Raw genomic sequence first — 57247 nt, forward strand, 5'->3', positions numbered from 1 at the left:
GCCACCAGCGTGGCGAGCCGTTCGGGCGACATGCCTTCGTGCTCGGCCACGGCAATGTGGGCGTAAATCTCGTAGGCGGCGTCATAGCGCGCGCCCACGACCAGAATTGCAATCTGCCGCACGTTGTCCGGCAAGGTGGCATTGGCCGTCATGGCCAGAGTCAGGTCCCAGATCGCCGCACCGATGGCCGGCTCGTGCAGCCACGGATTCCACGGCCCCATCAGGGCGCCATCGGCGCGCTCGACCTTGAAGGTGTTGAAATTGCTGGCAATGCCCTTGCGCATCGCGTCGTACAACGGCTTTTGTTCCGGCGTCAGATCGGCCGGGGCAATCAGTGGCAGGCGCATGCGAAATCCTTTCGCTTATAAAAAAAATGACCCGGCTTGACGAAGGATTTCCGCCAACCGGGTCAGTCCCGCACAGGGTTCGATCAGGCAGCTTTTTTCGCCCAGGCCACACACCAGCCCTTGCCGTTGACCTGCTTGCCGCCCATGGCGCCGCAAGGCGCCCAGGCATCGGTGACTTTGCCTTGATACAACTGGCAGCCGTTGCACACCCGACCGGCAACATACGCCGGGTATTTCTTGGCATCCACCTTGGTGGCATCGTGCTTGTAGCCCAGAGCAACGGCAGTCGGATCGGTTTCTTCGATGTGTCCGGCCTGGGCAAATGCGGCGCGCGAGCCGGTCAGTACAATTGCCGCGGCGGGGATGGTTTGGAGAATGAAATGGCGACGTGAGGTCATGAGTTGGCTTTCCAGAAAGTGAAGGGAGGACGTGCACTTGAACTGCGGTGATTGCACGATCTGCCATGTGCTTAACGCGATCATACGATTTTTGACCTTTCCTTGTCATGCGGCAGATCACACAATCCAGACTTGCGACGAACAGGGCGAATTCCCGTTTTGGCGACAAACGCACGGATTGCGTGACATCTGCTTGAGTCGCCCCGCACCCCGAGTGCACAATAAAGCCGTTGATCGCAGCAACCCGCGCTGCGCCACCCGGACCGATACCCGCCATGTCCCAGCCGCGCTTCAGCTTCCGCCCCGCCCTGCTCGACACCCTCGCCAACTATGACAAAAAGCAGCTCACCAGCGACATCGTCGCCGGCCTGACCGTCGGCGTCGTCGCATTGCCGCTGGCGATGGCGTTTGCGATAGCCAGCGGCATGAAGCCCGAAGCCGGCCTGTTTACCGCCATCATCGCCGGCTTTCTGATCTCGGCACTGGGCGGATCGCGGGTGCAGATCGGCGGCCCGGCCGGCGCGTTCATTGTCGTGGTCTACGACATCATCGAAAAATACGGCGTGGCCAATCTGCTCATTGCCACCAGTCTTGCCGGGATCCTGCTGTTTGCGATGGGGTTGACCCGGCTGGGCAGCCTGATCCGGTATATCCCGCTGCCGATCGTGATCGGCTTCACCAATGGCATTGCGGTGTTGATTGCGGTGTCGCAGCTGAAGGATTTTTTCGGCATACCGATTGCCAAAATGCCGGGTGATTTTTTCGCACAGATTCATCTTCTGGTGACCAATGCCGCTCACGCCGACTGGCGCAGCATGCTGGTTGCGGCACTGTCATTGCTGTTCCTGGTGGTCTGGGCCCGCACGGTGCAACCCGCCATGAAAGGCAGCGGTCGCTGGGCCCGTCTGTGCAGCATCCTGCCGGGCAGCGTGCTGGTGCTGATCATGGCGACACTGGCCAGCTGGCTGCTGGCGCTGCCCATCGACACCATCGGCACGCGCTTTGGCGGCGTGCCGCAGGGCCTGCCGGGCTTCGTGCTGCCGGACTTCAGCTGGAAGCTGGTCAAGCAACTGTTCGCTCCGACCCTGACCATCGCGCTGCTGTGCGCCATCGAATCGCTGTTGTGCGCGCGCATTGCCGACAATCTGATCGATGACCGCCATGACCCGAACCAGGAGCTCATGGCACAGGGCATTGCCAACTTCATCACACCGTTTTTTGGCGGCATGCCCGCCACCGGCACCATCGCCCGCACCGTCACCAACGTGCGCAGTGGCGGCCGTTCGCCGGTGGCCGGCATCGCCCACGCCCTGTTGCTGCTGGCGGTGGTGCTGTTTGCAGCGCCGCTGGCGCACGACGTGCCGCTCGCAGCACTCGCCGCGATCCTGATGTTCATGGCCTGGAACATGGGCGAATGGCATGAGTTCGTCCGTTTGCGCCATCTGTCGACGCTGTACCGCATCCAGATGCTGGCGACCTTCTTCCTCACAGTCGTCATTGACCTGACCACCGCAGTCGAAGTCGGCCTGCTGCTGGCCTGCGTGTTTTTTGTCTATCGCATTTCCAGCCTGACCCACATCGAAGCCATTGATTCGACCAGCCTGAGCCAGCCGCTGCCGGCGGGCGTGGCGGCGTATTCGATTTATGGGTCGCTGTTTTTTGGCGCGGTCGACAAGCTGGAACGGCTGCTGGACGCGAAATCGGGCAGCGACAAGGTGCTGATCCTGGCGCTGCACCAGCTGATCAGCCTCGACAGTACCGGCCTCGATGCGCTCGACGCCCTGCGCCGCACGCTGGAACGGCACGGTGCGCAATTGCTGCTGTGCGGCCCCAACCGGCAACCGCGCGAACTGATGACGCGCACCGGCTTTCTGACCCGGCTGGGCGAAAACAACTGTCTCGACAACCTGCCGGCTGCGCTCGAACGCGCCAGTATTTTTGCGGTTTGATGGGGTGGACAAGGTAAAATGCGCTCTGATTTGACCCCTTCGCATATCCAAACCGACGAGCGCCCCATGAAATTCAGCAAGCAATTCCAGCGCTACGAGTCCGAGATCACGCTGTTCATCAAAGACCTGAAGAAGAAAAACCCCGAGCTTGAAGAGCAACAGCGCGCCGGTCGCGCACTGCTGTGGGACAAGGCACCGCGTGACCTGGATAGCCAGGAGCGCACGCTCGACGCGACCGTCGCGCAACAACCTTACGTGTACCAGAACAAGCTCTAACCATGGCGGCAGTGCAGGCTTCGGATACGCTGCAGGGCGCCCGCGACGGGTTGTCCGATGCGACGCCGACGGTGGTGGACGGCGTCGGTTTTGCGCGGCTGTATGGCGAGCCGCTGTTCAAGCTGCCCAACGACCTGTATATCCCGCCCGATGCGCTGGAGGTCTTCCTCGAAGCGTTCGAAGGGCCGCTGGATCTGCTGCTGTACCTGATTCGCAAGCAAAACTTCAACATCCTCGATATCCCGATGGCGCAAGTCACGCGCCAGTATCTCGACTATGTCGAACAGATCCGCGTACATAACCTGGAGCTGGCCGCCGAATATCTGCTGATGGCGGCGATGCTCATCGAAATCAAGTCGCGCATGCTGCTGCCAGTGCGCCGCGCCGATACCGGCGAGGAAGCTGGCGACCCGCGCGCCGAGCTGGTGCGCAGGCTGCTCGAATACGAACAAATGAAGCTGGCAGCCTGGCAGCTTGACGCGGTGCCGCAGCTCGGCCGCGATTATGTGCGCACGCAGATTTTCATCGAGCAGAGCGTGGTGCCGCGCTGGCCTGAAGTCAACGCCAACGATTTGCAGGCGGCCTGGGCCGATGTGATCAAGCGCGCCAAATTGACCGAACACCATCGCATCAGCCGCGAAGAACTGTCGGTGCGCGAGCACATGACCGCCATCCTGCGCCGCCTGCAACATGCCCGTTTCGTCGAGTTCGCCGACCTGTTCGATCCGGCCCGCGGCGTGCCGGTCCTGGTGGTCAATTTCGTCGCCTTGCTCGAACTGGCCAAGGAGACCCTGATCGAGATCACCCAGGCCGAGCCCTTCGCGCCGATCTACGTCCGGCTGGCCTATTCGCCACACTGAATCCCTTCCTTGCAAAGTCCCTCATGAAAATCATTTCCTCGATCGACGATCTGCGCGACCAGTTGCGCGGACAGCTACGCACCGCCTTTGTCCCCACCATGGGAAACCTGCACGATGGCCACCTGTCGCTGATGCGGCTGGCGAAAAAACACGGCGACCCGATCGTGGCCTCGATCTTCGTCAACCGCCTGCAATTCGGTCCGAACGAAGACTTCGACAAATATCCCCGCACCTTTGCCGCCGATGTCGAGAAGCTGGAAAAGGAAGGCGTGTATGTGCTGTTTGCGCCAACCGAAAAGGATTTGTACCCGGAGCAGCAGGAGTTTCGCGTGCAGCCACCGGAAAATCTCGGCAATACGCTGGAGGGCGAATTCCGTCCGGGATTCTTTACCGGCGTGACCACCGTCGTGCTCAAGCTGTTCTCGTGCGTGCAACCGAGCGTGTCGGTGTTTGGCAAGAAGGATTATCAGCAGCTGATGATCGTGCGGAACATGTGCCGCCAGTTCGCGCTGCCGACCGAGATCATCGCTGCCGAGACGTTCCGGGCCGACGATGGCTTGGCGCTGTCGTCGCGCAACATGTACCTGTCGCCGCAAGAACGCGCCGAAGCGCCGCGGCTGGCGCAGGTGCTCAATGCGGTGGCGGCGGAAGTGCGCGCCGGTCATCTGGACGTGTCGATGCTCGAACAGAAGGCGATGACCGAGCTGGCGGCGCATGGCTGGCAGCCCGACTACATCTCGATCCGCCGCCGTGCCGACCTGCAGCCGCCGAGTGCCGGCGACCTGCACCGCGGCGAGCTGCTGGTGGTATTGGCCGCGGCCAGGCTGGGTGTCACACGCCTGATCGACAATCTCGAAATTTGATCATGCTGCGACATCTGGCCGTGCTGGGTTGCTGGTTCGTGAGCTGCGCAGCTGGCGCCGCTCCGGTCACGGTGCTGGACGATGCCAGCCGCCCCGTCACACTGGCAGCGCCCGCCAAGCGCATCATCAGCCTGGCGCCGCATGCAACCGAATTGCTGTTTGCCGCCGGCGCCGGGCCGAAGATTGTCGGCGTCAGTGCCTACAGCAATTTCCCCGCCGCGGCCGCCAACATCGCTTCAGTTGGCGGCGCTGGCGCGGTCGATATCGAACGCATCGTGACACTCAAGCCAGACCTTGTGGTGGCCTGGGGCAGCGGCAATTCAGCGCTGCAGCTTGGCCGCCTGCGTGCCCTGCATATTCCGGTGTTCGAAAGCGAACCCGGCAGCTATGAAGCGATTGCCTCCTCGCTGGAACGGCTCGGCCAACTGGCCGGGACCGCGGCGATTGGCGATGCCGCTGCGGCGGCCTTCCGGCAGCGCCTGCAAGCCCTCACCGCAAGCTATACACATCGGCCGACGGTGCGCGTGTTTTATCAGATCTGGGGCGCGCCGCTGATGACACTCAACCGCAGTCACATCATCTCCAGCGCGGTGCGGCTGTGCGGCGGTGAAAACATTTTCGCGCGCCTGCCGCAGATCGCCCCGGTGGTCAGCGCCGAGGCCGTGTTGCAGGAAAATCCCGAAGTCATTGTGACCGGCGGCGGCGACAATGATGCTGCTGCGCTCAACGCATGGCGGCGCTTTCCGGGCCTGCTGGCGGTGCAGCGCAACAACCTGTTTGTCATCAATGGCGACTGGCTCGCACGCGCCGGGCCGCGCATTCTGGACGGCACCGAGCAGCTGTGTCGGGACCTTGACGGCGCGCGTGAAAAACGTCCCCCAACAACACCGTCTTAAGGACACCACCGATGCTGATCCTGCTTTTTTTGTTGCTGGTGCTGGTCAGTCTGGCTGCGTGGATCTGGCTGACCGAACGCATCTGGCGCATCAGCCCGGTCGGTGCCGGCGCATCGTTCATTTTTGCCATTCCCGCGCTGTATTTTTGCTACGCACACTGGAACGATCCGAAAGCGGGCCTGCGACTGCCTGCCATCGTCAACATCGTACTGACCGTGCTGGTGATGCTGGTCGGCGTCAAGGTGGGCAGTGCCGAGCTGGATCGGTTCATGTACGGCGACGACATCGCCCGGCAAAAGAACCCGCAACTGCGCACCAGCCAGCCCGATGGTGAGATGACGGCGTGGTGTCGCACCAAACACCAGGCGGCCTACGATCATGAATTGGGGACCTGCGTTGAGCGCGGCAAGGACGATGCCGAAACACAGCAATCGCGCCAGACCACGCTCGACAACCTGACGGCATGGTTCAAGCAGAATGGGCTCGACGGCGAGTTCGATCAGACCCCGACCAAGGCCGCTGATGCATTGCTGGCCGGGCGCGAGATTTCCGGTGTTGCGGCGTTCAATCTGTATCCGTTGTCGATGGAACAGAAACCGGTGTCGCTGCTGATCTGCGTATCTCCCGCCGCTTGCATCGATCACCAGCGCAGCGCCGCCGGGGCGATGCTGCGCAACGCCAATTTGCTGCTTGTCACGCAAGCCGACGATGCACGCACGCGCCAGTTGCAGGCGGTCTTCGCGCGCTACCGTCCTGGCTGAATGGCAAGCGACCGGGTGAAGCGATCCGGGCCGCGTCAACGATGCTTACGGTTCGCCGTCCCAATAGTCGAGCCCGGCGCCGCGCCGGTGTAACTGGTCGAAGGTGCGCTCTCCGGACGGACCGGCCGACGCCAGAAACTTGTCGGAATCGGGATACTCGCAAATTTCCGGCTGCTCGCGCGTACCGATCGACAGATATTTCAGCGGCGCGTCGGAGGTGTTGATGATCTGGTGCGGATACTGCGGGCCGGGCGGGATGAAGATCACGTCACCGCTGCGCAACGGCAGCATTTCGCCGGCCACACGCAGCGTGCCGCAGCCTTCCAGAATGACGAACATTTCTTCTTGCGCGTGATGGAAATGGTAGGGACAGGTTATTTTTCCCGGCGCAACGACATCGACGCTGGCGCTGAGTTTTTCAGCGGCCGTGCCGGGCGCCAGGCGCGTTCCGACCGAGTCATACAAAGGCGGCCGCACAAAGTGCTGCTGTTCGGGCTGATCGACGTTGCGAATGAGCCGCTGCGCCAATTCTGCGGCGGTCATGACTCCACCCACTGCAGAATCGGGTCCCATTGCAGCAGATCGCGTTCGACCCTTGAGGGCGCCACATCCCACAACGTAGTGCCATGCGCTGCCAGCTGGACATAGTTCTGCGTGTCACGCAGCGTTCCCAGTACCGGCAGACCCAGGCCGCTGACGTAATGTGCCAGTTGCTCGGCGGCGCGGGTACGCGCATTGACACGCATGCCGAACACGCCGACCGGCACGCGCGGCTGCTGTGACGCCAGTTTTTGCAGGAACGCCTGCGTGGCGAGGATATCGAACATGGACGCCTGCAGCGGCACCACCACCTTGTCGGCAATGCGCATGACTTCGTCAAAGCGTCCGCCGTGAAGGCCGGCCGGGGTGTCGAGCACGATATGGGTGGTGCCCTTGGGTGGCTTGGCCAGCTTGCCGCGCTCGATCTGCCAGGATGAAATCGGTGGCAATCCGGCCGGACGCAGCGCCAGCCAGGATAGCGACGACTGCTGCGGATCGGCGTCACCCAGCATGACATGGTGACCGCGTGAAGCAAAATAGCCAGCGAGGTTGGTGGCAAAGGTACTTTTGCCAACGCCGCCTTTGGGATTGGCGACAATGATGACGGGCATGGGATTCCCTTCTTGTGCGGATTCAGGCACCGGTGGCTTTCATGCAAGAATAGCACGACCTTTTTTAGCAATGGAACCATGATGAACACGTTACCGAGCAGCCCCGCCGAATTCAATGCGTTTCAAAAAGGCTCGTTGCCTGGCTTCCTTGGCGTCGAGATTGATCGCATCGATGCGACCGGGGTGCATGCCCGGCTGGCGATCGAACCGCACCATCACGCGCCCAACGGTTACCTGCATGCCGCCACCGTGGTGATGCTGGCCGATACCTGCTGCGGCTATGGCTGCATCGCACGCTTACCGGAAGGCGCAAAAGGATTCACTACGATTGAACTGAAGAGTAATCACCTTGGCACGGCGACCTCGGGCGTGATCAGCTGCGTGGCGACGCCAGCGCATCTCGGCCGCAATACGCACGTGTGGGATGCCACCGTCAGTGGACCGGACGGCAAGGTGATTGCCTTGTTCCGGTGTACCCAGATGGTGCTGTGGCCGCGCTGACCGTCGGCGTGACCGGCTCAGTCAGCCAGATCCCAGTTTGTCACCTGCGGCAGTGACTCGAACCCCGGCCGGGCGAAATAGTAGCCCTGCATCAGGCTGATGCCGTTCTGCTTGAACCAGCGTGCTTCGGCGGCAGTTTCAACGCCCTCGGCGATGACCTCGATGCCCAGCAGGCGGGTCGTCACCAGAATGCCGGCAACCACCGCCTGCTTGACCGGATTGGCGTCGATGTCGCGCACCAGCTTGATATCGATCTTGATCAGGGATGGCTGAAAGTCCGTGAGCAGGCCGAGTCCCGCATAGCCTGCGCCAAAGTCATCGATGGCGGTGGCAAAGCCGCGATCGCGGTAGTAGCGGAAGATCGCCAACAACTTTTCCGGCTCGCGCATCTGCTCGCCTTCGGTGACTTCGAAGATGATTTTGTCGAGCGGAAAATTGGCCGCTTCCGCAGCCGCGATCGTGGTGCGAATACACAGCTCTGGCTGATACACCGCGTTCGGCAGGAAGTTGATGGAAATCCGGGCGGTCATTCCCAGACTCTGCGCCAGCAGAATGCTCTTGATGCGACAGCCTTGATCAAATTGGTAGCGATTGTCGTCATTCACACGCGCAAGAACTTCTGCCGCGCCTTCGCCATTCGGGCCGCGTACCAGCGCCTCATAGGCGTAGATGCTGCGTGCGTTGACATCGACGATAGGTTGAAATGCAAACGTGAATTCAAAGTCCAGCGCGGCCTTGCAGACAGCGCAACCAGGCTCGGGGTAGGTGCTCGACAACACCTCAATAATTTTCGTATGCACGGAAAGCGCTCTGTTTACTGTGTGGAAGTGAATGCATCCTAACACTTGTTTTTTCCTGCTCCAAACGAACGCCGCTCGGACAGGGGCAAAAAAGAAGCCCTTAGCCGGCTACGAAGCTGCGCAGGCCGTCGCCTTGCAGCATCCTGAAGGCACAGCCAAATGCCGCCTGCAGTACAGCCGGTGTCAGGATGGCGTCAACCGGGCCGCTCCAGCTGCGCTGCTCTGACAACACCAGTGCATGGGTAGCGAAACGCGCGGCGAGATTGATGTCATGGCAGCTCATGACCACCGCATGGTCAGATGCCAGCACGCGAATCTGGCGCAGCATGGTCAGCTGGTGCGCCACATCCTGATGCGCGGCAGGTTCATCGAGCAACAGAATATCGGGCGCCTGCGCCAGCAACGCCGCCAGCGCGACACGCTGGCGCTCGCCGCCGGACAGGTGCAGCACATCGCTGTCGGCACGCGCATCGAGGTCAACGCTGGCCAGCGCCGCCCGTGCCGCTGCAATGTCGGCGTCGCTGTCCCAGCCGCGGCCAACGCGGTACGGCGTGCGCCCGATCAACACTGTCTGCAGCACCGAAATGGAAAAGGCATCGACCTGTTGCTGCGGCATCAGTCCGCGCCGGCGTGCCAGTGCCGCTGGCGTGATCGCGGCTAGTGCCGCGCCATCGATCGAGACGGTACCCGCCGCGGGAGGTAACAGCCCCGCCAGCGTGCGCATGAGCGTGGTTTTGCCGACGCCATTGCGACCCAGCACGCACCAGAATTCGCCGCTGCGAATTTCCCAGTCCAAGGCGGCAATCAAGGTGCGCTGGCCAACCGCAATGCGCAACTTGTCGGTGCGAAGTAGCGTCATGTGCGGCCCCGTCCGAGCAACCACAGAAACACCGGCACACCGATCAGCGCGGTGATGACGCCGACCGGCAGCTGCACCGGCGCCACCACGGTGCGCGCCAACAGATCCGCCAGCGTCAAGGCAATCCCGCCACCCAACGCACAGGCCGGCAGCAGCAGTCGCTGATCATTGCCAAACAGCAGCCGCAGCGCGTGCGGCACCACCAACCCGACAAATCCAATGGTCCCGGCCACCGCGACCGCCGTGGCGGTGGCGATCGATGCCACCACCAGCGTGGCGATGCGCAAGCGCACCACCGGCACACCGAGCAACTGCGCTGCGGCGTCGCCGTGCGCCAGCACATTCAGGCGCGCGGCGTTAGCGCCGGCCCACCACACTGCCAGCACCAGCACGACACAGGCCGGGCCATACAGCAGGGTATTGTCGAGATCACCCATCAACCAGAAAATCATGCCGCGCAAGCTGGCGTCGGGCGCGATGCTGAGCATGAGCGTCATGCAGGCGCCAAACCCGGCGGCGATCATCACGCCTGTCAGGATCAAACGCACTCCCGAGTCGGCCGAATGCACTTGCAACATGCTGCCACGGGCCAGCCCGAACAGCAGCACAGTTGCCAGCAAGGCGCCCAGTCCGGCGCCAAGATGGGTCGACCAGGCCGCCAGCGCCACCGGCGCCAGCAGCATGGCGACCATTGCGCCGGTGGCGGCCCCGCCCGAGACGCCGAGCACATACGGATCAGCCAATGGATTGCGCAACAGCACCTGCATCAGCGCACCGGCCAAGGCCAGCAAGCCACCCACCGCAAACGCCGACAGCGCACGCGGCAGCCGCAGCGCCCACAACAGATCCGCGCTGCCGCTGAAACAGCCGCTGCTGCCACAGGCGATCGCGGCGGCCAGCGCCAGCACGCCGAGCGCAGTCAGCACCAGCCATACCAATACCGCGCGGCGTGCAACGGTCATCCTATTGCTGCCAGCGCAAGCCGATGAAGACGCCCCGTGGCGGCTGGTTGTAGCCGTACACGGTTTGATAATCACGGTCGAACAGGTTGTCGATACGGCCGAACAGCGCCAGCGACTTCGACAGCGCATAGCGGGCATTCAGGTTCACCAGCGCATAGGCCCCGAGCGGATGACTGCCATCGTTGCGGCTGCCGGTGTATTGCACATCGGCGCCGGCCCGCAGCGCACCAAATGCCTGCGCCGCCGACAACGCGGCGAGCGTGCGGGCACGTCGCGGCAGGATCTGGTCGGTGGCATCGTTGGTCGGTTCCTGCAACGTCAGGCTGGCGTGCAGATCCATGCCACCAAGCGTGCTGCCGGCGCTCAGCTCCAGCCCCTGATTGCTGGCCTGGGCGATATTGAAGGTCGGGCAACTGAACGGATAGCCACCCGAAAAACAATTGTCAGGATCAATGCCGAACTGGTTGCGGGTGCGGGTCTTGAACAGCGTGGTGCGAATCAATGTCTCCCCGGCCGCGTATTGCGCGCCGAGCTCGACCGACCGCGCGGTTTCCGGCTTCAGGTTGGCGTTGCCGCTATCGGGATCGAATACCTGCGCCAGCGTCGGCGCATTGAACGCCGTCGAGGCATTGGCAATGAGCTTGAAGGCGGGCGTGAGCACATAACCGTAACCGAGATAGCCGGTGGTTTTCGCGCCGGAACCACCGACATGGTCGTGCCGCACATTGAGCTGCAACTGGTGCGCGTCCAGCTTGCCATTGATGCCGGCATACAGGCTTGAGGTCGAGCGCGACGGCGCGTTGGTGGTGACGCTGAAGCCGTCGTCATTGCGCACATCGGCGCGTTCGCGCCCGAGATCTGCACCGGCGCTCACGGTCCAGTTCGGTGACAGGCTGATTTCGTTGGCCCATTGCAGCAGATTGGCGGTGCTCTGGTAGCGACTGTCAAACCCGAAGTCGCTGATGGCGATATCGCGATTTTCGGTGCGGGTTTGCGACAGCGTGATGGTCGAGCCCCAGTCCGGGCTGAAGCGATCGCGCGAAAACAGCGCCAGCGATTGTTGTTTTGAAGTGCCTTTGTTGATGTCCGTGGGCGTGCCGAAGCCGCCACCGTCGTAGTTGAACTTGCCGTCGTTGGCGTACAGCCTGGCACCGACCTCATGACCCTTGGCCCACTCCTGCGACAGGTCGGCCGATACGCTGGAATTCTCGTAGCCATCCTTGTCCGGATTCTCGTTCGGGAATTGCCGCGCACTGGCCACCGAGAAGGCATCGGTGTTGAAATGCGACGCCGACATCGCGTAACGGGTGCCGCCGGCCGACTGACCGGAGATATCGCCGCTGACTTTGGTGGTGCCGCGCGAGCCGGCCTCGACCGAGGCGCCGAGCGTCGGCTCCTGCGCGCCGCGCCGGGTGAAAATCTGCACCACGCCCCCGATCGCCCCCGAGCCGTAGATCGCCGACACATTGCCGCGCACGATCTCGATATGGTCGATTTGCTCAGGCAGGATGTGTTCGATCGCTGCGCCGCCGGAAAAACCCTGGCGCCGCACCGGCACGCCGTCGATCAGGATCAGGGTCTGCGCCGGCGCAGCGCCGCGCATGAAAAACGACGTCAGCTGGCCGGGACCGCCGCTTTGCGAGAATTGCAGTCCGGCTTCGTTGCGCAACAATCCCGGCAAATCGATCGCCTGGCTGTTGCGAATCATTTCGCTGGTGATGACGGTGGTATGCGGCAGTGCATCGAGCTGGTTTTGTTCGATCCGTGCGGCCGTCACCACCACGGGTGTCAGCGTAGCGTCGGCCGACGCATTGGAAACGGAAAATAAAAGTGACGCGAACGCGGACAGGCGTGCGGCAGCGCGCAAGGGGGTACGGGGGAACTTCAACATGAATGACCGATCGGCAAGGGGATATCGCGCCAGCTTCCCCGCAAGCGCGATGCATCAAAAACGACGCCACGCACCGTAAGTCCGTGCGCGCCGTTTTCACCTGTCCTGGCCGGTATCCGGGCTCACAAGTCTCACCGCATCACCTTCCCATGCCGTTGGCACAGTGGTGTCGAAATGCGGCTGGCATGAACTTTCCATGCGCTTGTTTACCGTTGCGGGGGCAGCACACGCCTGTTCACATGGAACGCGTGTTTCCCGTTTAACTGCGCGCCGGAAGCGGCGCGCGTGCACCAAAACCAGCACAGTGTAGTCGGCCATCCACCCAATCGTCAATCCATGGCACGGCCGCCGGCCCGGCGCCGGGCGGATTTGACACGAAGTAACAGAAAGTTTCCGCTTAGCAGCAAAATGAGACGGATACGCCCCTTTAATCCGAAAAATTTAGGTATTATTGGGCGACCCTTTTTGTCGTGCGGATGCAATGATCAGCGCACGCAGATTCCGCACTCAAGACCAGCATTGACGGTGCCACCATCGGCATGGAATGGCTGCCAACAACGCGGCGGCAAGGCTGCCGGATGTTGCAGGGCGTTCTTGAAACTTCAACCAAATATGGGATATCCGGGCTATGTCAGATGATTTCGATGCGCTGTTTGAAGAAGTAGCCGCTCAACGTTCCGCGAGTACTGAAACAGCCGCTGCCGCGCCCGCACCGGCGGCAGCCGTGGTAGTCCAGCCAGTCGATGCCGACGCGGGCGCCGTCGAGCCGTCCCAGGATGACACCGCAGTCAAGCCGATGTTCGAGCGCCTGGGTGGCATTGTGCGGTTGTTGCATGATTCGCTGCGCGAGCTTGGCTACGACCGCACGCTGTCGGACGCCACGATGCAGATCGGCGACGCCCAGGACCGGCTTGAGTACATCGCGACATTGACCGAGCAGGCCGCCAACAAGGTCCTGAACACGATCGACGAAGGCATGCCGGCGCAGGATTTGCTGGCCAAGACCGCCAAGGACATGGACAGCCGCTGGAGCGCGCTGTACGACGGCAAGCTCAGCGTCGATGAATTCAAGGCGCTGGCAGCCGATTCGAAGCGCTTTGCCGGCACCGTGATCGAAAATACCGAGACCGAGAAAGCGCGACTGCTGTCGATCATGATGGCGCAGGATTTTCAGGACATCACCGGCCAGTTGATCAAGAAAATCGTGACGATCACGCAGAAAGTCGAAATTGAACTCGCCCAGCTATTGCGTGACAACGCACCCGCTGAGCGCCTGAAAGAGAAAAGCGACAAGGCCAACCCGGACGACTTGATGCAGGGTCCCGCGATAGTTGGCGTTGCCATGGAACAGGATGACGTCGACAGCCTGCTTGATGGACTGGGGTTCTGATGGAAGACATGCTCAAGGACTTCGTGGTCGAGGCGCTCGAACTGGCGACGAATGTGGAAGAGCATCTGCTGACGCTGGAGCGGCGGCCGGATGACAAGGAAATCTTGAATGCCGTGTTCCGCTCGTTCCATACGATCAAGGGCGGCGCCGGCTTCATGAATTTGCCGGCGATGGTGTCGGCCTGCCACCTGACCGAAAACCTGTTCGATGCGCTGCGCACCGGCGCCGCTGCGGTCACACCGCTGGCGATCGAAGCGGCCCTGCAGGCCAGCGGCTTTGTGGCCGACCAGCTCACCGAACTGGCCAACGGCGCCCGTCCCGAAAACCTCTCGGCCATGCCCGTCGCGCTGGAAAACATCCTGACCCATGCCATCGAAGGCAAGCCGGCGCCGGCGGCCGTCAAGGCCCCGCCAGTCAAGGTCGCGGCGGCGCCAGCCAGGACGGTCACATCGATCCTGGGCGCCGACGATACGGTCGACTGGGAGTTGCTGTACCGCGCGATCGTGCCGGGTAACGACGCCGAAGTTGAGCACCCTACGCCGGAATTCGTCGAAGCCGCATCGGCCGCCGCTGCCGCCGCGGCACCGCGCGTGGCCCCGGCCGCCGGCGACAAGCCGTCATCGGCGCCGCTCAAGGAAGACAGCATCCGGGTCGATGCCATCAAGCTCGATGCGTTGCTGGAGGTTGCCGGTGAATCGGTGCAGGCGGCCAATCAGGCCAGCGTGCTGCTGGAAAAACTGCAACAGTTCAAGTTCGAGGACGCCGCCGCTGCGTTGATGGTGAGCCTGACCGAAACACTGAATCGCGCCTCGCGCTATTCGACCGAGCTGCAGCGCGCGACCTTGTCGACCCGGATGCAGCCGGTTGGCCGGTTGTTCCAGAAATTCCCGCGGCTGGTGCGCGAGCTGGCCAAGGATCTGGGCAAGGATGTGGAACTGGTCATCGAAGGTGCCGAAACCGAAGTCGACCGGGTGGTGGTCGACAGCCTGTACGACCCACTGGTCCACATGTTGCGCAATGCGCTGGATCACGGCATTGAAAGCGCGGTTGACCGGGCTGCGCTGGGCAAGCCCGTCAAGGCCATCATTTCGCTCAAGGCATGGCAGGAAGCCAACAGCGTGATGATCGTGCTCGGAGATGACGGCAAGGGCCTGAACGCAGCGGAGTTGCGCAAGAAGGCCATCGCAAAAGGTCTCATCAACGATACTGCAGCACAGTCCAACGAAGAAGCCTATCAGCTGGTGTTCCTGCCAGGATTTTCAACCAAGGAAGTCGCCTCCAGTGTCTCCGGGCGCGGCGTGGGCATGGACGTGGTGAAGACCGCGGTAGAAAAACACCGTGGCGCGATCAGCATCGATTCGGCGCTCGGCGCCGGCACGCGCTTCTCGATCCGCTTGCCGATCGAACTGTCGATCGTGCCGACCATGCTGGTGCGCACCGCCGATGCAGCACTGGCGATGCCAATGTCCGTGGTGCAGCGTGTGGTCGAGCTGCCGGAAACCTACATGGAAGTCGGCGGCGCCCCGGTCCTGCGTGATCAGGGCCGACCGCTGCCGGTGCGTTCGCTGGCCGGCATTCTCGGCTACACGCCGGGCGCTGAGCGCGTCGGCATTGTGATCGCAGCACCCAATCCGTACATCCTTGCGGTCGAACGCGTGGAAGGCACGGCGGAAATGGTCATCAAGCCGCTGACAGCGCTGTCGGTGCCGGGCATTACCGGTACTGCGCGCTCGGCCGAAGGTGAACTGGTGCTGGTGGTCGGGCTGTCGTTCCTGCTGGACGGCTGCAAGGCCAACGCGGTCAAACTGGCCGCATAGAACCACCGCAGCACAAAAAAACCCGCTGCCGGACCGTGTGTCCCGCAGCGGGTTTTTCATGGAACATCAGTGCGCGTGAACCCTCCCATCAGGCCTGCGTTTCCGACCGTACACTGGCACTGCCGGCGACCTGGCGTGAACGGTCATCCGGCGCCTTGGACGGCTGGCCCGGTTGCACGCGCTGCTGTTTGGCCTCGGGCGCCTGCTGACCATGCGCATGTTCGAGCTGTTCGCGACGCTGGCGCGCATTGATCTGCTCGCGCTGCTCACGCAACTCTCCTTCTTCGGCCTCGCGAATATCGAGTCGCACCCCCTGGGTTTGCTGGCTTTGCAGCGGGACGGTGATCTCAAGCACGCCGTCGCGCATCTTGGCTTCGGCATTGTGCCCATCCACCCCTTGCGGCAGCGGAATGGCGCGATAGAAACGGCCATAGCTGCGTTCGGTCCGGTGATAGCCTTCGCTGTCCTGCGCGCTGAATTCTTCACGCCGTTCCCCGGAGATGGTCAACCGGTCTTCGTGCACTTGAAGCTCCACGTCATCCTTGGTCAGACCGGGCAGATCTGCACAGATGACCATTTCGTCACCGCGCTGGGTAATTTCGACGGTGGGTGTCCAGTTGCGTGCAACGATGCCGGTGCTGCTGCGGCTTTGGGCGATCTTTCCGATCGGACGTTGTAACAGCTTGCCGAAGAACTGGTCCATTTCCTCCGACATCTTGCGCATCATCACAAACGGCTCTTCCCACGCATTGAGTACGTTGGGAAGCCAGGCCTGGGGTGACACGAACGACTTTTGCAGCATGCTGGCTTCCTGTTCCAGCATACGCACCGGCATCTGCCCCATCGAATGCGACATCTGCGACATCATGCGCGCCGGTTGTGCCCAGACATCACCGAGCGCCGCCGGCGAATGCGAACGCGATTGACTGGTTTCACCACTAAATTGCATTGACCCGCTTTGCTCTGCCATATTGCCCTCCACATGTGTAGAAAATTGACGAACCTGATTTGATCCCGCTGTTGCGGGCCCCTTGCCTGACTTGTCGGCGCCGGCGCCAACCGCGCCGCTGCGCCTGTTGCTGGCGCCGTTGCTTGAACCTGACTGCCCTTCCTGACCCGCACCGCGCCCTACAGCCGACCCGGCCGGCTGCGATTCCACCATTTCCTTGAATCGCTGCAGGTCGCTGTCGAGCCGCTGCCTGGCGGCCTTGCCAGCGTCACCGGCTGCCACATCGTCGCTTTCCATTGATACGGTCACACGGGTAACGTCATTGGCCGCGGATTGAAAGCTGACCCTGCCCGTATTCTTTGGTCCGCTGGTGCTGCGCCACGCAATGACCTTGTCCTGCACCCGTTCGGTAATTTCGGAATCCCATTCGATTTCCTTGCCACCCTTTTCGCCGCGCCAGTGCAAATGGGCCTCATCGAGTTGCCGCACTTCCCGCACGCCATCCATGAAAAGCGGGTACTCATCGAACTGCGTCATCTGCTGGTACACATTGCGAACCGGTCCATGAATCTCAACTGACTGCTCAATCTTTGCCATCACTTCCCTCCTGGTAATTGCCGCACACATGCGGACTCAAACAAACGCGACCAGGTCGATGCCGAAGTCCGCCATCTGCAGCGCCACGGCGAATGAGACGTACGACCCGTCGCGATCCTTAGAGCCAGAGAGACTCCATAAACAAAAGAAGTTCCATACAAATCACTCAACCTTGCGCTGGATTGGCTTTTACGCGCGGCGGTCAATCTCACCGCCGCCGGCGCAACATTTCCTGCCGCAATACCGCGCTGCGGGGACCAGTTCCGGTGGCGCCGCTGTCATCCGGCAACCGCGTCGAACTCTGCGCAAGCGCAACACCACGCATGCTGGTTTCATTACACTCGAAGCACCTGATTGCACACTCGCATCCAGAAAACCATGCGAACGCCAAGCCCCTTTTCTTCCGACCTGCACGACACCGCAGGCGCCCCGATCTCTTCTCGTCACGCTGACTGAATGCGCGCGCTCAACATCCTTACGTGGCCTGCCCCGGACCACTACCTGCAGTCACTGTGCCAGTTGCCGCATCACTTTCATCTGATGACCAACGCGCAGCATCCGTTGCGCGACCGGGGTCGGCATGGCGCGTGGCAATGGGGCGAAAACGTCCATGTCGTGCCAGTCGAACAGGCCCGTTTCAAGCAGTTCGATTGCATCCTTTTTCAGCATAGCCGACATTATCTGGAAGACCAGTACCTGTACCTGAGCGAGTCGCAGCGACAGTTGCCACGGATTTTTCTCGAACACGATGCGCCCTGCGCGCACCCGACCGATGCGCGCCACCCGGCCGACGATCCGTCCATGCTGCTGGTGCATGTGTCGCCATTCAATCAACTGATGTGGGATAACGGCGACCAGCCGACACGTATCATCGAATACGGTGCCGCCGTCTTTCCCGACGTGCAATACCGCGGTGAGCATGCCAGCGGCCTGGTCGTTGCCCATCATCTGGCGCGTCGCGGACGACGCCATGGCAGCGATCTCTATCGCCAGTTCAGCCTCACCGTTCCGCTTGAACTGGTGGGCGCGGGTTCCGAAGAATTCGGTGGGCATGGCGACATGGCGCCAGCCGCACTGACCGACTTCGCGGCGCAGTTTCGCTTTCTGTTTCATCCCGCCCGGTACGCTGGCGTGAGCATTGCCGTCATTGAAGCCATGTTGATCGGCATGCCGGTCATCGGCATCGCCACTGCGGAAATGTCAGGCCTGATCGACAACGGCGTGTCCGGTTATGTGGATACCGACTTGCGCAAGCTGGAGGCCGTCATGCATGAATTGCTGCAGGATCCGCACTATGCCTTTGTGCTCGGACGTGGCGCGCAGCGACGCGCGCGCGAACGTTTCGGCATGCGTCATTTCACCGCCCAATGGAACGCGGCACTGCAACTGGTCACAGACAGCATCTAGCCGCGCTGGCGCGACCCCGATCGAGGACTCTGCATGACAGTCACCACAAACTTCCGGCTCACCCGCGACATGGCCGAGCAGGCAGTCGGCCTGGCGTTGCCGATGATTGAGAAGGCGATTCGCAATCCCGCCATCGATGCCAGCGGCTTCCTGCATATCGTCATCATGGATCCGGCATTGACGCCGGCAACGGCCAGCTTCGATGAAGCGGTGCTGTATGAATTCGCACTGGGCGATCCTGCGGCACGCGACGCCGACTATGCTGCCTTCGCGCGGGCACGGGCGCGCACCTCCTGGTGCTGCGGCATGGGGAGTCAGGCCGAGCAGGAAACCCGCCCCTATTTGTTGACCCCGCACGACACGGTGCTGTGCGGCAGCACCGTGCTCGATGGCATTACAGTCAGCGTCAGTGGCGCCAAATCCTGGTACGACGAAGCATTTTCAGGGTGCGTCGCATTTTGTCTGAAAGCAGTTGCACGCAGCGAAGAAAATGCGTCGCGCCGCGCCACGATGACCTCGTGACGCGCGTGGCGCAGCCGGACCGGCGGCACGCAAGGGAATCCCCCCCTGCGCTACACCGCCGTCAGGCTGAAGCCGGTATGCCGCCAACCCGTCCGCGCGTGCCGTGCAGCGTGCGCCGGGCCGAGCCGGCAACCCCCATCCAGCCACCCAGGACACCACCGACCATCGCCAGCGTGACGGCGGCGAAGACCATCCAGGCTGCATACCCGGTCCGGCGCACCGCCTCCTCTGCCGCCGTCCGGGCACCCGGAGCGGCACTTTCCGGATGCCCGGCCACGATCAGCGCCTGGTCGACCAGCATGGCGGCACGATCCTGGTCCATCCCCATTGCGCGCGTCAAGGCGGTGATTGCCGGTTCGCGCCGGCCTGCCTGAATGTCCTGCTCAAGCGACTGCAAGACTGTTGCATCGACCCGGCCGGCCTGTCCGCCCAGCATCCCCGCCAGCGGCGCACCGGGACGGGCACTTTGCATCAGCGTCGGCGCCAGCGTGAAGACGCCACTGACGATGCCGCCACCGATCGATGCCGCCAGCAGGGCAAACAGCAGAATCGTGACGGCCCACGATACGATGCCATGCAGGACACCATCGACGCGACGCTTCAGACCGGACATCCGGGCCGCGACATAACCGCCCACCACGGTCGCAACCAGCAGACACAATCCGGCCCACAACACGGGTCCGGTGGCGCTGATGCCATTGCCGAGGTCCATGATGGCCAGGCCAGTGGCAATACCGAGCAGGGTCAGCATGATCTGCACCGAGACGCCAGCGGCCACGCCGGCCAGAATAGCGCCCCACCGGACGGCCGAGAACAGCGAGCGCCGCAGCACCGCGCCGGCTGAGTCATAGCCGTGTTCCTGATACTCTGCACTGGAGGAATATTGGGTTGTCACCATGACGGTTACTCCTTTCAAGACGTTCATAGAATGTTGGCCGGCAGCCAGCCTTGCCGGCGTCGCCATGCCTGCCTGCTGCGCGTTGCGTCCACGCCGCCGGACTGGCGCGGCCGCGTGCTCGCCATTTGTATTTTCCCGATGTTCATGACACTCTGCTTGTAACCAGACACCCTGCTACAGCACCATTCGTGCCTGACCGCCGACGAGGCCGGGACACCGCGGCGACCATGTCGTGGCAAGTAATTTTTACAGCGTCCGGTAAGAATTTCAGGCGCGCTGCGCGGCCAGGCGCCCGGCAACAGACGCGCAGCACCCGGTACGGTATCTGCTAACCGCAATGTGGAGCATCAACACACAGGCAATGATGGAGAGCAATGACAACGCCCCGCCCCGTCAGTCCACCGGTCAGGATTGTGATGATCTGCTGGCGCGCGAGCGGCGGGCGCGGATTCAGGCGGAAATAGCCACACGTGCGCGGGATGAATTCCTGGCCATCGTCTCGCATGAATTGCGCGCGCCACTCAATGGCATCCAGAGCTGGACCCACGTCCTTGAATACCAGGTCGTCGAGGGGGTCGCCAGCCCGCTGGCCCAGCGTGCGCTCAACGGCATCAAGACCGGCATCGCGCAGCAGGTCCGCCTGATCGAAGACCTGCTCGATGTCACCCGCATGATGAGCGGAAAATTGCGCCTGGAGAAGCAGCCGCTTGCGCTGTTGCCCGTCATTCGCGCCGCCGTCGACAGCGTGCGGGCTTCGGCGGCGGCGCGCGGCATTCATCTCGAGAGCAGCTATGCAATCACCGCCGAACAGATCGATGGCGATGCCGACCGCATACAGCAGATCATCTGGAACCTGCTCTCGAATGCGATCAAGTTCACTCCCGAAGATGGCCACGTCTGGATCAGCGCCAGCCGGGTTGGCAGCCGCCTGTGCGTGGTGGTGCGCGACAGCGGCGTGGGCCTTGCGCCGGAGTTTCTGCCAAGACTGTTTGACCGCTTCAGTCAGGCCGATACTTCCAGCACGCGCCGCCACAATGGCCTCGGCCTGGGACTGTTCCTGGTGCGGCATCTGGTGCAATTGCATGGCGGTCAGGTGGAAGCGAGCAGTCCCGGTCCGGGCCTGGGCTCCAGCTTTACGTTGTGGTTGCCGTTGCGGCGCGATCAGGACGCCGCCAGCAGCGACGCCGATGCTCGGCTGGTGCCATTGCCTTCGCTGTCCGAGGTGCGCGTCCTGGTCATCGACGACCAGCCCGAAGCGCGCGATTCGCTCACCGCCTTGCTTACCGGCGCCGGCGCTATCGCCTTTCCGGCTGCCAGTGCGCAGGCCGCGATGACATGGCTGCGCACCCTGTCGGCGAACAATTTTCCCGACATCCTGGTTTGCGACATCGCCATGCCGGGCGAGGATGGCTATGCGGTGCTGCAGAAAATACGTTGCTGGAGCGGCGCCGACAACAGCCAGCCGCTGCAGCGCATCCCGGCGCTGGCGCTGACCGCCTTTACCCAGCGCGAGGATCGCATTCGCGCCCTGACGGCGGGCTTTCAGATGCACGTCACCAAGCCGGTCGCGGCGGAGGAACTGATCGTCGTCATCGCCGCGCTGGCCAGCCGCAATGCGTCACGCAACGCGGCAACAATGACCAGTCTCACCGACCCGCCAATCTGATTGCGTACAATAGCCGTTCTCCCCGACCTCTCCAGACGCGCACATGAACCAACTCGATCAGCTCAAGCAGTTCACCACGATTGTTGCCGACACCGGCGATTTCCAGAGCATCAAGGCGTACGCGCCGCAGGATGCCACCACGAACCCCTCGCTGATCCTGAAGGCGGTCCAGAAGCCGGAATATCGTCATCTGCTGGAACAGGCCGTACGCGATCACGCCGGCCAGTCGACTGCCGCCACCGTCGATGGCTTGCTGATCGCCTTCGGCCTGGAAATCCTGCGACTGATTCCGGGTCGTGTCTCGACCGAGACCGATGCGCGGCTGTCGTTCGATACGGTTGGCACCGTCGAAAAAGGACGCAAGCTGATTGCCCTGTATGAGGCGGCCGGGATTCCGCGCGAACGCATCCTGATCAAGATTGCCTCGACCTGGGAAGGCATTCGCGCCGCCGCCATCCTGGAGAAGGAACAGATTCGTTGCAACATGACCTTGCTGTTTGCACTGCCGCAAGCCATTGCGTGCGCCGATGCCGGGGCGCAGCTGATCTCGCCCTTTGTCGGACGCATCTACGACTGGTACAAGAAATCCACCGGACTCGATTACATTGGCGCCGACGATCCCGGCGTACAGTCGGTCAAGCGCATCTACAGCTATTACCGCAAGTTCGGCTACCGCACCGAAGTCATGGGCGCAAGCTTCCGCAACACCTCGCAGATCATCGAACTGGCTGGCTGCGACCTGCTCACCATCAGCCCGGACCTGTTGCAAAAACTGGCTGAAAGCAATGCCACGTTGAGCCGCAAGCTCAGCCCTGAAATCGCCCAGGCCAGCGATCTGCAAAAGATCACGCTCGATGAAAAATCGTTCCGCGCCATGTGCAATGACGATGCGATGGCGACCGAAAAACTGGCCGAAGGCATTCGAGCCTTCTGCGCCGACTCGCAGAAGCTCGACGGCATGGTGGATGTATTACGCGGCGACTGAACAGTTCCCTGCGCAGCGACATAGTCGCGCCATCATTGATCGGCATCAGGACACCGGCCGACAAGATTGTTTTTTAGTTTTGGTTGACTACCATGACCGCTCTGCCGCGTGCATCGCGTGTGCATCACAATCCGGTTTGATGGGATGGTGCATGCCGATTCACTGGCGACAGGCCACCACTACTTTCCCAAGGAGTTGAGCATGGATGCAACGCAAAAAGACAAGGATGATGATCAGAGTTCCAGAAAAGGTTCGCAATCTGGTTCCCGCAGCACCGGTACCCAGGGCGGCAGCCACGAACAGCAGGTCGACGCTGGCCGTCAAAGTCACAAGAATGAGGGCGGCAGTGGCGGCGGTTCGCGCCAATCTGCAGATGACGACCAGTCATCGGGCAAATCCCGGTCAGGCTCAAGCTCGGGTTCCAGCCGGGGCGGCACCCATGAACAGCACGTCGAAGCCGGCCGCCAAAGTCACAAGAACGAAAAATAAACCGAAGTCATTGCCAAGACATGGGCGTGCGATTGCAGCACGCCTTTTTTTTGCCGGGCGCGTGTTGGTTCAGCCCCCCAATATTTGCCCGCCGCCAAAACTGGTCTGTGGCGCCACCACACCGCCGACCCGCAACCGCACGGCGCAATACTTAAACTCCGGAATCTTGCCGAATGGATCGAGCGCCGGATTGGTCAGTCGGTTGATCGCCGCTTCGTAGTAGCAGAACGGCACGAACACCGCGCCGCGCGGCGAACTGTCGTCGGCGCGCGCATACAGGCTGACCTGGCCGCGACGCGACTCCAGCGTAATCACGTCGCCCGGCTGTGCGCCCAGTTCGGCCAGGTCGAGCGGATGCACCAGCGCCACCGGGTCGGGTTCCAGCGCATCCAGCACCGCAGCGCGGCGCGTCATGCTGCCGGTGTGCCAATGCTCCAGCTGGCGGCCGGTGATCAGCACATGCGGAAAGTCGCTGTCGGGCCGTTCGTTGGCGGGAATGATGTCGGCCGGAACGAAGCGCGCGCGCCCGCTTTCGGTCGGGAAGTGATCGGTAAACACCACTGACTCACCCGGGTCGCCTTCTTCGTGACACGGATAGGTGATCGACTGTTCGCGCTCGAGTCGTTCCCAGCGCATGCCATGGATGCTGGGCATGCTGCTGCGCATTTCGTCAAATACATCGGCAACGCTGCCGTAGTGCCAGTCCAGTCCCATGCGCGCGGCAATCTGCTGGATGATCCACAGATCCTGTTTGGCCTGGCCGGGCGGTTGCAGCGCCTGGCGACCGATTTGCACCAGCCGGTCGGTGTTGGTGAAGCTGCCGGTTTTTTCGGGAAAGGCGGAGGCCGGCAAAATCACGTCAGCCAGGTAGGCGGTCTCGGTCAGGAAAATATCCTGCACCACCAGATGTTCCAGTGCCGCCAGTGACTCGCGCGCGTGATTGGCATCGGGGTCCGACATGGCCGGATTCTCGCCCATGATGTACATGCCGCGCACGCTGCCGGCCTTGATCGCGTTCATCACCTCGACCACCGTCAGGCCTGGCTGGCGATCCAGCGGCACGCCCCACAGTTGCTCGAACTTGGCAATCGCGGCCGGATTGTCCACGCGCTGGTAATCGGGATACATCATCGGAATCAGTCCGGCATCGGAGGCGCCCTGCACGTTGTTCTGGCCGCGCAGCGGATGCAGACCGGTGCCGGGCCGGCCGATCTGCCCGGTCATCAGTGCCAGCGCGATCAGGCAGCGCGCATTGTCGGTGCCATGCACGTGCTGCGAGATGCCCATGCCCCACAGGATCATCGATCCCTTCGAGGTCGCATACAGGCGCGCGACATAGCGAATCAGCTCGGCATCAACGCCGCAGATCGGCGCCATCAACTCGGGACTGTAACCCTCGACATTGGCCTTCAGTGCGTCGAAGCCGATGGTGCGACTGTCGATGAAACCCTGGTCGACCAGTCCTTCGTGCACGATCACATGCATCATGGCGTTGAGCAGCGCCACATCGGTGTCCGGCTTGAATTGCACAAAACGGTGCGCCAGGCGCGCCATGTCGGAACGGCGCGGGTCCATCACGATCAGTTTGGTGCCGTTGTTGACCGCGTTCTTGATCCACGTCGCGCCGACCGGATGGTTGACCGTCGGGTTGGCGCCAATGACGATGACGACCTCGGCCTTGATGACATCCATCACCGGATTCGATACCGCGCCCGAGCCAATCCCTTCGAGCAGCGCCGCCACCGAAGAGGCGTGGCACAGCCGGGTGCAGTGGTCGACATTATTGGAGCCGAAGCCGGTGCGCACCAGCTTCTGAAACAGATAGGCCTCTTCGTTGCTGCCTTTGGCGGAGCCAAAACCGGCCAGCGATTTCTTGCCGTGCGTATCGCGAATCTGCAGGAATTTGCTGGCCGTCAGCGCCAGCGCTTCGTCCCACGTCGCTTCGCGGAACACGTCCAGCACATGGTCCGGGTCCATCGTGAACTCACCGCGTTTGGGCGCATCGTCGCGCCGGATCAGCGGCACCGTCAGGCGCTGGGCGTGATGGGCGTAGTCAAAGCCGTAGCGGCCCTTGACGCACAAGCGCTTGTGATTGGCCGGGCCGTCGCGGCCTTCGACGAACAGGATCTTGTTGTCCTTGACGTTATACGTGAGCTGGCAACCGACGCCGCAGTATGGGCAGACCGAATCCACCTGCTTGTCCGGCACTACCAGCGCTGCCGCGCGCGCCGGCATCAGGGCGCCGGTCGGACAGGCCTGCACGCATTCGCCGCAGGCCACGCAGGTCGAGGCGCCCATCGGGTCGTTCATGTCGAACACGATGGCGGCATGCGCGCCACGAAACGCCAGTCCGATCACGTCATTGACCTGCTCGTCCCGACAGGCCCGCACGCAACGCGTGCACTGGATGCAGGCATCCAGATTGACCGCAATCGCGGGATGCGACAGATCGGCCGCAACCGCCGTGCGCGGCGCAAAACGCGGCTTGCCGACGCCCAGCTTGCCGGCCCATTGATCGACTTCGTTATGCCGTGTGAATTCCGTCTCCGGCATATCGGACTGCAGCATTTCCAGCACCATCTGCTGCGCTTTCACGGCGCGCAGACTGTCGGTGGTGACCACCATGCCGGCACTCGGATTGCGGCAGCAGGCCGGCGCCAGCACGCGTTCGCCGTTGATCTCCACCATGCAGGCGCGACAGTTGCCGGCGGTGTCGAGCCCGGCCTTATAGCACAGGCGCGGCACCTCGATGCCTTCGCGCTCGGCGACCTCGATCAGGGTCTCGTTGCCACGGGCGCTGACGGTGCGGCCGTTGAGCGTGAAATCGATGGTCGGCAGCCGGATGGCTGAGCGCTCATTGCGGGTGATGGCATTCATGATGTGGCCTGTGGCAGGTTCAGTTCATGCGGAAAGTATTTGATGACGCAGTCGACCGGATTGGGTGCGGCCTGGCCGAGACCGCAGATGGAGGCGTCGCGCATCACGGCCGACAGATCGGCCAGCAGGTTCACGTCCCAGCGCGGTTGCTCGATCAGGGTCAGGGCCTTGGCCGTCCCTACCCGGCACGGCGTGCACTGGCCGCAGGATTCTTCCTTGAAAAAGCGCATCAGGTTGCGCGCGGCGTCGACCACCGAATCGCGCTCGGACAGCACGATGATGGCAGCCGAGCCGATGAAGCAGCCATGCGGTTGCAGCGTATCGAAGTCGAGAGGAATGTTGTTCATCGAAGCCGGCAGGATGCCGCCCGAGGCGCCACCCGGCAGGTAGGCATACAGCGTCTCTCCCTCCAGCATCCCGCCACAATGCTCGTCGATCAGCTCGTTGATGGTGATGCCGGCAGGCGCCAGATGCACCCCCGGCAACCGGACGCGGCCAGACACCGAGAATGAGCGCAAGCCCTTGCGTCCGTTGCGGCCCTGCGCGCCGAACCATGGACCGCCCTTTTCCAGAATCCGGCGTACCCAGTACAGGGTTTCAAAATTGTGCTCCAGCGTCGGGCGTCCGAACAAGCCGACCTGGGCAACGTACGGCGGACGCAACCGGGGCATACCGCGCTTGCCTTCGATCGATTCGATCATGGCCGATTCCTCGCCGCAAATATAGGCGCCGGCGCCGCGTCGCAAGTGGATTTGCGGCATCGCCCGCATCGGTGCGGCGGCCTGCAGCTTGGCGATCTCGGTGGTCAGCAGGGCGCGACAGCCGTGGTATTCGTCGCGCAAATAAATGTAGATGTCATCAATGCCGACCGCCCATGCCGCGATCAGCATGCCTTCCAGAAAACGATGCGGATCGCGTTCGAGATAGGTGCGATCCTTGAACGTGCCCGGCTCGCCTTCATCAATATTGACCGCCATCAATCGCGGCCCGACTTCAGCGCGCACGATGCGCCATTTCCGGCCGGCCGGGAAGCCTGCCCCGCCCAGTCCGCGCAGTCCGGAATCTTCCATCGCCTTCAATACCGATTCAAGCTCCAGCTTGCCGCTAAGGCAGTCCTTGAGCAACTGGTAGCCGCCATGTTCCAGGTATTGTTCCAGATCGATCGCCGCTTCAGGATGGTGCACGGTCTGTTTTGCGCTAACGGCGGCCTGCACCGCTGCGCAGTCGGCATGCGGTACCGGGCATTGCCCGACGATCACCGCCGGCGCCTGCTCGCAGCGGCCCACACAGGGCGCGGGGATGACGCGGATTTCCTTGCCGAACAAGGTCGGCAAGCGCGCCAGCAGTTCCTGTGCGCCGGCCAGGTCGCAACTGAGGCCATCGCATACGCGCACCGTTATTTCCGGGGCGGCCGGGATCTTGCCGTCGGCATCTTCGCGCACCACCGAAAAGTGATGATAGAAGGTCGCCACTTCATACACCGCCGCTTGCGACATGCGCATTTCCTGCGCCAGCGCCGCCAGATGCGATGTCGCCAGCTGGCCAAAGTGATCGTTAATCCGGTGCAGATGTTCGATCAGCAAATCCGGCTGGCGCGACGCGTCGCCCAGCAGCATTTGCACCTCGGCCAGCGCCTCGGGCCGGACCCGGCGCCCTTTCGGCGCCTCGCGCTTGCGTTGCCGGCTGGCTGGCGCGGCGATGATCGGAATGACGGTAGGTTTCAAAACCGGCCTCGATGATTCGATCGGATTACTTGAACAGGATCGCGGCCTTTTGCAGCGTGATCCAGACGCCAACAAGAAGTGGAATACCAACCGCCGCCCACGCCATCACGGCAACCCCCGGCGAACTCGCCGCGGCACTGGCAACACCGACGCCACCGACACTGTTGGCGACCGAGCGGTCATGCGCCAGGCGGCGTTCTTCGGCCAGCTCCGCATCGGTCATGAAATCCTTGGCGGCGACCGGACGCACCAGCAGATTGCAAATGAAACCCAGCACCAGCATGCCCGCCAAAATGTACATCGTGACATCGTACGCTTGCGCCTTGGGCACGCCTTGCGCAATCTGGTATTCGCGGATGTAGTTTACCAAGACCGGTCCGAGCACGCCTGCGGTGGCCCACGCAGTCAGCAGGCGACCATGAATTGCGCCGACCATCTGGGTACCGAACATGTCGGCCAGGTAGGCCGGAATCGTTGCGAAGCCACCACCATACATCGACAGGATGATGCAGAACGCAAGCACGAACACCGCCAGCAAACCGGCATGGGCGGCGCTGGGAATCGACGCGTACAGCACAAACCCGAGCGCGAAGAAGACCAGATAGGTTGCCTTGCGGCCGATGTAGTCGGAAAACGATGCCCAGACAAAGCGACCGCCAATGTTGAACAACGACAGCAGCCCCGTGAAGCCGGCGGCGATGGCGGCGATCTGCCCTTTTTGCGCCGTCGACAGGTCGTTGAATGCGAGATCGACACCGATGAGGCGGCCGCCAAATACTTCCTGCAGCAAGGGGGAAGCCATGCCCAGAATGCCAATGCCGGCCGAAACGTTCAGCATCAATACCGCCCAGATCAACCAGAACGACCTGGTTTTCCATGCGGTTGCCAAATGCACGTGCCTGTCGGTGATCATGGCGTTATTGGTTTGCGCCGGTGGCGCCGTCCAGCCCTCCGGGTTCCAGCCTGCCGGCGGCACCCGATAGCCAAACGCGCCGCACAGCATGAACACCAGATAGATTGCTGCCATGGTCAGGAAAGTTTCCCAGACACCCACCGAGACCGGCGTTGCGTAGTATTTCATCAGCTTGTCAGCCAACGGCGCACCAATCATCGCGCCGCCGCCAAAACCCATGATTGCCATGCCGGTGGCCATGCCACGCCGGTCCGGAAACCATTTGATCAGCGTCGAGACTGGCGAAATATAGCCGAGGCCAAGTCCAATACCGCCAATCACCCCCGAGCCCAACCACAGCATCCAAATCTGATGGGTATAGACGCCCAGCGCCGAAATCACCAGTCCGCCGCACCAGCACAGTGCCGACACCACCCCCGCCTTGCGCGGACCGGCATGTTCGAGCCAGCCACCAAACAGCGCGGCCGACGAACCCAGGAACACGAAGAACAAGGTGTACATCCAGCCAAGCATCGAGATTTTCCAGTCACACCCGGTGGCAAAAATCTCGGCGAAAAAAGGCATCTCCTTGGCACAGGCGATCGGGTCCTTGATACCAATGGCCTTCGACAGTGGCAGCCAGAATACCGAGAAGCCATACGCCATGCCGATACAGAGGTGGATTGCCAATGCCGCCGGCGGGACCAGCCAGCGGTTGAAACCGGTGCCTGCGATCGTGTGTTCCTTGGCCAAAAAATCAAACATCGTCTTGTCTCCTGATAGCGAATCGTCTTTTATGTCTGCCTGGCAGTGCCTGTCGTTATCGTCAACAGTGCAACTTCCGCCACAAAATAACATTGGGAAACTAAATGAGCAATAGGCCCGCCGGCCCGGCGCCACTGCGACCGACACGAGTCAAATCCTGTCATTGGATCAAGCCTTCGGGAAAAGTGCGCGCCACCGAAGAAAGATTCCTTTGGGAAACTTTCAGAATCCCCGTTTAGTCAACCCGAATATTTTTCCGGCTGTTGCCGCAAACCATCACTACGGATAGTTAATGCGTTGAATACTACCATTGGTTACAAAAATGATCGAACCCGCTAACAACGCGGCTTCGGAACCTCACATCGCGACGATACGGAGCATGACAATGACCCTGACCAACATGAACATCAGCACGCGCCTAATTGCCGGCTTCTCGCTTGTTTTGGCGTTGCTGATCCTGGCCGTCGGCTTTTCCATCAATCGCATGGAAAACCTCAATGAACACATCGGGACCATCGTCCAGAACCGTTACCCGAAAATTATGCGCATCAACGACATCAAGGGCGATTTGAATGTCATCGCCCGCGCGGTCCGCAACGTCATGCTGATCAGCGACGCCGGCGAAGACAAAAAGGAAATCGCGCGAATCGATAATGCGCAAAAAAATCTGAATAACAATCTGAACGCGCTGGAGAAAAGTATTCAAAGTCAGGAAGGAATCCAGCTAATGAAAAATCTGTCCGGCACCGTCGAGAAATACCTGGCGGCGATCAATGCCACCACAAAACTGGCACAACAGGACAAGCTCGACGAGGCAAAGACGATGCTGCTCAAGGAAGTGCGCGGCGCACAAAGCGCAACCTTCGACGGGCTCGACAAGTTGCTGGTCTATCAGACCGGCCTGATGGAGGAGTCCGGCAAGGATGCCACCCAAGCCTTTCAGGCGGCGCGGACCCTGATGTTCGGCATCGTTGCCGCCGCCCTGTCCGTCGGCGCCCTCGCCGCCTGGCTGATCACCCGCGGCGTCTTGCGGCAACTGGGCAGCGAGCCAGCCTACGCCTCCGACATTACCCGTCAGATCGCGCGCGGCGACCTCGCGGTGTCGATCAGTCTCAAGGACGGCGATCGCTCCAGCCTGTTGTTCAATATCGATGCGATGCGCAACAGCCTCGCCAGAATCGTTGCCGAAGTGCGCAATGGCACCGATGCGATCGCCACTGCATCGGGCCAGATCGCCGCCGGCAACATGGACCTGTCGTCACGCACCGAGCAACAGGCCGCATCGCTCGAAGAGACGGCCTCGTCGATGGAAGAGCTGACCTCTACTGTCAAGCAGAACGCCGACAATGCCAACCAGGCCAATCAGATGGCGATGTCGGCGTCGCAAGTGGCCGTCCAAGGCGGCAGCGTGGTGTCGCAGGTGGTCGAAACCATGGGGTCGATCAACACCTCGGCGCGAAAGATCGTCGACATCATCGGCGTCATTGACGGGATCGCGTTCCAGACCAACATCCTGGCCTTGAATGCCGCCGTCGAAGCGGCGCGGGCAGGCGAACAGGGGCGCGGATTTGCCGTCGTGGCCTCGGAGGTGCGCAGTCTGGCGCAGCGCAGTGCGGCCGCCGCCAAGGAAATCAAAATCCTGATCGACGATTCGGTCCAGAAGGTCGACACCGGTTCCAGACTGGTCGATCAAGCCGGTGCGACCATGGAAGAAGTGGTCGACAGCGTCAAGCGCGTATCGGACATCATCAGCGAAATCACCGCGGCCAGCCAGGAACAGACCGCCGGCATCGAACAGATCAATCAGACCATCACACAGATGGACGACGTCACGCAAAAAAATGCCGCACTGGTGGAAGAAGCAGCAGCGGCAGCGCAATCGCTACAGGATCAGTCAGGCAGACTTGCCGACACGGTGGGTGTATTCAAGCTGAGCGCGGACAGGCTGGCCGTGAGCACGGAGTCGCGCACCGTCAGCACAACGGCCGTCCCAGCGTCGAAAGCGGCGGCGCGGTCGATTGCAGCACCGCGCAAACCGGCTGCCGTCACGGCGCCATTGCGGCGCGTCGCTGCGCCCGTGACGGGCAACAGCGACTGGGAGCAGTTCTAGCCTGCCGGCCCGGCAGGCCGAATCGGCATCAGATCAGAAATCGACGGTGACGCCGGTGCCGACGCTCTTTTGCGAATAGTTGTAGTCGATCAGCGTCTGGCCATAGCCACTGAAGATTTCCACGTAGCCCTTCAGATTGCGTGACAGCGGGAAGTTCCAGCCGAGTTGGGTGGCGCCGCGCGAGGTACGGAAGTTCTTGCGTGCCAGCAAAGAAAACTCGTGGCCGCCCTGGCGATAGCTGGCCTGCAGATCGCCGTTGCCCATGTAGTCGAGGATGTCCGGGTTGTCGTCGTCCTTGCCGCCGCCATCAAGCCGCTTCCAGACACGCGCCAGCAAGGTGAAGCGGCCCTCCTCCAGGCCTGCCTGGGCGTAGAACCGGTTCCAGCTGCGCGACAGCGTGCCGGACTGGCCATTCGATTGGTGCACCATGCCGAAGTTGACGAAGCGTGCCGTGATGCCCGGCAAGCGGAAATTGACGGGCACCACCGCCATCAGCTCGGGCTGGTAGTTGGTCTCGCGGAACGGGCTGGAGGCGCTCTTGTTGTAGGCCTGCCAGTAACTTTGCTGGGTGTAGCCGAACCACAGGTCAAACGGCGTGCCGGCAAGATCCTCGGCCAGTTTCATCTTGAAGCTCAACTGGAACATCAGCTCCGCATGTTGCAGGCGCTTGTCCTCGTCGGTCTTGACGATGCCGGCATTGATGAACGGGGCGTAATTCGGCGCACCGCTGTAATTAGCCAGCAGCAAATAGGTCGGACGGTAGGAGCGAAAATTGAAGGTGTTGCGCTTGAGATCGTTGCCCAGCTCCCACTCCTGCGCCAGCAAGGAGGTTTCCGCGGTGGGCTGCGGCACTGTTTTCAGTACGCTTGGTGCGGCTGGCGCAGCGGTCGGCTCAACCGGGCGCATGTCGACTTCGGCCAGCTGGTCAAAGCAGGCCAGGCGCTTGTCATTGTCGGCGAGACTGGCGCACACGGCGACGGCGCGGGAATCGACCACGGCATGGGCCGCCAGGGGCGACATGAGGCCAAGCAGCGGCAGCGCGAAACGGGAGATGGAAGGCATGGTTGCTGACAAAAAAAGGTTACTCGGAGCAAGCGCGCCATTCTCGCACGTGTCGGCTCGACACACGGGATTGCTACCAGGGTTGCACGGAAATTTTTTTTGGCAGGAATGCTAACTGTTGTTGCCGCGGCGCGGCGCCGGCAGGGTCGCCAGCAACACACCGGCCAGCGCCAACGCGAACGCCACCAATTGCAGCCGGCTCAGCGTTTCGCCCAGCACCAGCACACCAACCAGCGCGGCGCTGACCGGCAGCATCACGGTGAACACACCGGCCTGACTGGCCGGAATCACTTTCAGCCCGGTCATCCACAGCCACACGGTCCAGACACTGGCAGCCAGGCCATAAAACACCAGCAACACCCAGATCGGTGCGCGCACCACGGCAAAATCAAAATGCAGCGCGGCCCACAATCCCATCGGCGTGACCAGCGCCAACCCCCACAGATTGATGATCGCGCTGATGCGCTTCGGGCTGAGCGAGTCGGTCAGTTTTTTGCCGATGATCGCATAGGCCGCTTCGCACAAGACTGCGGCGAACACCAGCAGATTGCCCAGCCAGGCATCGCCGTGCGCGCCGGTCGCAGACGGGCTCGTCGCCAGTGACAACAAACCGATGCCAAGCGCGCCGCAGACCACGGCGGCCCAGATGCGCGCACCGATGCGCTCCTTGAGGAAACCCCAGCTCATCAGCGCGACCACCGCCGGGATCGCCGACATGATCACGCCGGCGGAGACCGCACTGGTCATGCTCACGCCGGTGATCATGCACAGCGTAAACAGAAAATTGCCAAGAAAGGATTCAAGAAACACCAGCAGCCGGGTGTGGCCGCTCAGCGGCAGTTCAGTGGCGGGCCGCTTCAGCCAGCGCAGCATGGCGACGGCGCCGATGCCAAAGCGTAGCCAGGCCAGCAGGAACACCGGAAACACCAGCGCCAGCGGTTTCGACAGGGCGACGTAGCTGCCCACCAGCGCCATGCTCAGCGCCAGGCACAGGTACGCGAGGAATCGATTTGGTACAAACGGCATGCTTATCTGGCCGGTCCGCGAAACGATCCGGCCTTGGGCTTCTTGGGCTTTTTCGGTTTCTTGACCAGCTGTCCGCTGGCGTTGGTTTCCGGCACGCGATGATCGGCCTCGAAGCCGCGTTCTTCGATGCGCTGCAGGTTCTGTTTGGTCAGCATTTCGATTGCGGCCAGCAGCGGCGCTTCGTCGGCACAGACCAGCGAAATCGCCTGCCCGCTGGCGCCGGCACGCCCGGTACGGCCGATGCGGTGAATGTAATCCTCGGCCACGATCGGCAAATCGAAATTGACCACCAGCGGCAGGTCATCGATATCCAGTCCGCGTGCCGCGACATCGGTGGCGACGAGAATCTGCACCTCGCCGGCCTTGAACCGCTCGAGTGCGCGCAGGCGCGCCGGCTGCGGCTTGTCGCCATGAATCGCATCGGCGCGCACGCCGGCGGCCAGCAGGATGTCGACCAGCTCATCGACGCCGCGACGGGTCTTGACGAACACCAGCACCTGGCCCCAGCGGTGCTTTTTCAGCAGATGCAAAAACAGCTCGGGCTTGCGTTTCTTGTCGAGCGGGATCAGCCACTGCTTGATGGTCTTGACGGTGGTGTTGCGCGGGCTGATTTCGATGCGTACCGGGTCGGCCAGCATGACGCCGGCGAGCGCCCGGATCTCATCCGAAAACGTGGCGGAAAACAGCAGGGTCTGGCGTCGCTTGGGCAGCGCGGCAAACACCTCATTCAATTCGCGCGCAAAGCCAAGGTCGAGCATGCGGTCGGCTTCATCCAGCACCAGCGTTTGCAGCTGCTCGAACCTGACCGCGTTCTGCCGGTGCAGGTCGAGCAGGCGGCCCGGCGTCGCCACCAGCACATCGAGGCCCTTGCGCAGCTTCATCATCTGCGGATTGATGCTGACGCCGCCATACGCCACATGCGTGCGCAGTGGCAGCGACATGCCGTACTCGGCAAAGCTCTGATGGACCTGTTCGGCCAGCTCGCGGGTTGGCACCAGCACCAGCACCCGGACACAATTGGCCGTGACCTGCGGGCCTTCCATGGTCAGCCGCTGCAGCAGCGGCAGCGCAAAGGCGGCCGTCTTGCCGGTGCCGGTCTGGGCCGCCGCCATCAGGTCGCGCCCGGCCAGCACCGCCGGAATGGCCTGCACCTGCACCGCTGTCGGCGTGTCATAACCCAGGGTCTGCAGATTGCGCTGCAACTGGTCGATCAGGCCCAGCTTCGCAAACGTCATGCCTGCCTGCGCGCCTGTTGATGCAGTGCGACGAACAGCTTGACCAGCGCGGCCAGCACCGCATCGAAATGCTGTTCCGGTTCGATCCGGTCCCAGATGTAATGCATCATCACGGCTTCGAAGCGGTTGCCGCGCCGTTTGTTGCTGGCGGCATGTGCGCGCGAAATCGCCTTGGTGAACTGGCGACGCATGTTCGGCAGCACCGGCACATGCTCGCTGTCGTCCAGGAACTCGAAACCGGATGGCAGCGCGGCGCCCTTGAAATCCGATTCGATCAGCTCGAACACGCCCGGCGGCATTTTCTGGATCAGGTCGCAGGCCGAGGCTTCGAGCTTCAGTGTCAGGGTAAAACCGGCCGGATAGACCGCGCCGTCGTCGTCCCGCTCGGGCAGAAACGCCGCCAGTCGCAGCGAATACTCGGCGCCGTGCGCGTCATTGTAGGCGCTGTGCTGCAGGGTGCGCGTACCAGGCCAGAAGAACAGCGTGCCCGGCGTGCCCGGCTCGTCCTTGTCCGGGAAAAATTCAACGGCGATGTCATCGGCCCCGGCCCCCGCTTCGGTCAGCATCTGCAGCACCGGCATGGCCAGGTCGCCCAGCGTGGTGGCGGCAATCGTCGACGTGGTGACGATGTCGGCGCTCGACAGGTCTTCGACGATATAGGTGTTGAGGGTAGCGAGCAGGGTATTGGGCTTGAGGACGGAAGTCGGGTTCATGGTCACAATCGAAGGACGTTGACGGAAGCGCACAGGTTACCTTACCGACGGCAATCGCTGCACATGAGTTGCTTGATCGACGCTGAAAAAACAAAAGCCTGGACCGTTTAAGGTCCAGGCTTGCATGTTTGGTTGCGGGGACAGGATTTGAACCTGTGACCTTCGGGTTATGAGCCCGACGAGCTGCCAGACTGCTCCACCCCGCGTCTGAGTCAGAGACTATATCAGAGATCCACGAAATAGCCAGCGCTTTCGCCACTTCGGCCGGAAATAACGCCAGCCCCTGGCAATGCCGCGCTTATTTTCCGGCTGGCGTGACGCGCCAGATCGCATTGCCGACATCATCGGCCACCAGCAAGGCGCCGACTCGGTCAATGGTGACGCCGACCGGGCGTCCGTAAGCATTGCCGTCCGCGCTCAGGAATCCGGTCAGGACGTCCTCCGGCATGCCGTTCGGGCGGCCATCGGCAAACGGCACGAACACGACCTTGTAACCACTGCTTGGGTTGCGGTTCCAGGACCCGTGCTGGCCGATGAAGGCGCCGCCGGCGTAATGCGGTGGCAGCAACTTGCCCTCGTTGAAGGTCAGGCCAAGCGACGCGGTGTGCGAGCCCAGCGCGTAATCAGGTGCAATCGCACTGGCAACCAGATCGGGCCGTTGCGGTTTGACGCGCACATCAACGTTGTTTCCATAGTAGCTGTACGGCCAGCCATAGAACGCACCGTCCTTGACCGAAGTCATGTAGTCCGGCACCAGGTTGTTGCCCAATTCATCGCGCTCATTGACGGCGGTCCAGAGGGCGCCGGTCTTCGGCTCCCAGGCCAGTCCGTTCGGATTGCGCAGGCCGGAGGCGAACACGCGGGACTTGCCGCTGGCGGGGTCGATTTCCAGAATGCCGGCGCGACGTTCTTCGGCCGCCATGCCATTTTCAGCGACGTTGCTGTTGGAGCCCACCGTCGCATACAGCAGCTTGCCGTCGCGGCTGGCGATGATGTTTTTGGTCCAGTGATGATTGATGGTGCCGGCCGGCAGGTCGGCCACCTTGGTGCCCGGTGTCGTGATGCTGGTCGCGCCCTCGACATACTTGAAGCGCAGCACGGCATCGGTTGTGGCGACATACAGGTCACTGCCGACCAGGGTCATGCCAAACGGCGAATTCAGATTCTCGAGGAACACCGAACGGGTCTCGGCCACACCGTCGCCATTGCTGTCACGCAGCAGCGTAATGCGATTCGGGCTGGCCACACCGGCGCCGGCTTTCTTCATCACTTTTCCCATCACAAAGCCCTTGATGCCCTTCCCATCGTCGGGCTTGGCCGGCGCATTGGTTTCGGCAACCAGCACATCGCCATTGGGCAGCACGTACAGCCAGCGCGGATGTTCGAGGCCGCTGGCAAAGGCGTTGACGGCAAGACCGGCCGCCGGCTTGGGCATGCCGCCGTCGGGCCAGCCCTTGGCGGGGGCAATGTGTACGGTGGGAATCAGCGTCTTGGCCGGTTGCGGCAACACCGGGTTGGGTCCGAAACCCGGATCGGGATCGGCCGCGGCGGAAAATGCAAGTGGGCTCGCAAGCAGGCAAACAAGAAACGGAAGGCTACGTGGCAGGGTCATGAATGAACTCCAGATCAGCAAACGTGAGAAGTAACGGCGAGGCGGGTGGCGGCGATCAGCATCGGCATGCGGCAGGTACGTCGGCGGTCGCCCATCAGGTGGCGCATGGCCTCGATCGACAAGCCACTGACCTCCTGCATGCAAAGCAGTCGTCCACCGGCAATCGGTTGCCGCAATGCACGGATATCCTGCAGCAGTCCGCAAGACAGGTACAACGCTTTCGACAGGGCCTTTTCTGAATGGAGATTGAGTCTGACGGCAAGGAAATCAAGCAGCCGCGACGGATTGTAAGTACGGGTGTTCAATGGTTGAATCATGGCGCGCATCGCAACGAAAAAGTGACGCAAGTATAAGAAAACCCGTTGCCAGCGTATGTCGACTTCCGCACACAACAGGGTGTTTTTATGCCATGCCTGCGCAGCAACAAACCCGCTTGCATGCCAAATTGCAGCACGCAAGCGGTTCACGGCTATCATGCTCGCAACCCTCCATCTTTCCGGGATACGCCAACATGTACAGCAATGACGACCGCCTGATCATTTTCGATGCCGACGGCACCCTGATCGATGCCTTCGCGGCGATCGACCAGACCTTCTCGGCGCACGGCATGGACATTGGCAAACTGGAAAATTTTCAAAAGCGCCGCAAGCTGCTCAAGTACCTCGGCGGCATCAAGGAGTTTCCGGTCAACTTGCGCAAGCAGTTCGGCAAGCAAAACCGCAAGGCGCTGCGCGCCACCCTGACCGACGTCTACCGCGAGGAGGCGCGCCTGTATCCGGGCCTGGCGGAGTTGCTGCAGGATTTGATCGCCACGCCGGAGGTGCGGGTCGGGTTGGTCACGCGCAACGTGACCATCGAGCCGGAACTGACCATTGGCAAGTTATTGGCGCGCCATGACATCGACATCAACGCCCTCGATTATCTGGCCTACGTGCCGTTGAGCCAGACCAAGACCTCCGCATTCCGCGAAGCACGCACCCGCTTCGATATCAATCCGGCGCGCGGCTATGCCTGTGGCGATGAGCACAAGGACTATCTGGCGACCATCCAGACCGGCATGCATCCGTTTATCGTGTCGTACGGATTTGAAGACCATCAGCGCCTGACCACCCGCTTTGCCGTGCCGGAGGAAGTCATCTCGCGCACTCCCGACGAGGTGTGTGCGCGCATTCGGCATGGCCTTGGCATTCCCGTTCGCGATTGATTTCGATTGCCATGAAAACAACGCGCCAGATCGATTCCTTGCCGTCACTTGCCATGAAAAATACCCAGCACGGTGTGCGCCAGCGCCCGCTCCTGTTCATCGCACTGGCCTGCACGATTCCGGCCTTCTATATGATTCTGATCGGGCCGCAACCTGCCATCCGCCAGATCGGCAATCTGCTCTACGGCATTACCGCCGCCTTGATCGCCCTGGAGTTCGTGCTGCAGCGCCGCCATCCGCTGCATGCGCGCAAACCGTGGCACGTCTCGCTCGGGGATTTGCTGATTTTTTGCGGCGCGCTGGCCAGCGCATGGCCGACCACGCCGCCGTGGTCGATGCTCGAATGGACGCTGCGACTGGGATTTTCCGGCATCGTCTTCCTGCGCTTTCCGAAGCTGTTGATGGCCTGGATGGTGCCGCGTCACCTGATGCAGATTCTGGCTGTTTCGGTCGTCTTGCTGGCCCTCGCCGGCGGCGGGTTCTACTGGCTGGAGCCGAAGGTGGTGACTTATGGCGACGGGCTCTGGCTGGCCTTCATCACCGGCGCCACCGTCGGCTATGGCGATCTGGTGCCGTCGACGCCGGCCTCGCGCGTGTTCGCGGTGTTCATCGTGCTGCTCGGCTATGCCGTGTTCTCGGTGGTCACGGCCAGTATCGCGGCGCTGTTCGTCGGTGAAGATGAACAGCGCTTCGAAAAGGAACTGCACGCCGACATCCGCGCGCTACGCAAGGAGATCGGCCACCTGCGCGAAGAAATGCATCAATCGATGCGGCCGCCGCGCGACCTGCCGTAATCAGACGCCGACGAGCTTCCTGAATGTGGCCAGCACGGCATCGCCCTTGAATGGCTTGACGATCCAGCCCTTGATGCCGGCGGCCTTGCCGCGTTCCTTCATGATCGGCGAATTCTCGGTCGTCAGCATGATGATGTGGACCGCGCTGTTGCCCAGCTCGCTGCGGATCTTCTCGGCCATCGTCAGGCCGTCCATGTTCGGCATATTAACGTCGGACACCACCAGCTTGATGCGGGAGTCGCCCTTGAGTTTTTCCAGGCCGTCGCGCCCATCAACGGCCAGCGTGACGTCCAGCCCGTTCTTGCGCAGGAAATCGCCGACCTCGTTACGAACCGTGCTGGAATCGTCCACCACCAGAATATGTGCCATGCCTGTGCCTCGTCAGATTTAAAATAATTCAAGCTCGCCGGTATCGGCGCTGTCTTCGTTGTCGCTCACCGCAAAATCCAGATCGGCATAGTCGCTCACGCACAGGCTGACGTGAAACGGCGGCGTGTCATGCGCGTTCACATCCACCTTGAAATGCTGGACGTGGCCGCAATGCAGCGCATCGATGTAGCTGGCGCAGTGCCGATCGATGATGTTCGGGGTCGACATGCCGATGTGCGGAAAAAATTCGCCGAGGTCGCGGTTCAGGATGCCGCAACAGAGGTTGCCGCACTCTGCGATCGCATCCTGAAATGCCTGTTCGGTCATCTCGTCGGCCGCCACATCGTGGATGCGCGCAAAATGGTCACGGGTCGCCGCATTGGGTGTGAAATAAATCAGCACCATCAGACGGAACAGATACGAGGACACGGTCAGCATGACGATGCGGGTTTCAGTGATATCGGCCACATCAGTCAGCACGCTGACGTCGCAGCTTTCCTGCGCCGACGGCAACAGACTGGCCTTGATGGCTTTGGTGAGAAGACGGTCGAAGCCGTCGCGTGCCTGGAGACTGATCATGTTCCGGTCCGAGGCTCAGGCGCCGAGCGAGGCACGGGTTTTCTTGCCGGTCAGGCCAAGCCCGATGACGGCGCCGACAATCATCTTGCCGCCGGCCTGCAAATCCTGGAAGGTGGTGGTCGTGATCAAATCGTTTTCGTACAAATTGCTGCGATATTCCTTCGATAGTGCTTCCGCGCGGTTGGCAAGGGTTCTGACTTCATTGGCGACGACGGCAAAACCGCGGCCGTGTTCGCCGGCGCGGGCCGCTTCGATCGAGGCGTTGAGGGCGACGATAATGACCTGATTCACGATCAGCGCAAACTCGTCGTTCTTGCTGTGCATCTCGCGGTTGTGCTTGATCAGCACGTTCATGTCCTCATGCCAGCGCTCGAACGTCTTGACCAGGCCGAGCAGGCGCGCGATGGTGTCCTCGGATTCGCCGCAATGCCTAAGCGCGGCCTGCGTGGTGGCGGCGCTAGCGCTGACCAGCTCGGCGATGCGTTGTTCGTGCGCGCGCTGCTGCTGGTCGTGCTGCGCATCGCTGGCATGCTGTTGCTGTTCCAGCGCCTGCCGACCCGCTGCCACGTGCTGTTCCAGCAGCGCGATCTGTTGTCGCAATGCGCGTTCGCCGGCGGCGACCACGACGCCGTCGATCATGCCGGTCATCGCCAGCGTCACACGCCTTGCGCGCCACCACACCATGCCACCGCAACACACGCCACCCAGCACAAAAAATACCACTGCATTCATCATCATTGACTCAAGCCATTCAAATATTCAGTGCGCCCGTGGTGCCGCGCGCGGCGCTGGCAGGAGTGGCATTGAGGAGCTGCTGGACCAGTTCGTCCGGCGCGTCATTGCGCTCTGCGGCAAAGCCGGCTGGCAAACTCACCAGAATGCGGAATTGCCGGAACGCGGCGCCAACGGCGTCATCGGTAAAGGCGATCGAAATATCGCCATGTTCGCGCTTGACGAAGTCGCGCACGGCATCGAGACCGACGCCGCGCCCGGAGGTGCTGGTGACGGCCTCGGCAGTAGAGAAGCCCGGACGGAAAATCATCGCCGCAGCCTCGTCATCAGTAAGCAGTTCGTCTTCCGCCAAAAACTCCCTGGCAATCGCCATCGAGCGAATCCGCGCCAGAGCCAGACCACGACCATCGTCGGACAGGGCCAGTTGCAGCATCTCGCCGTCGACCCGCATTTCCAGCCGGATGTTTCCGGCCGCCGGCTTGCCCAGTGCAGTGCGCACTGCGGCCGATTCAAGGCCATGGTCCATGGCGTTGCGGATCAAATGCATGAAGACATTCTTGAACAGGCCGCCAACCTGATTGTGGATGACATAGCCACCGTCATCGATATCGACCTGTGGCGGTTTTTTACCCAGCTCGACGGCCAGCACGGGCAGCGAATCCAGCACGCCCGAGAGCGCTTCGGCCAGCGACTCGGTGCCGAGCAAGCGCAGGGTCTGGCGCACCGAATTGCGCACCGCGACCAGCTCGTGCAGATTCGCGGTATTGACGTTCTCGAGCCGATGCAGGCTGTCCGCGATATGCTTTTTGTCGATCATCAGATAGCGCTCGACACCGCCGCGGCGACCCGGCCCCTTGCGGCCCAGGCTGACTTCATTGATGCGCGCATAGCGGGCGATCTTGGCCTTGACCTGCACCAGCTGCGCGAGCAATTCGGCCTGCTCCCAGACCAGTTCCGAGTTCGGGTCGCGCAGCGCGTCGTAATGCTCTTCGGCTTCGTGCACCTGATTGGCCAGATGCAGCAGGCCATAAGTGCGGCCATTGCCCTTGACCGTATGCATGTTGCGAAACAGTAGCGCCAACACGTCGTCATCGCGCTCGGGGTGGGCCAGCACGGCGGCCTCGTTCTCGTCGATCAGGATCTGCGCATCGGTAATGAAGGCGTGGAATTTCTCCTGGCTGACGGCCAGAATTTCGCCGATGATTTCCAGTTCGCGGCGTTGCTCATTGGCTTCGGCCGCCAGCGAACGCAGCTCGGTCACGTCACGCAGGCACAGCATCAAACGCACGATCATGTCGGCGTCGTCGGTAATCGGCGACCAGCTCAGGTCGAGAATCTTGACGCGGCCGTCGGCCATGGTCTTTTCGATTTCGCCGACCATCAGATGCTCGTTGAAGGAAAAGTTCATCACGTCCTCGCCGACGCAGGCGCCGCCAATGGCGGCCATCTGCGACAGCGTATCGGCGCCCAGGCTGGTATTGGAAAACACCAGATCCATCACGTCGCGACCGACGATGTCGGTGGTTTCCAGCAGCGTTTCGAGATATGCCGAATATTCCGGGTGCACCCGGTTGTCGTCGATGATCGTCAGGATGCCCTGCGGGATGTTCTGCAGCATGGTCTCGACGTCGGCGCTCTTTTGTCGCAGCAGCGCCGCCCCTTCTTCGATCTTGCCGATCATGCCGTTGAATGCAACGATCGAGTGGCCGATCTCGTCCATCCGGTCGACCGGCACGCGGCGGGTGAAATCCTGGCTGGTGGCGATCTCGCTCATGGTGCCCTGCATGCGACGGATCGGTCCGGTAATCTGGCGCGACAGCAGCAAGCCGATCGCGGTCAGGATCAGCACCGCCACGATGGTCACGCCCGAAATCGCCTGCGCGGTGGTAGCCAGATTGGCATTGAGCGTCGCGATGGCGGCGTCCTTGCTGCGGTTCTTTTCAATGCGCAGCGTGTCGACAATCTGTTCCAGCTCGAACGCGTACGGCACGACATTGCCGAAGAATGTCGCCTGCGCCAGTTCGGTCTTGCCGGCCAGCTTGGCCTTGACGCTGTCGTCGATGGCACCGTTGTAGTTGTCCAGGCTTTCCCGGGCCTGATCGACCAGTCCGCGCTGGACCGCGTTGTCGGCATGCTGCTTTTGCAGCGCAAGCGCTTCATCAAGACTGGCCTTGCGGGCCGTCAGTTTGTCGTTGGCTTGCGCGGCGATATCTTGATCCGGCGCGGTGACGATGGCCATCGCCGTCAACTGCACTTCCTTCAATTGCGAGACCAGATCGGCCGAGGCCAGCGCGCTGGGCACCACGCCCTCGGTCACCGATTTGACCTCGACGGCGCTGCGGCGCGATTGCGATACCGCATACCCGCCAATCGCCGAGATCGCGATAAAGGTCAGGATGATCAGCAGGGTGATGCGAAGTCGAATGGTCATGGCGTAAACGGTTCCATCGTGGGATACAGGAATGGATTGGTGATGGCGTCCCTCGCTGGTTGCGAACGACGTATGCAGGAGAACTGGTTCGGCCGAAGTATTGCATCAAAGCATTACCGCAGCATGACATCCAGGCGGATTCTTTCGACTTGCCGAAATGGCATCAGCGCAACGGACCTGCCAAAAAAACAGGCACCCAGCCCGAAGGGGTGATGCCTGTTGTCGTCGCTGCGGGACTTGCTCCCGCGTGCCGTGGTCAGTTATCGAGCTTGATGTTCACGGCGACCATCGTCGTGCCGGTCACCTTGCCGGTGACTTCCACCTTGATGCCGTTGGCAAGCGTGCCAGCCTTCGTCAGATCCGCGCCGGCAAAGCTTACGGTGTACGTCACACCATGCACGACCAGCGTAAAGGATTTGCCCGCCAGATCGAAGGAGGTGATCGCGCCGTGCAAGTCATTGTTTTGCGCCGCCTGCGTGGCGTCGTCGTCGTTTTTCACCTCGACCTTGGTGGCAATCAAGGTGCCGTTGGCGTCGAGCGTACCGTCGACTTCGACCCGCGCGCCGGCTGAAACCGTTCCGCGCACCGATGCTCCGGCAGGAACGCTGACCTTGTTGCCGTTGACCTCGAAAACGGTGGTCGAGGTGAAGCTGGTGACGATGCCCTCCAGTTCAAGAACCTTGCCGGCTTTCTTGATATTGTTCAAATTCCTGGCCAGGACGCGGGTGGCGTTAATGGTGGCAGGGACTTGCGCGAACGGTGTCGCCAGACTCCCCTTGACCCGCACCAGCAATCCGTTCGCAAGCGTCGGCAGACTGTTGCCGGTGACGGACGCATAGTTGATGACCGTGCCATGCAGCGTGAACGTAGTAGCGGTTAAATTGCCTACGGCGCCAGCCAGGCGCACATCGGTCGCGCCAGTGCGTTCGATCCGGGTCGCGATCAGGCCATCGGCGCCATCCGGAATCCCGTGCACCTCGATCAGGTCGCCCGCCTTCAGCGCCGAGAGACCGGTCACCCCATCGAATACCGTTGCGGGCTTGACGGTCACCGTCAGACCCAGAATGGTGAATTGGGTGAAGTTCGGAATGGTGGTGATTGGTCCGCGTACCGCGCTGTGGCTGATGATCGTTTGGGCCGCGCCAGTGACGCCGTCATCATTGCGGCTGCCATCGACGTCGATGATCATGCCCAGTCGCAGATCATTTTCCGTCGCGGGCGTGTCATCGTCGGTCGTCACCGCGAGGCTGCTGCTGCTGGTATCGAGTCGCACACCATTCACGATCACGCTGCCGAAACCGCTGATCGGCCCGCTGAAGCCGGCGCTGGCGCTGACCACCGGCGTTCCGGCACCGCCCGTGCCACCGCTGCCGACGCTGGCGACGCTACCGCCTCCACCGCCGCAGGCGACCAGCACGGCCGCCAATCCCAAGACCATCGCCATCGGAATCCATTGGCCACGCCGTGGCTGCGCCTAGGGATTTGGTTGATTTTCGTTCATGGTGCTCTCCTGTGATGATGAAGCTGCTTGTTACGTTGGTGTTGTCGGACGGTCTTCGCCCGCATAGAAATACATGCCGATCCGCATGCGTACTGTGTGCTGTGCCGGTGGCCGGCCGGTTTCGTCCGGATTCGACTTTCCGGTTTCATGCCGCGCGACTTCCGGCACAACCCGCTTGAGCATCTGCGTCCACTCTTTGCGTGCCAGCGCATCCAGCTCCCTGACCGCCTCTGCGGGAATCGCATCGGAATAAATGCTCTGCTCGAGAAATGCCGGCCCCTCGGCCAGCACGTTGTGCGTCGCGGCTGCCGCGTGGTCGTGCAGGTTGGCCCCCAGATAGGCAAGCATGTGGGCAAAATCCGGGTTTGGGACGAAGGCATTCACCTTCAGATGGATCACCTCACCCTCGACGCGCACCAGTTCAAGCCGCAGCAATTCATTGAGCACGGTACGCGGATGGACATCGGTTGAAATGCTCCTGACCAGATCGTCAAAACTGGGCGCGCCGTTCCCGGAGCGCGACAGCGGTCGGGGCTGTCCGGCCGCATCGCAGTAGTCGGACTCGGCCATCCAGCGCGTGAAGACATCCGCCGGCAACCCTTGCGGCGCGGCGGTCGGAGTGAGCGAATGCGGCTCTTGTTTGGCACTGCGCAGCCGACGAATTTCCTTGCGATGAATCCCGGTGGTCACCGCCAGATAACTGTCCGTGGTGCGCCCGGAACGCGTGCGTGCATCGCGCTCGGCCTCTTCGAGGAAGACGCTGCGCAACACTTCGGACAGGGGCTGGTAGGTCACGCCATGCGCGAGCATCAACCGCACGATCGGACGAAACACGTACGCAACCTGTCGCAAGACCCCGGCGCCCGTCGGGCCTGCAGCCGGCACACCGTCGACGAGGGTTGCCTCGCCTTCCTGAAAATCAGCATTGCGTGTATCCATCCGCTACTTTCGTTCGAGATCAATTGAGGAGGACGTTCGGGAGTCCGGAGCAAACCATTTTCAGCAGTATGCCCAAGGTCGTCGTCATCAAATGGGAATTTAACCCATTTAACGCAGATTCACAAACGAATACGGCATTTCTTTTCCGGCGCCGTGTTTCGTGGCGGACCAGGTTGGCTCTTGACGAAAGCCGGACCGGCACCGTTCTTCAAGCGCGCATCCGCAATGGCAGCGCGGCTACCGCGAACGTGGAAGGAGGTGTGCTGGGGCTGGCAACGGCGCGACCTGTCGGCGAGGAGGCGCTGTTCGCGTCGAGTCCGATGCTGGCGCGCAGCGGGCGCAGCAATCGGATAGCGCCGAAAAAAAAGGGCTAGCGGCCATTGCGGCGCTAACCCTTCTTCGATTCTGGTGGGCCTCCCGTGAGTCGAACACGGCACCAACGGATTATGAGTCCGCTGCTCTAACCAAGCATGAGCTAGAGGCCCATTTCCTTTAGAACGCCTGACAAAACGCGCCTTGCTGCGTTGCCGCGCCTTGCCAGACACATTTTGTCAGGCGCTCCTACTGCATCACCGCCCGCACCAGTTTCATCCGGCACAAAGCGGCAACATGCAGCTGTTGATCAATTCCCTTCGAGGAAGCTTTTCAGCTTGTCGGAACGCGATGGGTGACGCAGCTTGCGCAACGCCTTGGCTTCGATCTGACGAATCCGTTCGCGTGTGACATCGAATTGCTTGCCGACTTCTTCGAGCGTGTGGTCGGTCGACATCTCGATCCCGAAGCGCATGCGCAGCACCTTGGCTTCGCGTGGCGTCAGGGAATCCAGCACGTCCTTGACCACGCCGCGCATCGAGGCGTGCAGTGCCGCATCGGCTGGCGCCAGCGTGTTGTTGTCCTCGATGAAATCACCCAGATGCGAATCGTCGTCGTCGCCGATCGGCGTCTCCATCGAGATTGGCTCCTTGGCGATCTTCATGATCTTGCGGATCTTCTCTTCCGGCATTTCCATCTTGATGGCCAGCGTTGCCGGATCCGGCTCGGCGCCGGTTTCCTGCAAGATCTGCCGCGAGATGCGGTTCATCTTGTTGATGGTTTCGATCATGTGCACCGGAATACGGATGGTGCGCGCCTGATCCGCGATCGAACGCGTGATGGCCTGGCGAATCCACCAGGTTGCGTAGGTCGAGAATTTGTAGCCGCGACGGTATTCAAACTTGTCGACTGCCTTCATCAAGCCGATATTGCCTTCCTGGATCAGATCGAGGAATTGCAGACCGCGGTTGGTGTATTTCTTGGCAATCGAAATCACGAGGCGCAAGTTGGCTTCGGTCATTTCGCGCTTGGCCTTGCGCGCCTTCATTTCACCGGCAGCCATCTTCTTGTTGATGTTGCGCAGGTCGGGCAGCGGCAACACGACGCGGGCTTGCAGGTCGATCAGCTTTTGCTGCAGCTCTTTCACCGTTGGCACATTACGGCCGAGGATGATGCTGTACGAATGGTGGCCACTGACTTCGCCATCGACCCAGGTCAGATTGGTTTCATTGCCCGGGAAAACCTTGATGAAATGGCTGCGCGGCATGCCGCATTTGTTGACGGCGACGTCGAGAATCTGCTTTTCGATGTGGCGCACTTCGTCGACCTGGCCGCGCAAGGTATCGCACAGTTTCTCGACGACTTTGGCGGTGAAGCGAATGCTCAGCAGTTCGCTCGAAATGGTTTCCTGCGCCTTCACGTAGGGCTTCGAGTTGTAGCCCTCTTTCTCGTAAGCCTTGCGCATCTTGTCGAACTGGGTCGAGATGGTGCGGAATTTTTCGAGTGATTCGCGCTTGAGTTGCTCGATCTGCTCGGCGGTGAACCCGGCCGCGCCCGAGGCATTGCCCTCGACCTCATCGCTGGCGGCTTCATCGCCTTCTTCTTCTTCCTCTTCGTCGTCCTCAGAAGCGGCGCCACTTGCGGCGGCCGGCAAGGCGGGCTCGGACACGTTCATGTCCACCAGGCCATCGACAATTTCGTCGATCTTGGTTTCATCGTTGGCGATGCGTTCGGCGGCAGCGAGGATTTCGGCGATGGTAGTCGGACAGGCAGAGATCGCCTGGATCATGTCTTTCAGGCCGTCTTCGATCCGCTTGGCGATTTCAATTTCGCCTTCGCGCGTGAGCAGTTCGACCGAACCCATTTCACGCATGTACATGCGCACTGGATCGGTGGTGCGGCCAAAGTCGGAGTCGACGGTCGACAGCGCCGCTTCGGCGGCAGCCTCGGCATCGTCATCGCTGGCGACGGTGGCGACATTGTCGGTCAGCAGCAGACTCTCGGCGTCCGGCGCATGCTCGTAGACCGCGATGCCCATGTCATTGAAGGTGCCGATGATGCCTTCGATGGCTTCCGGGTCGACAATGTTTTCAGGCAGGTGATCGTTGATTTCGGCGTACGTCAGGAACCCGCGCTCCTTGCCGAGCTTGATCAGGGTCTTGAGTTTTTGCCGGCGGCGTTCCAGCTCTTCTTCGGTGGCTTCGGTGTCGTTGGAAAACGCATCCTTGAGCAGCGCCTTTTCCTTGGCCTTGCGATCCTTGGCCTTGGCCTTGTCGGCGGCCTTCAGTTCGGCGCGCTCGACGGCGTTGAGCGCGGCGACCTCGTCGTTCTCAGGCTGAAATTCCTTCGGCTTGCGTCCGCGCCGTCCCGGCACCTTGATCGATGGCAGCACATAGCTCGACGTATCGATGGCGGCCAGCGTGGCAGCATCGGTGGTCTGGCTAACCGTCGCGGTAATCATGACGTTCACGCCGGGCTTGTTCTCGACTTTCGGCGCGACGCTGGCAACGGCTTTGTCAGAAGGTTTGGCGGCAGATTTCGATTCGGTTTTCTTGATTGTCACAGGAGCTTTCAATTGCGCTGATACCGGATTTGCATGAGTTTTCGTTGAAGCCTTGATCGCTGGCGCAGAGGCCGCCTTCGATTCCGGTTTCAGGGTGGCCCGTGTCGGGCTTGTCGTTGACTTCCTGGTCGCTGCTTTTTCAGTCGTTCCATGCGGTGAAGGTTTTGCGGTCGGGATCTTCGCTTCGGACTTTGGTGCGGCGGATCGCTGTGCTGCCGGCTTGGTCGTCTTGACAGGGAGCGTCGCAGGTTTCGCGGGTTTCTTCATTGCATTCGCCATGGATCAACTTACAAAAGGTTGCTCTGTATGCGCACTTGCAAAAGACACCGGAGCGGAATTGCCTGCCCGCAGCGTGCCTGGTTTGCCGAGTCGGCGCACTGTTCTTGTTTTTTGCCCGTCACCATGCTGCGCGGCGGTGGACAATTGCTCTAAGGCCTTGAATCAAAAGCTTTCAAGGATAACATACGACATCGTTCGAACACCTCAAAACACGACCCGAAACGTGCACGCAACTGCAATGTGCGTCCGTTCATGCTGTCTTTTGGTCTCATCGCCGTGCAATTTCATCTTCGGCCTCGCGCCGCAACTGTTCCTGCTTCAAGCTCAGTTCCCGATAACGCATCAATTCCTCGGGCTGCTTCATGCCGCCGGCGGCCAGTCGCTCCTGCTCGGCCTTGAGCACTTTCATTTTAGTCTGACGGACCGCTCCGGCAAGTTCGAGGCGCGCCGTATCCCGGTCCGACTCCGGTTCCGCGGCAATCTCGGCAATCATGCTGTCGAAATCCTGTCCGGATGCGCGCAGATGCTCCGACAACGTCGCGAAACTGGCATGTTCGCCCATTTGCCGGCCGGCGCTGACCAATTGCGTCAACATGGCAGCGTTATCCGGCACAAAATGCACCATCGCCTTGAGCGCATCGTCGTCCAGCTCCATCGCCAGCGCCGGATGCGCGACCAGCAGACGCATCACTTGCAACTCCAGTCCTACCGGCGGCGTGCGCTTGCTGCGCGGCGGCGCCGCCCGGCTGCGTCCGACCGGATTGCTCAATTCAAACAGCGACTCGATTTCGGTCGGGGTGCCCTGCGTCAGTTGCGCCAGTCCGCGCACGATCTGCAAACGCAACGACGATGCCGGCATCGCCTGCAACAGCGGCTTGGCGTCGAACTGCACTTTCGCGCGCCCTTCCGAGGTCGACAAATCGTTGTCGCCGGCGACTTCCTTCAACAGAAATTGCGACAACGGCATCGCATCCTGCACTTGCTGCTCGAACCCGGCGGTGCCGTGCTCACGCACGTAACTGTCGGGATCGTGCTCCGACGGCAAGAACAAAAACTTGATCGTCTTGTTATCGGCGGCATACGGCAAACTGGCTTCCAGCGCGCGCCGGGCTGCCTTGCGTCCGGCCCGGTCACCATCGAAGCTGAAGATCACATGATCGGTCTGACGCGACAGCTTTTGCACATGGGTTGCGGTACAGGCTGTTCCGAGCGTGGCCACCACCTGCGGAAATCCCAGCTGCGCCAGCGCCACCACATCCATGTAGCCTTCGGTCACCAAGACATATCCGGCATCGCGAATCGCCTGCCGGGCTTCAAACAGCCCATATAACTCGTTCCCCTTCTGAAATAGGGGCGTCTCGGGCGAATTCAAGTATTTCGGTTCGCCATTATCGAGAATGCGGCCACCGAAGCCGATCACCTGCCCTTTGGTATTCCGGATCGGGAACATGATCCGGTCACGAAAGCGGTCATAGCGCTTGCGGTTGCTGCCTTCCTCGTCAGTGCGGTCAATGACCAGACCGGCCTCGACCAGTGCGCTGGCGTCATAGTCCGGAAACACGGTGCGCAAACTGTCCCAGCCATCTGGCGAGTAACCGATCCCGAAACGGGCGGCGATTTCGCCGGTCAGGCCGCGTCCGATCAAATAATTCTTGGCGCGCTCGGCGGTGCGCAATTCGAGGCGGTAATAATCGCAGGCGCGCGTCATGGCTTCCGTCAGGGCCAGGCTCTTGGCCTGGTGTTCGGCGCGCTGGGCGGGCGGCATCTTGTCGTCGCTCTCGGGCACCACCATGCCAACGCCCTGTGCCAGGTCCTTGACTGCCTCGACAAAGCCCAGGCCGGAGTATTCGATCAGGAAACCGATCGCAGTACCGTGCGCACCACAGCCGAAGCAGTGATAAAACTGCTTGGTCGGGCTTACCGTGAAGCTGGGTGACTTTTCATTGTGAAACGGACATAGCCCCATGAAATTGGCGCCGCCTTTTTTCATCGGCACATAGCGCCCGACCACGTCGACGATATCGACGCGATTGAGCAGGTCCTGGATGAATGATTGCGGGATCACGGCAGCACGCGACGCGAGTGGCGCATCAGGCTTTGGTCAGCGCCGCTTTCACCAGAGCCGAGACGGCCGTCATGTCAGCACGCCCGGCCAGCTTCGGCTTCAGGATCGCCATCACCTTGCCCATGTCCTGAGCTCCGGCCGCGCCGCTGGCAACAATGGCGGCGTCGACTTCGGCCTGCACCTGCTGGTCGGACAGCGCCGCCGGCATATAGGTGGTCAGGATCGCCAGCTCGGTCTTTTCGATGTCGGCCAGGTCCTGGCGTCCACCGGCTTCGAACTGGGTGATCGAGTCCTTGCGCTGCTTGATCATTTTTTCAATGATGGCCAGGATCATCGTGTCGGTCAGTTCGATGCGCTCGTCGACTTCCTTCTGCTTCATCGCAGCGGTCAACAGGCGAATCGTACCGAGCTTGACGGTTTCCTTGGCGCGCATGGCGGCCTTCATGTCGTCAGTGATCTGTTCTTTGAGGCTCATGTGCAGGCTCCTTGTTCAGTCAATGCCGGATTAGACGGCAAATAAATCACAAAATGCGAAAACCCGCTGCGGACAGGCGCCGGAGCGGGCTTGCATTTCAGCCGCAATGGATGCGGCCAAGCGAATCAGAACAGTTTTTTCGGCAATTGCTGGCTGCGGATGCGCTTGTAATGGCGCTTTACTGCGGCAGCGAGCTTGCGCTTGCGTTCGGCGGTCGGCTTTTCGTAAAACTCGCGCGCACGCAACTCGGTCAGCAGGCCGGTTTTTTCGATGGTGCGTTTGAAGCGGCGCATGGCGACTTCGAAAGGCTCGTTTTCTTTAAGGCGAATAGTTGTCATGAGTTAGATTAAAAAACCGACGTTTCAAGGGAAGAGCGCGAGTCTAGCAGGTTCCATCGGCGAAAGGAAGGCCCAATGTCGCCGGGAATGGCAAAAAGTGCAGTTGCATGGAATTTCAGAGGTGGAAACCCGGCGCACAAGAGCCCCGGTGGCGCGTGGATCAAACAGAACTGCCCGCAGCGAAGCCGGAAGCCCATGCCCACTGGAAATTGTAGCCGCCCAGCCAGCCCGTGACGTCAACCGCCTCGCCGACGAAGTGCAAGCCCGGCACGCGCGTGGCCATCATGCTCTGTTGCGACAGTTCGCGGGTATCGACGCCGCCGACCGTCACTTCGGCCTTGCGGTACCCCTCCGAGCCGTTGGGTGCGACCTGCCAGCTGTTAAGCGAGTCGCCCAGACGCTGCAGTGGCTTGTCCTGCAGGTCGGCCAGCCGCGCTTCGGCGTCAAAGCCGTTGCGCGCCAGCCAGCCGGCCGAGAGTCGCGACGGCAGCAGCTGCGCCAGCACGTTGCCGAGGTTCTTCTTGACGCTGCCCTTGCCTTCAATGAGCTGCTTGCCAAGCGCCGCCTGTGGCAGCAGATTGATCGTCAATTCGGTGCCGGGCTGCCAGAAACTCGATATCTGCAGGATCGCCGGGCCCGACAGGCCGCGATGTGTAAACAGCAAGTCCTCGCGAAACGCGCCGCCGGTTTTCTTGCTGCCGGTACTGACCTCGACCTCGAGTGCGATGCCGGCCAGGTCGACGAACGGCTTCCAGGCCTCGGCATCAAAGGTCAGCGGCACCAGTGCGGGTCGGGTTTCAATCATCTTGAGACCGAACTGGCTGGCGATGCGGTAGGCAAAATCGGTCGCCCCGATCTTGGGGATGGAGAGCCCGCCGGTGGCGATCACGACACTGGCGGCGTGCAACTCACCGGCGTCGGTGCCGATCACGAACCCGCCCTCGCCGTGGCTGACGCCGCTGACCTTGCATGGCATGCGCCAGTGGACGTTGCCGAGGCCGCATTCCGCCTTGAGCATGGCAATGATGTCTTCGGCCGAGTTATCGCAGAACAGCTGGCCCTTGTGTTTTTCGTGGTACCCGATCCGGTAGCGCTTGATCAGGCCGAGAAAATCCTGTGGCGTGTAGCGTGCCAGCGCACTTTTGCAAAAATGCGGATTTTGCGACAGGAAATTGGCCGGACCGGTGTTGAGATTGGTGAAGTTGCAACGACCGCCACCCGAGATGCGGATCTTCTCGGCCAGCTTGTCGGCATGGTCGATCAGCACGACACGGCGGCCACGCTGGCCAGCCACGGCGGCGCACATCATGCCGGCGGCGCCGGCGCCGATTACTGCAACATCAAACTGTTCTGCCATGGGGAAACCGGATTGCTGGAAAAAGCGTGATTGTACGGTTGTTAGCCTGCCTGCGGTGTTGCCGTACTGGTCATCCACAGTTGCGACGCCAGCCGCATCAAATCATTGTGCGAGCCGCGCTGGCGGAAGGTGCGCCGCAGCCAGCCGGCGTCATTGACCTTTTCCTGGGCCAGCTGCCGCAATTTCTGCAGCGCCTGCTCCTCAGCCTCGTTGACGGTGTAACGCGCCAGGTCTTGCAACCGGTCCAGCAGATCGACGGCAATCGGCAGTTTTTCGGTGGGCGCGCCGTTCGCGTCGACCAGGCCGATGTCGCCCTCCAGGCCGTAGCGACTGGCTTCAAAGCGATTGAATTGATACAGCAGATAAAAATCGTCCGAGATCGTCAGTGGTCGCTCGGTCAACAACCAGCGCGCCAGCAACTGCGCGTAGCAGCCCAGTAGCGCCGCATGCTCGATCGTCAGCGGCGTGTCGCAGACGCGGATCTCGACGGTGCCGTATTCCGGCTTGGGTCGAATGTCCCAGTAAAAATCCTTGATGCTGTTGATCACGCCAATACGGCGCAGGTTCTCGTAGTAGGCCTCGAACTGCGACCAGCGGTGCAGCACCGGCATCGTGCCGGCCATCGGGAAGGCCCGCACCACGTTGCTGCGCGACGAATCGAAATCGGTATCGACGCCCTGGTAGAACGGCGACGCGGCCGACAGCGCAATGAAGTGCGGCACGAAACGGGCAAAGCCGTGCGTCAGATACATGGCGTCATCGCCGCTGGTCACGCCGATATGAATGTGCTGGCCAAATACGGTGAAGCTCTTGGCCAGATAGCCATACTTGCGATGCAAATAATGAAACCGCTCATCGGGTGAAATGCGCTGCTCGCTCCAGCGCTGGAACGGATGGACGCCGCCGCCGGCAATGTCGATGTTCAGGCGCTGCGCACCATTGACCAGCGCGCTGCGCAGGCCCTTGAGTTCCTCGCACAAATGATCGACCCGGGTATGCACTTTCGAGTTGAGCTCGATCATGCCCTGGGTAATTTCGAGTTTGATCTGCTCTTTCAGATCGCGCGGCTCGATCAGGCCCCACAAATCGACCGCATCGGTGGCCAGGTTGTAATTGCGGCGGTTGACCAGTTGCAGCTCAAGCTCGATGCCCATCGTGAACGGCGCCGACTCGGTGAATGGCAGGATGGCGGCATCGGCGCGGGTTTCTTGCAGGTCGATCATGGTGGAATCCTTCATCAGCTACGACCGCTTTCGCCGGACAGCTTCAGCGCCAACTGGGTGGCGACCGGACCGACCAGCTCCAGCACGACCAGGCAACCGACCAGCAGCGGTCCGACCTGGGCAGTGGTATTCGGATACAGATAGGTGATTTGCGCCAGCCCGAGACCCGCTTCGGCCATCGGCAGGGTCGCCAGTGTCAGCAGGGCCGAATGGCGCAGGCTCAGCCGGGCGGGACGGGTAAAGATGAAGATACCGCAGGCGTTGGCCAGGAAACGCGCGCCAATCAATATTGCCACCATGACCCCGACCGAACCCAGGCTCGACAGCTGCATCGCCGCACCAATGCTCACAAACAGCATGACGATGAACAGTTCATTGGCGACCCCGAACTCCAGCTCCATCAAATCATATTGCAGGTCCATGTTTTTCGACATGATCGCAAAAATCAGCATCGTCAGCAGCACCGGCAATTGCAGTGCATGGGCGGCGCCGATGGTGAGGGTGATGAGGGCAATCACCAGCACAAATTGACGACTGCGCTGGCGTCCCAGCCAACGTGCCAGCGGCATCATCACGCGGTACGTCACGGTCGCCAGCAGGACCGAACCGACCAGCGAATACAGCGTGTGCGCGAACAGCGTCAGAAACGGCGTGTCGTGCTCGGCCGCCACCACTGGCAACAAGGCGTAGGCGACCAGCAGCGCGACGATATTGTTCAACGCCGCCATCGCGGCAAGGCGACGGGTGATCTGTCCCTCGGCCTTCAGATCGCGCACCACCACCATCACTACCGCCGGTCCGGTGGCGATGGCCAGCACACCGCCCAGCAAGGCCAGCGTAGTCGAGGTGCCGTACCAGATCATTGCCAGCGACACGAAAGCAAAGCACAGCACCGCGCTCGCCAGCACGGTCGCCAGCAGCCACTTCTCGCGCAACAGCCAGCGCACATCGACGTAGCGTCCCAGCTGATACACCAGCAACGCCATCGCGATATCGGCAAAGATGGTGGCGACCTGCAGCACATCGCCCGACAGCAGGTTCAGGCCGCCGCCGCCGAGTGCGAAGCCGACCAGCAGGTAGCCGGTCAGACGCGGCACCCAGGGCGTTTTCTGCACCAGTTGACCGGCAATCAAGCCCAATAAAAGCAGCGCGCCGAACAACAGCAGCGCATTCCAGTGCAGCGCCTGCGTATACGCAAAGGACGGTAGCGTCCATGACCCCATGGGTCCTCCAACGGGAAAGTAATACAGATGAAAGAGATGCCGGGCAACAGCCGACGAGAATTGCGGGCGTCCCGTTTGTCAGCACCTGATGGATTTAGTTCCTGCCGTGCACTCCCGCAAGGGTGCCGCCAGAGTCGATCAAATTGCAGAGATTGTCAGTGATCGCGCTCAACATCTGTGCGCTCACGCACGATGCGCGCAACCTGCAAGCAGTGTTCGACCTGCTCGGCAATCGCCGGGGGTACCTCGCGTGCCCCGGCCAGGACCTGTTCGATCCAGCGCGCCGTGGTCACGGCATCCCGTTCAGCCGGCAGATCCGGGGCGGCATCGGCGCGCTCCTGCTTGTCGAACAGGGTGCTGCGTTGCCCCTGATGCAGCCAGTCGATGCGTTGTGCACGCTTGACATTGGCGACCGTCTCGCCTTCGGTGCCGCGCATCAGGAATGCGTCACCGCGTGCATGCGGCGCCGCCGTCGCGAAGTAGGTACTGAGCATTTCCAGATATTCGGGATGGGTGTAGGAAGTCAGGCGCAACGCGGGCTGGCGAAACGGCTGCATGATCTTGACCAGCGTATGGGTCGAGTTGCGCACGCCCAGAATGCGCCGCAACGACAGCAGATGCGCCAGTTGCGGCGCCAGCACCTCGATCGGAATGAAGGCCGGCGCACCGCTTGCCAGCTGCGCTTCGGCATGTGCAGGAGTGCGTGACAGCGGCAGGCCTAGCTCCTGGAAAATCTCGGCGCTGGTGACACGGTTGGGATCCTGCAGCACGCCATGCATCAGCACCGGCGCGCCGTGCCTGGCCAGCACCGACACCAGCAAGGGCGTCAAATTGGCCATGTGCCGGGCGCCGTTATAACTTGGAATGACAATCGGGGCGTAAGGCGACGCCAGCGGCGCCGACAATGGCGCAAACGATGCCTCCGCTGCCTCCAGAAACCCGCCGATTTCGTCGATCGACTCGCCCTTGATGCGCATCGCCAGCAGAATCGCGCCGAGTTCGAGATCCGACACGCGCCCCTCCAGCATCGCTGCGAAGAGCAGCGTGGCATCGTCGCGCGACATGCTGCGCGCACCATCCTTGCCGCGACCGATTTCCTTGATAAAGCGCGCTGCTGCCAGCGGTTCGCCCGGTTGACTGTTTTCCATGCCTGCAGAGTACACCGAAGCGCCGGCCGAGCGGATTTTTCAGTCAGAGGCCTGCAGCACCGGGCGCTGCGCGAGAATGATTTTTTTCAGCTCGGGTACGCACGATCCGCAATTGGTGCCACATTTCAAGCGCCCCTGCAATGCCGCCAGTTGCGCCTCCGGCGGGCCGTCGAGGGCGTCGAGCGTCGTGGCGATCTCGCTCTCGGCGACATTGAAGCAGTTGCAGATAATCCGCCCTCGCGCAGTAAAACCCTGCGGCGCCGTCGACGCAGGCGACAGCAGCAAGCGTCCCAATGCGGCGACCGATTGCTCACTCTCCAGATACGGTTTCAGCCAGCGCTCCGCAGCGACATCGCCGGCCAGCGACAACGCCGCCAGCCTGCCGTTCTCGACCAGGATATGGCGGGCGTTGCCGCGCCGGCGGTCGTCGTAGCGCAGCACGCCGGCGCCAGCAATGCCGAACAG

The 57247-nt window shown here is 61.7% G+C and carries 52 protein-coding genes, 2 tRNA genes and 1 riboswitch (2 of these 55 only partly in view); of the genes, 18 read left to right on the top strand and 36 right to left on the bottom strand.

Annotated elements, in window-relative coordinates; all coding sequences use genetic code 11:
* Nucleotides 1–347: the 5' portion of a carboxymuconolactone decarboxylase family protein gene (locus tag RCH09_RS09240; RefSeq protein WP_326940784.1), read on the bottom strand. It extends 220 nt beyond the left edge of the window; only the first 347 of its 567 coding nucleotides appear in the window; its start codon is at nucleotides 345–347; the stop codon falls past the left edge of the window.
* A gap of 83 nt (nucleotides 348–430) precedes the next feature.
* The gene (locus tag RCH09_RS09245) at nucleotides 431–745 is read right to left on the bottom strand and encodes a high-potential iron-sulfur protein (RefSeq protein ID WP_326940785.1); all 315 of its coding nucleotides are present in this window, start codon (nucleotides 743–745) and stop codon (nucleotides 431–433) included.
* Nucleotides 746–1020: 275 nt separating this feature from the next.
* Between RCH09_RS09245 and RCH09_RS09250 the strand changes: the two genes are divergently transcribed.
* The 6 genes from RCH09_RS09250 (at nucleotide 1021) to RCH09_RS09275 (ending at nucleotide 6350) form a co-directional block, all read left to right on the top strand.
* Nucleotides 1021–2694: a SulP family inorganic anion transporter gene (locus RCH09_RS09250; protein WP_326940786.1), complete on the top strand. Its 1674-nt coding sequence runs from the start codon at nucleotides 1021–1023 to the stop codon at nucleotides 2692–2694.
* Nucleotides 2695–2760: 66 nt separating this feature from the next.
* Nucleotides 2761–2970, top strand: coding sequence for a DUF3460 family protein (locus tag RCH09_RS09255; protein WP_326940787.1), 210 nt, complete (start codon nucleotides 2761–2763; stop codon nucleotides 2968–2970).
* Nucleotides 2971–2972: 2 nt separating this feature from the next.
* The gene (locus RCH09_RS09260; protein ID WP_326940788.1) at nucleotides 2973–3830 is read left to right on the top strand and encodes a segregation and condensation protein A; all 858 of its coding nucleotides are present in this window, start codon (nucleotides 2973–2975) and stop codon (nucleotides 3828–3830) included.
* Between the two features lie 23 nt (nucleotides 3831–3853).
* Complete coding sequence (gene panC / locus RCH09_RS09265; RefSeq protein WP_326940789.1) at nucleotides 3854–4693, top strand: pantoate--beta-alanine ligase; 840 nt, start codon at nucleotides 3854–3856, stop codon at nucleotides 4691–4693.
* Nucleotides 4694–4695: 2 nt separating this feature from the next.
* Nucleotides 4696–5589 (top strand): cobalamin-binding protein, encoded by an 894-nt coding sequence (locus RCH09_RS09270; protein WP_326940790.1) that lies wholly within the window; start codon nucleotides 4696–4698, stop codon nucleotides 5587–5589.
* Nucleotides 5590–5600: 11 nt separating this feature from the next.
* A complete protein-coding gene (locus RCH09_RS09275; RefSeq protein WP_326940791.1) occupies nucleotides 5601–6350 on the top strand; it encodes a hypothetical protein in 750 nt (249 codons plus the stop codon).
* Between the two features lie 45 nt (nucleotides 6351–6395).
* Here RCH09_RS09275 and RCH09_RS09280 read toward each other — a convergent pair whose 3' ends face one another.
* Entirely contained in the window at nucleotides 6396–6893 is a 498-nt protein-coding gene (locus RCH09_RS09280) for a cupin domain-containing protein (protein WP_326940792.1), read from the bottom strand.
* Nucleotides 6890–7501 carry a ParA family protein gene (locus RCH09_RS09285; RefSeq protein ID WP_326940793.1) on the bottom strand — a complete coding sequence of 204 codons (612 nt, stop codon included), beginning with the start codon at nucleotides 7499–7501 and terminating at the stop codon, nucleotides 6890–6892. The genes RCH09_RS09280 and RCH09_RS09285 overlap by 4 nt, the downstream gene beginning before the upstream one ends.
* 81 nt (nucleotides 7502–7582) lie before the next feature.
* On the opposite strand from RCH09_RS09285, the gene RCH09_RS09290 reads away from it, so the two are divergent.
* Entirely contained in the window at nucleotides 7583–8002 is a 420-nt protein-coding gene (locus RCH09_RS09290) for a PaaI family thioesterase (RefSeq protein WP_326940794.1), read from the top strand.
* A gap of 17 nt (nucleotides 8003–8019) precedes the next feature.
* Here the strand turns inward: RCH09_RS09290 and RCH09_RS09295 are convergent, their stop codons facing one another.
* From RCH09_RS09295 to RCH09_RS09310, 4 genes are all read right to left on the bottom strand, one after another.
* Entirely contained in the window at nucleotides 8020–8802 is a 783-nt protein-coding gene (locus RCH09_RS09295) for an EAL domain-containing protein (RefSeq protein ID WP_326940795.1), read from the bottom strand.
* Nucleotides 8803–8902: 100 nt separating this feature from the next.
* Entirely contained in the window at nucleotides 8903–9661 is a 759-nt protein-coding gene (locus tag RCH09_RS09300) for an ABC transporter ATP-binding protein (protein ID WP_326940796.1), read from the bottom strand.
* On the bottom strand, nucleotides 9658–10623 hold the full coding sequence (locus RCH09_RS09305; protein ID WP_326940797.1) for a FecCD family ABC transporter permease: 966 nt from the start codon (nucleotides 10621–10623) through the stop codon (nucleotides 9658–9660). Before RCH09_RS09305 ends, RCH09_RS09300 begins: the two co-directional genes overlap by 4 nt.
* A 1-nt stretch (nucleotide 10624) precedes the next feature.
* Nucleotides 10625–12514, bottom strand: a complete 1890-nt coding sequence (locus tag RCH09_RS09310) for a TonB-dependent receptor plug domain-containing protein (protein WP_326940798.1) — start codon at nucleotides 12512–12514, stop codon at nucleotides 10625–10627.
* Nucleotides 12515–12604: 90 nt separating this feature from the next.
* Nucleotides 12605–12824, bottom strand: a riboswitch (cobalamin riboswitch).
* Between the two features lie 318 nt (nucleotides 12825–13142).
* Here RCH09_RS09310 and RCH09_RS09315 point away from each other — a divergent pair.
* Entirely contained in the window at nucleotides 13143–13904 is a 762-nt protein-coding gene (locus RCH09_RS09315) for a protein phosphatase CheZ (RefSeq protein WP_326940799.1), read from the top strand.
* Nucleotides 13904–15721: a chemotaxis protein CheA gene (locus RCH09_RS09320; RefSeq protein ID WP_326940800.1), complete on the top strand. Its 1818-nt coding sequence runs from the start codon at nucleotides 13904–13906 to the stop codon at nucleotides 15719–15721. Before RCH09_RS09315 ends, RCH09_RS09320 begins: the two co-directional genes overlap by 1 nt.
* 88 nt (nucleotides 15722–15809) lie before the next feature.
* On the opposite strand, the gene RCH09_RS09325 is transcribed toward RCH09_RS09320, so the two are convergent.
* On the bottom strand, nucleotides 15810–17267 hold the full coding sequence (locus tag RCH09_RS09325; protein ID WP_326940801.1) for an Hsp20 family protein: 1458 nt from the start codon (nucleotides 17265–17267) through the stop codon (nucleotides 15810–15812).
* A gap of 456 nt (nucleotides 17268–17723) precedes the next feature.
* On the opposite strand from RCH09_RS09325, the gene RCH09_RS09330 reads away from it, so the two are divergent.
* A complete protein-coding gene (locus RCH09_RS09330; protein ID WP_326940802.1) occupies nucleotides 17724–18674 on the top strand; it encodes a glycosyltransferase in 951 nt (316 codons plus the stop codon).
* Nucleotides 18675–18707: 33 nt separating this feature from the next.
* Entirely contained in the window at nucleotides 18708–19196 is a 489-nt protein-coding gene (locus RCH09_RS09335; RefSeq protein ID WP_326940803.1) for a hypothetical protein, read from the top strand.
* 61 nt (nucleotides 19197–19257) lie between these two features.
* On the opposite strand, the gene RCH09_RS09340 is transcribed toward RCH09_RS09335, so the two are convergent.
* Entirely contained in the window at nucleotides 19258–20094 is an 837-nt protein-coding gene (locus tag RCH09_RS09340) for a hypothetical protein (RefSeq protein ID WP_326940804.1), read from the bottom strand.
* 337 nt (nucleotides 20095–20431) lie between these two features.
* Between RCH09_RS09340 and RCH09_RS09345 the strand changes: the two genes are divergently transcribed.
* From RCH09_RS09345 to RCH09_RS09355, 3 genes are all read left to right on the top strand, one after another.
* Entirely contained in the window at nucleotides 20432–21760 is a 1329-nt protein-coding gene (locus RCH09_RS09345) for a hybrid sensor histidine kinase/response regulator (protein ID WP_326940805.1), read from the top strand.
* A gap of 43 nt (nucleotides 21761–21803) precedes the next feature.
* Nucleotides 21804–22745: a transaldolase gene (tal, locus tag RCH09_RS09350; RefSeq protein WP_326940806.1), complete on the top strand. Its 942-nt coding sequence runs from the start codon at nucleotides 21804–21806 to the stop codon at nucleotides 22743–22745.
* Between the two features lie 201 nt (nucleotides 22746–22946).
* Nucleotides 22947–23234: a hypothetical protein gene (locus RCH09_RS09355; protein ID WP_326940807.1), complete on the top strand. Its 288-nt coding sequence runs from the start codon at nucleotides 22947–22949 to the stop codon at nucleotides 23232–23234.
* Between the two features lie 69 nt (nucleotides 23235–23303).
* On the opposite strand, the gene fdhF is transcribed toward RCH09_RS09355, so the two are convergent.
* Genes fdhF through RCH09_RS09370 form a run of 3 tightly spaced genes read right to left on the bottom strand, consistent with a single transcriptional unit; the run spans nucleotide 23304 to nucleotide 29492 of the window.
* Nucleotides 23304–26111: a formate dehydrogenase subunit alpha gene (gene fdhF, locus RCH09_RS09360; RefSeq protein ID WP_326940808.1), complete on the bottom strand. Its 2808-nt coding sequence runs from the start codon at nucleotides 26109–26111 to the stop codon at nucleotides 23304–23306.
* On the bottom strand, nucleotides 26108–27835 hold the full coding sequence (locus RCH09_RS09365) for an NADH-ubiquinone oxidoreductase-F iron-sulfur binding region domain-containing protein (protein WP_326940809.1): 1728 nt from the start codon (nucleotides 27833–27835) through the stop codon (nucleotides 26108–26110). Before RCH09_RS09365 ends, fdhF begins: the two co-directional genes overlap by 4 nt.
* A gap of 25 nt (nucleotides 27836–27860) precedes the next feature.
* Entirely contained in the window at nucleotides 27861–29492 is a 1632-nt protein-coding gene (locus RCH09_RS09370; RefSeq protein WP_326940810.1) for an OFA family MFS transporter, read from the bottom strand.
* Between the two features lie 385 nt (nucleotides 29493–29877).
* Between RCH09_RS09370 and RCH09_RS09375 the strand changes: the two genes are divergently transcribed.
* The gene (locus tag RCH09_RS09375; protein ID WP_326940811.1) at nucleotides 29878–31602 is read left to right on the top strand and encodes a methyl-accepting chemotaxis protein; all 1725 of its coding nucleotides are present in this window, start codon (nucleotides 29878–29880) and stop codon (nucleotides 31600–31602) included.
* A gap of 33 nt (nucleotides 31603–31635) precedes the next feature.
* On the opposite strand, the gene RCH09_RS09380 is transcribed toward RCH09_RS09375, so the two are convergent.
* The 7 genes from RCH09_RS09380 to RCH09_RS09410 all read right to left on the bottom strand — a co-directional run bounded on the left by RCH09_RS09380 (nucleotide 31636) and on the right by RCH09_RS09410 (nucleotide 37726).
* Nucleotides 31636–32664, bottom strand: a complete 1029-nt coding sequence (locus RCH09_RS09380) for a phospholipase A (protein ID WP_326940812.1) — start codon at nucleotides 32662–32664, stop codon at nucleotides 31636–31638.
* Nucleotides 32665–32775: 111 nt separating this feature from the next.
* Complete coding sequence (locus RCH09_RS09385) at nucleotides 32776–33690, bottom strand: DMT family transporter (RefSeq protein ID WP_326940813.1); 915 nt, start codon at nucleotides 33688–33690, stop codon at nucleotides 32776–32778.
* Between the two features lie 2 nt (nucleotides 33691–33692).
* Entirely contained in the window at nucleotides 33693–34925 is a 1233-nt protein-coding gene (locus RCH09_RS09390) for a DEAD/DEAH box helicase (protein ID WP_326940814.1), read from the bottom strand.
* Complete coding sequence (locus RCH09_RS09395; RefSeq protein ID WP_326940815.1) at nucleotides 34922–35638, bottom strand: hypothetical protein; 717 nt, start codon at nucleotides 35636–35638, stop codon at nucleotides 34922–34924. The genes RCH09_RS09390 and RCH09_RS09395 overlap by 4 nt, the downstream gene beginning before the upstream one ends.
* A 129-nt stretch (nucleotides 35639–35767) precedes the next feature.
* Nucleotides 35768–35844: transfer RNA gene (locus tag RCH09_RS09400), tRNA-Met, on the bottom strand.
* A gap of 92 nt (nucleotides 35845–35936) precedes the next feature.
* Nucleotides 35937–37250 (bottom strand): PQQ-dependent sugar dehydrogenase, encoded by a 1314-nt coding sequence (locus tag RCH09_RS09405; RefSeq protein ID WP_326940816.1) that lies wholly within the window; start codon nucleotides 37248–37250, stop codon nucleotides 35937–35939.
* A 14-nt stretch (nucleotides 37251–37264) separates the two neighbouring features.
* Nucleotides 37265–37726 carry a hypothetical protein gene (locus RCH09_RS09410; RefSeq protein WP_326940817.1) on the bottom strand — a complete coding sequence of 154 codons (462 nt, stop codon included), beginning with the start codon at nucleotides 37724–37726 and terminating at the stop codon, nucleotides 37265–37267.
* A gap of 35 nt (nucleotides 37727–37761) precedes the next feature.
* Here RCH09_RS09410 and RCH09_RS09415 point away from each other — a divergent pair, with 35 nt between their 5' ends.
* Nucleotides 37762–38454, top strand: a complete 693-nt coding sequence (locus RCH09_RS09415; protein WP_326940818.1) for an HAD family hydrolase — start codon at nucleotides 37762–37764, stop codon at nucleotides 38452–38454.
* A gap of 11 nt (nucleotides 38455–38465) precedes the next feature.
* Nucleotides 38466–39248 (top strand): potassium channel family protein, encoded by a 783-nt coding sequence (locus tag RCH09_RS09420; protein ID WP_326940819.1) that lies wholly within the window; start codon nucleotides 38466–38468, stop codon nucleotides 39246–39248.
* On the opposite strand, the gene RCH09_RS09425 is transcribed toward RCH09_RS09420, so the two are convergent.
* From RCH09_RS09425 to RCH09_RS09450, 6 genes are all read right to left on the bottom strand, one after another.
* On the bottom strand, nucleotides 39249–39617 hold the full coding sequence (locus tag RCH09_RS09425; RefSeq protein ID WP_326940820.1) for a response regulator: 369 nt from the start codon (nucleotides 39615–39617) through the stop codon (nucleotides 39249–39251). It abuts the gene before it with no gap.
* 18 nt (nucleotides 39618–39635) lie between these two features.
* Nucleotides 39636–40196, bottom strand: coding sequence for a hypothetical protein (locus RCH09_RS09430; protein WP_326940821.1), 561 nt, complete (start codon nucleotides 40194–40196; stop codon nucleotides 39636–39638).
* A gap of 15 nt (nucleotides 40197–40211) precedes the next feature.
* Complete coding sequence (locus tag RCH09_RS09435; protein ID WP_326940843.1) at nucleotides 40212–40931, bottom strand: methyl-accepting chemotaxis protein; 720 nt, start codon at nucleotides 40929–40931, stop codon at nucleotides 40212–40214.
* 16 nt (nucleotides 40932–40947) lie between these two features.
* Nucleotides 40948–43359, bottom strand: coding sequence for an ATP-binding protein (locus RCH09_RS09440; protein WP_326940822.1), 2412 nt, complete (start codon nucleotides 43357–43359; stop codon nucleotides 40948–40950).
* A 256-nt stretch (nucleotides 43360–43615) separates the two neighbouring features.
* Nucleotides 43616–44803 (bottom strand): DUF5666 domain-containing protein, encoded by a 1188-nt coding sequence (locus RCH09_RS09445; protein ID WP_326940823.1) that lies wholly within the window; start codon nucleotides 44801–44803, stop codon nucleotides 43616–43618.
* 87 nt (nucleotides 44804–44890) lie between these two features.
* The gene (locus tag RCH09_RS09450; protein ID WP_326940824.1) at nucleotides 44891–45799 is read right to left on the bottom strand and encodes a DUF6502 family protein; all 909 of its coding nucleotides are present in this window, start codon (nucleotides 45797–45799) and stop codon (nucleotides 44891–44893) included.
* 68 nt (nucleotides 45800–45867) lie between these two features.
* Here RCH09_RS09450 and RCH09_RS09455 point away from each other — a divergent pair, with 68 nt between their 5' ends.
* Nucleotides 45868–46173 carry a hypothetical protein gene (locus tag RCH09_RS09455; RefSeq protein WP_326940825.1) on the top strand — a complete coding sequence of 102 codons (306 nt, stop codon included), beginning with the start codon at nucleotides 45868–45870 and terminating at the stop codon, nucleotides 46171–46173.
* Nucleotides 46174–46205: 32 nt separating this feature from the next.
* Here RCH09_RS09455 and RCH09_RS09460 read toward each other — a convergent pair.
* The 10 genes from RCH09_RS09460 to RCH09_RS09505 all read right to left on the bottom strand — a co-directional run.
* Nucleotides 46206–46284, bottom strand: a tRNA-Ile gene (locus RCH09_RS09460).
* A gap of 137 nt (nucleotides 46285–46421) precedes the next feature.
* Nucleotides 46422–48953: an RNA polymerase sigma factor RpoD gene (gene rpoD, locus RCH09_RS09465; protein ID WP_442785022.1), complete on the bottom strand. Its 2532-nt coding sequence runs from the start codon at nucleotides 48951–48953 to the stop codon at nucleotides 46422–46424.
* 268 nt (nucleotides 48954–49221) lie between these two features.
* Nucleotides 49222–51018: a DNA primase gene (dnaG, locus tag RCH09_RS09470; RefSeq protein ID WP_326940827.1), complete on the bottom strand. Its 1797-nt coding sequence runs from the start codon at nucleotides 51016–51018 to the stop codon at nucleotides 49222–49224.
* Between the two features lie 25 nt (nucleotides 51019–51043).
* Nucleotides 51044–51493, bottom strand: coding sequence for a GatB/YqeY domain-containing protein (locus tag RCH09_RS09475; RefSeq protein ID WP_326940828.1), 450 nt, complete (start codon nucleotides 51491–51493; stop codon nucleotides 51044–51046).
* A gap of 125 nt (nucleotides 51494–51618) precedes the next feature.
* Nucleotides 51619–51831 carry a 30S ribosomal protein S21 gene (rpsU, locus tag RCH09_RS09480; RefSeq protein ID WP_008451879.1) on the bottom strand — a complete coding sequence of 71 codons (213 nt, stop codon included), beginning with the start codon at nucleotides 51829–51831 and terminating at the stop codon, nucleotides 51619–51621.
* 160 nt (nucleotides 51832–51991) lie between these two features.
* Nucleotides 51992–53188 (bottom strand): NAD(P)/FAD-dependent oxidoreductase, encoded by a 1197-nt coding sequence (locus tag RCH09_RS09485; protein WP_326940831.1) that lies wholly within the window; start codon nucleotides 53186–53188, stop codon nucleotides 51992–51994.
* 41 nt (nucleotides 53189–53229) lie between these two features.
* On the bottom strand, nucleotides 53230–54411 hold the full coding sequence (locus RCH09_RS09490) for a YbdK family carboxylate-amine ligase (RefSeq protein ID WP_326940832.1): 1182 nt from the start codon (nucleotides 54409–54411) through the stop codon (nucleotides 53230–53232).
* 14 nt (nucleotides 54412–54425) lie between these two features.
* Entirely contained in the window at nucleotides 54426–55634 is a 1209-nt protein-coding gene (locus RCH09_RS09495) for a cation:proton antiporter (protein WP_326940833.1), read from the bottom strand.
* Nucleotides 55635–55789: 155 nt separating this feature from the next.
* The gene (gene ybiB / locus RCH09_RS09500) at nucleotides 55790–56782 is read right to left on the bottom strand and encodes a DNA-binding protein YbiB (RefSeq protein ID WP_326940834.1); all 993 of its coding nucleotides are present in this window, start codon (nucleotides 56780–56782) and stop codon (nucleotides 55790–55792) included.
* 39 nt (nucleotides 56783–56821) lie between these two features.
* Nucleotides 56822–57247: the 3' end of a nitrate reductase gene (locus RCH09_RS09505; RefSeq protein WP_326940835.1), read on the bottom strand. Its footprint extends 2352 nt past the window's final position; the window shows 426 of its 2778 coding nt (coding positions 2353–2778); the start codon falls outside the window, past its right edge; it ends in the stop codon at nucleotides 56822–56824.

Source organism: Actimicrobium sp. GrIS 1.19 (assembly GCF_035984655.1).
GTDB lineage: Bacteria > Pseudomonadota > Gammaproteobacteria > Burkholderiales > Burkholderiaceae_D > Actimicrobium.

Excerpts from the sequence above, each read along its gene's own strand:
- RCH09_RS09245 (WP_326940785.1), bottom strand. The coding sequence starts at position 745 with ATGACCTCACGTCGCCATTTCATTCTCCAAACCATCCCCGCCGCGGCA.
- RCH09_RS09250 (WP_326940786.1), top strand. The coding sequence starts at position 1,021 with ATGTCCCAGCCGCGCTTCAGCTTCCGCCCCGCCCTGCTCGACACCCTC.
- RCH09_RS09255 (WP_326940787.1), top strand. The coding sequence starts at position 2,761 with ATGAAATTCAGCAAGCAATTCCAGCGCTACGAGTCCGAGATCACGCTG.
- RCH09_RS09260 (WP_326940788.1), top strand. The coding sequence starts at position 2,973 with ATGGCGGCAGTGCAGGCTTCGGATACGCTGCAGGGCGCCCGCGACGGG.
- panC (WP_326940789.1), top strand. The coding sequence starts at position 3,854 with ATGAAAATCATTTCCTCGATCGACGATCTGCGCGACCAGTTGCGCGGA.
- RCH09_RS09270 (WP_326940790.1), top strand. The coding sequence starts at position 4,696 with ATGCTGCGACATCTGGCCGTGCTGGGTTGCTGGTTCGTGAGCTGCGCA.
- RCH09_RS09275 (WP_326940791.1), top strand. The coding sequence starts at position 5,601 with ATGCTGATCCTGCTTTTTTTGTTGCTGGTGCTGGTCAGTCTGGCTGCG.
- RCH09_RS09280 (WP_326940792.1), bottom strand. The coding sequence starts at position 6,893 with ATGACCGCCGCAGAATTGGCGCAGCGGCTCATTCGCAACGTCGATCAG.
- RCH09_RS09285 (WP_326940793.1), bottom strand. The coding sequence starts at position 7,501 with ATGCCCGTCATCATTGTCGCCAATCCCAAAGGCGGCGTTGGCAAAAGT.
- RCH09_RS09290 (WP_326940794.1), top strand. The coding sequence starts at position 7,583 with ATGAACACGTTACCGAGCAGCCCCGCCGAATTCAATGCGTTTCAAAAA.
- RCH09_RS09300 (WP_326940796.1), bottom strand. The coding sequence starts at position 9,661 with ATGACGCTACTTCGCACCGACAAGTTGCGCATTGCGGTTGGCCAGCGC.
- RCH09_RS09305 (WP_326940797.1), bottom strand. The coding sequence starts at position 10,623 with ATGACCGTTGCACGCCGCGCGGTATTGGTATGGCTGGTGCTGACTGCG.
- RCH09_RS09310 (WP_326940798.1), bottom strand. The coding sequence starts at position 12,514 with ATGTTGAAGTTCCCCCGTACCCCCTTGCGCGCTGCCGCACGCCTGTCC.
- RCH09_RS09315 (WP_326940799.1), top strand. The coding sequence starts at position 13,143 with ATGTCAGATGATTTCGATGCGCTGTTTGAAGAAGTAGCCGCTCAACGT.
- RCH09_RS09320 (WP_326940800.1), top strand. The coding sequence starts at position 13,904 with ATGGAAGACATGCTCAAGGACTTCGTGGTCGAGGCGCTCGAACTGGCG.
- RCH09_RS09325 (WP_326940801.1), bottom strand. The coding sequence starts at position 17,267 with ATGGCAAAGATTGAGCAGTCAGTTGAGATTCATGGACCGGTTCGCAAT.
- RCH09_RS09330 (WP_326940802.1), top strand. The coding sequence starts at position 17,724 with ATGCGCGCGCTCAACATCCTTACGTGGCCTGCCCCGGACCACTACCTG.
- RCH09_RS09335 (WP_326940803.1), top strand. The coding sequence starts at position 18,708 with ATGACAGTCACCACAAACTTCCGGCTCACCCGCGACATGGCCGAGCAG.
- RCH09_RS09340 (WP_326940804.1), bottom strand. The coding sequence starts at position 20,094 with ATGGTGACAACCCAATATTCCTCCAGTGCAGAGTATCAGGAACACGGC.
- RCH09_RS09345 (WP_326940805.1), top strand. The coding sequence starts at position 20,432 with ATGTGGAGCATCAACACACAGGCAATGATGGAGAGCAATGACAACGCC.
- tal (WP_326940806.1), top strand. The coding sequence starts at position 21,804 with ATGAACCAACTCGATCAGCTCAAGCAGTTCACCACGATTGTTGCCGAC.
- RCH09_RS09355 (WP_326940807.1), top strand. The coding sequence starts at position 22,947 with ATGGATGCAACGCAAAAAGACAAGGATGATGATCAGAGTTCCAGAAAA.
- fdhF (WP_326940808.1), bottom strand. The coding sequence starts at position 26,111 with ATGAATGCCATCACCCGCAATGAGCGCTCAGCCATCCGGCTGCCGACC.
- RCH09_RS09370 (WP_326940810.1), bottom strand. The coding sequence starts at position 29,492 with ATGTTTGATTTTTTGGCCAAGGAACACACGATCGCAGGCACCGGTTTC.
- RCH09_RS09375 (WP_326940811.1), top strand. The coding sequence starts at position 29,878 with ATGACCCTGACCAACATGAACATCAGCACGCGCCTAATTGCCGGCTTC.
- RCH09_RS09380 (WP_326940812.1), bottom strand. The coding sequence starts at position 32,664 with ATGCCTTCCATCTCCCGTTTCGCGCTGCCGCTGCTTGGCCTCATGTCG.
- RCH09_RS09385 (WP_326940813.1), bottom strand. The coding sequence starts at position 33,690 with ATGCCGTTTGTACCAAATCGATTCCTCGCGTACCTGTGCCTGGCGCTG.
- RCH09_RS09390 (WP_326940814.1), bottom strand. The coding sequence starts at position 34,925 with ATGACGTTTGCGAAGCTGGGCCTGATCGACCAGTTGCAGCGCAATCTG.
- RCH09_RS09395 (WP_326940815.1), bottom strand. The coding sequence starts at position 35,638 with ATGAACCCGACTTCCGTCCTCAAGCCCAATACCCTGCTCGCTACCCTC.
- RCH09_RS09405 (WP_326940816.1), bottom strand. The coding sequence starts at position 37,250 with ATGACCCTGCCACGTAGCCTTCCGTTTCTTGTTTGCCTGCTTGCGAGC.
- RCH09_RS09410 (WP_326940817.1), bottom strand. The coding sequence starts at position 37,726 with ATGATAGCCGTGAACCGCTTGCGTGCTGCAATTTGGCATGCAAGCGGG.
- RCH09_RS09415 (WP_326940818.1), top strand. The coding sequence starts at position 37,762 with ATGTACAGCAATGACGACCGCCTGATCATTTTCGATGCCGACGGCACC.
- RCH09_RS09420 (WP_326940819.1), top strand. The coding sequence starts at position 38,466 with ATGAAAACAACGCGCCAGATCGATTCCTTGCCGTCACTTGCCATGAAA.
- RCH09_RS09425 (WP_326940820.1), bottom strand. The coding sequence starts at position 39,617 with ATGGCACATATTCTGGTGGTGGACGATTCCAGCACGGTTCGTAACGAG.
- RCH09_RS09430 (WP_326940821.1), bottom strand. The coding sequence starts at position 40,196 with ATGATCAGTCTCCAGGCACGCGACGGCTTCGACCGTCTTCTCACCAAA.
- RCH09_RS09435 (WP_326940843.1), bottom strand. The coding sequence starts at position 40,931 with ATGATGAATGCAGTGGTATTTTTTGTGCTGGGTGGCGTGTGTTGCGGT.
- RCH09_RS09440 (WP_326940822.1), bottom strand. The coding sequence starts at position 43,359 with ATGACCATTCGACTTCGCATCACCCTGCTGATCATCCTGACCTTTATC.
- RCH09_RS09445 (WP_326940823.1), bottom strand. The coding sequence starts at position 44,803 with ATGGCGATGGTCTTGGGATTGGCGGCCGTGCTGGTCGCCTGCGGCGGT.
- RCH09_RS09450 (WP_326940824.1), bottom strand. The coding sequence starts at position 45,799 with ATGGATACACGCAATGCTGATTTTCAGGAAGGCGAGGCAACCCTCGTC.
- RCH09_RS09455 (WP_326940825.1), top strand. The coding sequence starts at position 45,868 with ATGCCCAAGGTCGTCGTCATCAAATGGGAATTTAACCCATTTAACGCA.
- rpoD (WP_442785022.1), bottom strand. The coding sequence starts at position 48,953 with ATGGCGAATGCAATGAAGAAACCCGCGAAACCTGCGACGCTCCCTGTC.
- RCH09_RS09475 (WP_326940828.1), bottom strand. The coding sequence starts at position 51,493 with ATGAGCCTCAAAGAACAGATCACTGACGACATGAAGGCCGCCATGCGC.
- rpsU (WP_008451879.1), bottom strand. The coding sequence starts at position 51,831 with ATGACAACTATTCGCCTTAAAGAAAACGAGCCTTTCGAAGTCGCCATG.
- RCH09_RS09485 (WP_326940831.1), bottom strand. The coding sequence starts at position 53,188 with ATGGCAGAACAGTTTGATGTTGCAGTAATCGGCGCCGGCGCCGCCGGC.
- RCH09_RS09490 (WP_326940832.1), bottom strand. The coding sequence starts at position 54,411 with ATGATCGACCTGCAAGAAACCCGCGCCGATGCCGCCATCCTGCCATTC.
- RCH09_RS09495 (WP_326940833.1), bottom strand. The coding sequence starts at position 55,634 with ATGGGGTCATGGACGCTACCGTCCTTTGCGTATACGCAGGCGCTGCAC.
- ybiB (WP_326940834.1), bottom strand. The coding sequence starts at position 56,782 with ATGGAAAACAGTCAACCGGGCGAACCGCTGGCAGCAGCGCGCTTTATC.